This is a genomic window from Pseudomonas sp. NPDC087804 (assembly GCF_044742965.1).
GTDB classification, from domain to species: Bacteria; Pseudomonadota; Gammaproteobacteria; order Pseudomonadales; family Pseudomonadaceae; genus Aquipseudomonas; species Aquipseudomonas rustica.
Window position 1 is genome coordinate 1 of sequence record NZ_JBIUVN010000030.1, and the last position, 54,970, is coordinate 54,970.

At 59.0% G+C, this 54,970-nt stretch carries 58 protein-coding genes (1 of these 58 cut by a window edge); 25 read left to right on the forward strand and 33 right to left on the reverse strand.

The window, feature by feature from the left end; translation table 11 throughout:
* Positions 1–148: 148 nt before the first annotated feature.
* Positions 149–793: a ribosome biogenesis GTP-binding protein YihA/YsxC gene (gene yihA, locus ACIOMO_RS24030; RefSeq protein WP_401243982.1), complete on the forward strand. Its 645-nt coding sequence runs from the start codon at positions 149–151 to the stop codon at positions 791–793.
* A gap of 280 nt (positions 794–1,073) precedes the next feature.
* Here yihA and polA read toward each other — a convergent pair whose 3' ends face one another.
* Positions 1,074–3,878, reverse strand: a complete 2,805-nt coding sequence (polA, locus tag ACIOMO_RS24035) for a DNA polymerase I (RefSeq protein ID WP_401243984.1) — start codon at positions 3,876–3,878, stop codon at positions 1,074–1,076.
* A 74-nt stretch (positions 3,879–3,952) separates the two neighbouring features.
* On the opposite strand from polA, the gene ACIOMO_RS24040 reads away from it, so the two are divergent.
* Entirely contained in the window at positions 3,953–4,243 is a 291-nt protein-coding gene (locus ACIOMO_RS24040; protein WP_053125408.1) for a DUF2782 domain-containing protein, read from the forward strand.
* 54 nt (positions 4,244–4,297) lie between these two features.
* A complete protein-coding gene (locus ACIOMO_RS24045; protein ID WP_401243986.1) occupies positions 4,298–5,251 on the forward strand; it encodes a homoserine kinase in 954 nt (317 codons plus the stop codon).
* 83 nt (positions 5,252–5,334) lie between these two features.
* On the opposite strand, the gene ACIOMO_RS24050 is transcribed toward ACIOMO_RS24045, so the two are convergent.
* Positions 5,335–6,255, reverse strand: a complete 921-nt coding sequence (locus ACIOMO_RS24050; protein ID WP_103302959.1) for a zinc ABC transporter substrate-binding protein ZnuA — start codon at positions 6,253–6,255, stop codon at positions 5,335–5,337.
* 66 nt (positions 6,256–6,321) lie between these two features.
* Here ACIOMO_RS24050 and ACIOMO_RS24055 point away from each other — a divergent pair, with 66 nt between their 5' ends.
* From ACIOMO_RS24055 to ACIOMO_RS24070, 4 genes are read left to right on the forward strand one after another with little or no spacing between them, the layout of a single operon-like run.
* Positions 6,322–6,804 (forward strand): Fur family transcriptional regulator, encoded by a 483-nt coding sequence (locus tag ACIOMO_RS24055; protein ID WP_053125415.1) that lies wholly within the window; start codon positions 6,322–6,324, stop codon positions 6,802–6,804.
* Complete coding sequence (gene znuC, locus ACIOMO_RS24060; RefSeq protein WP_401243989.1) at positions 6,804–7,589, forward strand: zinc ABC transporter ATP-binding protein ZnuC; 786 nt, start codon at positions 6,804–6,806, stop codon at positions 7,587–7,589. The genes ACIOMO_RS24055 and znuC overlap by 1 nt, the downstream gene beginning before the upstream one ends.
* A complete protein-coding gene (znuB, locus tag ACIOMO_RS24065; protein WP_159813375.1) occupies positions 7,582–8,370 on the forward strand; it encodes a zinc ABC transporter permease subunit ZnuB in 789 nt (262 codons plus the stop codon). Before znuC ends, znuB begins: the two co-directional genes overlap by 8 nt.
* A gap of 37 nt (positions 8,371–8,407) precedes the next feature.
* Positions 8,408–9,121 (forward strand): PA5502 family lipoprotein, encoded by a 714-nt coding sequence (locus ACIOMO_RS24070; RefSeq protein WP_401243991.1) that lies wholly within the window; start codon positions 8,408–8,410, stop codon positions 9,119–9,121.
* Positions 9,122–9,203: 82 nt separating this feature from the next.
* On the opposite strand, the gene katE is transcribed toward ACIOMO_RS24070, so the two are convergent.
* Positions 9,204–11,345 carry a catalase HPII gene (katE, locus tag ACIOMO_RS24075; protein WP_159813445.1) on the reverse strand — a complete coding sequence of 714 codons (2,142 nt, stop codon included), beginning with the start codon at positions 11,343–11,345 and terminating at the stop codon, positions 9,204–9,206.
* A 259-nt stretch (positions 11,346–11,604) separates the two neighbouring features.
* On the opposite strand from katE, the gene ACIOMO_RS24080 reads away from it, so the two are divergent.
* From ACIOMO_RS24080 to ACIOMO_RS24090, 3 genes are all read left to right on the forward strand, one after another.
* Entirely contained in the window at positions 11,605–12,612 is a 1,008-nt protein-coding gene (locus ACIOMO_RS24080; protein WP_007911748.1) for a methionine ABC transporter ATP-binding protein, read from the forward strand.
* Positions 12,613–12,617: 5 nt separating this feature from the next.
* The gene (locus ACIOMO_RS24085) at positions 12,618–13,328 is read left to right on the forward strand and encodes a methionine ABC transporter permease (protein ID WP_172680176.1); all 711 of its coding nucleotides are present in this window, start codon (positions 12,618–12,620) and stop codon (positions 13,326–13,328) included.
* Between the two features lie 87 nt (positions 13,329–13,415).
* The gene (locus ACIOMO_RS24090; protein WP_159813371.1) at positions 13,416–14,186 is read left to right on the forward strand and encodes a MetQ/NlpA family ABC transporter substrate-binding protein; all 771 of its coding nucleotides are present in this window, start codon (positions 13,416–13,418) and stop codon (positions 14,184–14,186) included.
* 174 nt (positions 14,187–14,360) lie between these two features.
* Here ACIOMO_RS24090 and ACIOMO_RS24095 read toward each other — a convergent pair whose 3' ends face one another.
* From ACIOMO_RS24095 to ACIOMO_RS24115, 5 genes are read right to left on the reverse strand one after another with little or no spacing between them, the layout of a single operon-like run.
* Positions 14,361–14,996, reverse strand: coding sequence for an SCO family protein (locus tag ACIOMO_RS24095; protein ID WP_007911741.1), 636 nt, complete (start codon positions 14,994–14,996; stop codon positions 14,361–14,363).
* Positions 14,993–15,892 (reverse strand): heme o synthase, encoded by a 900-nt coding sequence (cyoE, locus tag ACIOMO_RS24100; protein ID WP_401243994.1) that lies wholly within the window; start codon positions 15,890–15,892, stop codon positions 14,993–14,995. The genes ACIOMO_RS24095 and cyoE overlap by 4 nt, the downstream gene beginning before the upstream one ends.
* Positions 15,880–16,959 (reverse strand): heme A synthase, encoded by a 1,080-nt coding sequence (locus tag ACIOMO_RS24105; protein WP_400651848.1) that lies wholly within the window; start codon positions 16,957–16,959, stop codon positions 15,880–15,882. The genes cyoE and ACIOMO_RS24105 overlap by 13 nt, the downstream gene beginning before the upstream one ends.
* 10 nt (positions 16,960–16,969) lie before the next feature.
* A complete protein-coding gene (locus tag ACIOMO_RS24110; RefSeq protein ID WP_159813363.1) occupies positions 16,970–17,563 on the reverse strand; it encodes a hypothetical protein in 594 nt (197 codons plus the stop codon).
* Entirely contained in the window at positions 17,529–18,269 is a 741-nt protein-coding gene (locus ACIOMO_RS24115) for an SURF1 family protein (RefSeq protein WP_401243996.1), read from the reverse strand. Before ACIOMO_RS24115 ends, ACIOMO_RS24110 begins: the two co-directional genes overlap by 35 nt.
* A gap of 71 nt (positions 18,270–18,340) precedes the next feature.
* Here ACIOMO_RS24115 and ACIOMO_RS24120 point away from each other — a divergent pair, with 71 nt between their 5' ends.
* Positions 18,341–18,544 carry a twin transmembrane helix small protein gene (locus ACIOMO_RS24120; protein ID WP_007911731.1) on the forward strand — a complete coding sequence of 68 codons (204 nt, stop codon included), beginning with the start codon at positions 18,341–18,343 and terminating at the stop codon, positions 18,542–18,544.
* Positions 18,545–18,653: 109 nt separating this feature from the next.
* On the opposite strand, the gene ACIOMO_RS24125 is transcribed toward ACIOMO_RS24120, so the two are convergent.
* From ACIOMO_RS24125 to coxB, 4 genes are all read right to left on the reverse strand, one after another.
* Entirely contained in the window at positions 18,654–19,541 is an 888-nt protein-coding gene (locus ACIOMO_RS24125) for a cytochrome c oxidase subunit 3 (RefSeq protein WP_053125435.1), read from the reverse strand.
* 25 nt (positions 19,542–19,566) lie between these two features.
* Entirely contained in the window at positions 19,567–20,118 is a 552-nt protein-coding gene (locus tag ACIOMO_RS24130; protein ID WP_053125438.1) for a cytochrome c oxidase assembly protein, read from the reverse strand.
* 303 nt (positions 20,119–20,421) lie between these two features.
* On the reverse strand, positions 20,422–22,008 hold the full coding sequence (gene ctaD, locus ACIOMO_RS24135; protein WP_016986466.1) for a cytochrome c oxidase subunit I: 1,587 nt from the start codon (positions 22,006–22,008) through the stop codon (positions 20,422–20,424).
* Positions 22,009–22,090: 82 nt separating this feature from the next.
* Positions 22,091–23,218 (reverse strand): cytochrome c oxidase subunit II, encoded by a 1,128-nt coding sequence (gene coxB, locus ACIOMO_RS24140; RefSeq protein WP_053125439.1) that lies wholly within the window; start codon positions 23,216–23,218, stop codon positions 22,091–22,093.
* Between the two features lie 369 nt (positions 23,219–23,587).
* Here coxB and ACIOMO_RS24145 point away from each other — a divergent pair, with 369 nt between their 5' ends.
* On the forward strand, positions 23,588–24,238 hold the full coding sequence (locus ACIOMO_RS24145) for a hypothetical protein (RefSeq protein WP_053125446.1): 651 nt from the start codon (positions 23,588–23,590) through the stop codon (positions 24,236–24,238).
* A 123-nt stretch (positions 24,239–24,361) separates the two neighbouring features.
* Here ACIOMO_RS24145 and ACIOMO_RS24150 read toward each other — a convergent pair whose 3' ends face one another.
* Together ACIOMO_RS24150 and ACIOMO_RS24155 are read right to left on the reverse strand one after the other, a co-directional pair.
* Entirely contained in the window at positions 24,362–25,888 is a 1,527-nt protein-coding gene (locus tag ACIOMO_RS24150; RefSeq protein ID WP_053116386.1) for a SulP family inorganic anion transporter, read from the reverse strand.
* Between the two features lie 90 nt (positions 25,889–25,978).
* Positions 25,979–26,707: a carbonic anhydrase gene (locus tag ACIOMO_RS24155; protein WP_053116387.1), complete on the reverse strand. Its 729-nt coding sequence runs from the start codon at positions 26,705–26,707 to the stop codon at positions 25,979–25,981.
* A 499-nt stretch (positions 26,708–27,206) separates the two neighbouring features.
* Between ACIOMO_RS24155 and ACIOMO_RS24160 the strand changes: the two genes are divergently transcribed.
* Positions 27,207–27,785 (forward strand): hypothetical protein, encoded by a 579-nt coding sequence (locus ACIOMO_RS24160; protein ID WP_156316116.1) that lies wholly within the window; start codon positions 27,207–27,209, stop codon positions 27,783–27,785.
* An 86-nt stretch (positions 27,786–27,871) separates the two neighbouring features.
* On the opposite strand, the gene ACIOMO_RS24165 is transcribed toward ACIOMO_RS24160, so the two are convergent.
* Positions 27,872–28,930 (reverse strand): PA0069 family radical SAM protein, encoded by a 1,059-nt coding sequence (locus tag ACIOMO_RS24165; protein WP_401244001.1) that lies wholly within the window; start codon positions 28,928–28,930, stop codon positions 27,872–27,874.
* A gap of 222 nt (positions 28,931–29,152) precedes the next feature.
* Here ACIOMO_RS24165 and ACIOMO_RS24170 point away from each other — a divergent pair, with 222 nt between their 5' ends.
* Entirely contained in the window at positions 29,153–29,455 is a 303-nt protein-coding gene (locus ACIOMO_RS24170) for a hypothetical protein (RefSeq protein WP_282358352.1), read from the forward strand.
* 72 nt (positions 29,456–29,527) lie between these two features.
* Here ACIOMO_RS24170 and ACIOMO_RS24175 read toward each other — a convergent pair whose 3' ends face one another.
* The 3 genes from ACIOMO_RS24175 to ACIOMO_RS24185 are packed head-to-tail and all read right to left on the reverse strand — an operon-like array spanning position 29,528 to position 33,354.
* Positions 29,528–30,808, reverse strand: coding sequence for a c-type cytochrome (locus ACIOMO_RS24175; protein ID WP_401244003.1), 1,281 nt, complete (start codon positions 30,806–30,808; stop codon positions 29,528–29,530).
* A 12-nt stretch (positions 30,809–30,820) separates the two neighbouring features.
* A complete protein-coding gene (locus ACIOMO_RS24180; protein WP_401244005.1) occupies positions 30,821–32,605 on the reverse strand; it encodes a GMC family oxidoreductase in 1,785 nt (594 codons plus the stop codon).
* Between the two features lie 2 nt (positions 32,606–32,607).
* The gene (locus tag ACIOMO_RS24185; RefSeq protein ID WP_053116393.1) at positions 32,608–33,354 is read right to left on the reverse strand and encodes a gluconate 2-dehydrogenase subunit 3 family protein; all 747 of its coding nucleotides are present in this window, start codon (positions 33,352–33,354) and stop codon (positions 32,608–32,610) included.
* A 309-nt stretch (positions 33,355–33,663) separates the two neighbouring features.
* Here ACIOMO_RS24185 and ACIOMO_RS24190 point away from each other — a divergent pair, with 309 nt between their 5' ends.
* Complete coding sequence (locus ACIOMO_RS24190) at positions 33,664–34,308, forward strand: dual specificity protein phosphatase family protein (RefSeq protein ID WP_159813343.1); 645 nt, start codon at positions 33,664–33,666, stop codon at positions 34,306–34,308.
* Here the strand turns inward: ACIOMO_RS24190 and ACIOMO_RS24195 are convergent.
* The 3 genes from ACIOMO_RS24195 to prlC form a co-directional block, all read right to left on the reverse strand.
* Entirely contained in the window at positions 34,295–36,343 is a 2,049-nt protein-coding gene (locus ACIOMO_RS24195; RefSeq protein WP_401244008.1) for a M3 family metallopeptidase, read from the reverse strand. The two genes, ACIOMO_RS24190 and ACIOMO_RS24195, sit on opposite strands and share 14 nt — an antisense overlap.
* Positions 36,344–36,456: 113 nt before the next feature.
* Positions 36,457–36,750, reverse strand: a complete 294-nt coding sequence (locus ACIOMO_RS24200; protein WP_401244010.1) for a YheV family putative zinc ribbon protein — start codon at positions 36,748–36,750, stop codon at positions 36,457–36,459.
* Positions 36,747–38,798 (reverse strand): oligopeptidase A, encoded by a 2,052-nt coding sequence (prlC, locus tag ACIOMO_RS24205; RefSeq protein ID WP_401244012.1) that lies wholly within the window; start codon positions 38,796–38,798, stop codon positions 36,747–36,749. The genes ACIOMO_RS24200 and prlC overlap by 4 nt, the downstream gene beginning before the upstream one ends.
* An 88-nt stretch (positions 38,799–38,886) precedes the next feature.
* Here prlC and ACIOMO_RS24210 point away from each other — a divergent pair, with 88 nt between their 5' ends.
* The 3 genes from ACIOMO_RS24210 (at position 38,887) to ACIOMO_RS24220 (ending at position 40,741) form a co-directional block, all read left to right on the forward strand.
* Positions 38,887–39,432, forward strand: coding sequence for a gamma carbonic anhydrase family protein (locus ACIOMO_RS24210; protein ID WP_401244014.1), 546 nt, complete (start codon positions 38,887–38,889; stop codon positions 39,430–39,432).
* Between the two features lie 29 nt (positions 39,433–39,461).
* On the forward strand, positions 39,462–40,112 hold the full coding sequence (locus ACIOMO_RS24215) for an HAD family hydrolase (RefSeq protein WP_053116399.1): 651 nt from the start codon (positions 39,462–39,464) through the stop codon (positions 40,110–40,112).
* A 170-nt stretch (positions 40,113–40,282) separates the two neighbouring features.
* A complete protein-coding gene (locus tag ACIOMO_RS24220) occupies positions 40,283–40,741 on the forward strand; it encodes an REP-associated tyrosine transposase (protein WP_401244016.1) in 459 nt (152 codons plus the stop codon).
* A gap of 111 nt (positions 40,742–40,852) precedes the next feature.
* On the opposite strand, the gene ACIOMO_RS24225 is transcribed toward ACIOMO_RS24220, so the two are convergent.
* The gene (locus ACIOMO_RS24225; protein ID WP_401244018.1) at positions 40,853–41,929 is read right to left on the reverse strand and encodes an aminopeptidase; all 1,077 of its coding nucleotides are present in this window, start codon (positions 41,927–41,929) and stop codon (positions 40,853–40,855) included.
* Between the two features lie 60 nt (positions 41,930–41,989).
* On the opposite strand from ACIOMO_RS24225, the gene ACIOMO_RS24230 reads away from it, so the two are divergent.
* Both ACIOMO_RS24230 and ACIOMO_RS24235 read left to right on the forward strand, forming a co-directional pair.
* Positions 41,990–42,412, forward strand: a complete 423-nt coding sequence (locus tag ACIOMO_RS24230; RefSeq protein ID WP_053116402.1) for a hypothetical protein — start codon at positions 41,990–41,992, stop codon at positions 42,410–42,412.
* Positions 42,413–42,452: 40 nt separating this feature from the next.
* A complete protein-coding gene (locus tag ACIOMO_RS24235; RefSeq protein WP_008081161.1) occupies positions 42,453–42,872 on the forward strand; it encodes a hypothetical protein in 420 nt (139 codons plus the stop codon).
* Between the two features lie 6 nt (positions 42,873–42,878).
* Here ACIOMO_RS24235 and ACIOMO_RS24240 read toward each other — a convergent pair whose 3' ends face one another.
* Both ACIOMO_RS24240 and ACIOMO_RS24245 read right to left on the reverse strand, forming a co-directional pair.
* A complete protein-coding gene (locus ACIOMO_RS24240; RefSeq protein WP_008081158.1) occupies positions 42,879–43,118 on the reverse strand; it encodes a DUF1161 domain-containing protein in 240 nt (79 codons plus the stop codon).
* 259 nt (positions 43,119–43,377) lie between these two features.
* Entirely contained in the window at positions 43,378–43,809 is a 432-nt protein-coding gene (locus ACIOMO_RS24245) for an OsmC family protein (RefSeq protein WP_053116403.1), read from the reverse strand.
* Between the two features lie 242 nt (positions 43,810–44,051).
* On the opposite strand from ACIOMO_RS24245, the gene ACIOMO_RS24250 reads away from it, so the two are divergent.
* Positions 44,052–45,053: an LLM class flavin-dependent oxidoreductase gene (locus ACIOMO_RS24250; RefSeq protein WP_282357942.1), complete on the forward strand. Its 1,002-nt coding sequence runs from the start codon at positions 44,052–44,054 to the stop codon at positions 45,051–45,053.
* Between the two features lie 157 nt (positions 45,054–45,210).
* Here ACIOMO_RS24250 and ACIOMO_RS24255 read toward each other — a convergent pair whose 3' ends face one another.
* Positions 45,211–45,435, reverse strand: coding sequence for a DUF1161 domain-containing protein (locus ACIOMO_RS24255; RefSeq protein ID WP_053116405.1), 225 nt, complete (start codon positions 45,433–45,435; stop codon positions 45,211–45,213).
* Between the two features lie 128 nt (positions 45,436–45,563).
* Complete coding sequence (locus ACIOMO_RS24260; RefSeq protein ID WP_159813329.1) at positions 45,564–45,779, reverse strand: dodecin; 216 nt, start codon at positions 45,777–45,779, stop codon at positions 45,564–45,566.
* 157 nt (positions 45,780–45,936) lie between these two features.
* On the opposite strand from ACIOMO_RS24260, the gene ACIOMO_RS24265 reads away from it, so the two are divergent.
* Entirely contained in the window at positions 45,937–46,263 is a 327-nt protein-coding gene (locus ACIOMO_RS24265) for a YqjD family protein (RefSeq protein ID WP_007911686.1), read from the forward strand.
* Here ACIOMO_RS24265 and ACIOMO_RS24270 read toward each other — a convergent pair.
* Positions 46,236–47,153: a LysR family transcriptional regulator gene (locus ACIOMO_RS24270; protein ID WP_401244022.1), complete on the reverse strand. Its 918-nt coding sequence runs from the start codon at positions 47,151–47,153 to the stop codon at positions 46,236–46,238. The genes ACIOMO_RS24265 and ACIOMO_RS24270 overlap by 28 nt on opposite strands.
* A 114-nt stretch (positions 47,154–47,267) precedes the next feature.
* Between ACIOMO_RS24270 and trpB the strand changes: the two genes are divergently transcribed.
* The 3 genes from trpB (at position 47,268) to ACIOMO_RS24285 (ending at position 49,905) form a co-directional block, all read left to right on the forward strand.
* On the forward strand, positions 47,268–48,515 hold the full coding sequence (gene trpB, locus ACIOMO_RS24275; RefSeq protein WP_400754208.1) for a tryptophan synthase subunit beta: 1,248 nt from the start codon (positions 47,268–47,270) through the stop codon (positions 48,513–48,515).
* Positions 48,515–49,327, forward strand: coding sequence for a tryptophan synthase subunit alpha (gene trpA / locus ACIOMO_RS24280; RefSeq protein WP_401244024.1), 813 nt, complete (start codon positions 48,515–48,517; stop codon positions 49,325–49,327). The genes trpB and trpA overlap by 1 nt, the downstream gene beginning before the upstream one ends.
* Before the next feature lie 122 nt (positions 49,328–49,449).
* Entirely contained in the window at positions 49,450–49,905 is a 456-nt protein-coding gene (locus ACIOMO_RS24285) for an anti-virulence regulator CigR family protein (protein WP_282357945.1), read from the forward strand.
* A 170-nt stretch (positions 49,906–50,075) separates the two neighbouring features.
* On the opposite strand, the gene ACIOMO_RS24290 is transcribed toward ACIOMO_RS24285, so the two are convergent.
* The 6 genes from ACIOMO_RS24290 to ACIOMO_RS24315 form a co-directional block, all read right to left on the reverse strand.
* The gene (locus ACIOMO_RS24290) at positions 50,076–52,037 is read right to left on the reverse strand and encodes a DUF4105 domain-containing protein (protein WP_401244026.1); all 1,962 of its coding nucleotides are present in this window, start codon (positions 52,035–52,037) and stop codon (positions 50,076–50,078) included.
* Positions 52,034–52,354: a DUF2388 domain-containing protein gene (locus tag ACIOMO_RS24295; RefSeq protein ID WP_007911662.1), complete on the reverse strand. Its 321-nt coding sequence runs from the start codon at positions 52,352–52,354 to the stop codon at positions 52,034–52,036. Before ACIOMO_RS24295 ends, ACIOMO_RS24290 begins: the two co-directional genes overlap by 4 nt.
* 42 nt (positions 52,355–52,396) lie before the next feature.
* Positions 52,397–52,714: a DUF2388 domain-containing protein gene (locus tag ACIOMO_RS24300; protein ID WP_053116412.1), complete on the reverse strand. Its 318-nt coding sequence runs from the start codon at positions 52,712–52,714 to the stop codon at positions 52,397–52,399.
* A 107-nt stretch (positions 52,715–52,821) separates the two neighbouring features.
* Positions 52,822–53,139, reverse strand: a complete 318-nt coding sequence (locus tag ACIOMO_RS24305; RefSeq protein ID WP_008081137.1) for a DUF2388 domain-containing protein — start codon at positions 53,137–53,139, stop codon at positions 52,822–52,824.
* A 376-nt stretch (positions 53,140–53,515) separates the two neighbouring features.
* Positions 53,516–53,731: a DUF1127 domain-containing protein gene (locus ACIOMO_RS24310; RefSeq protein ID WP_053116413.1), complete on the reverse strand. Its 216-nt coding sequence runs from the start codon at positions 53,729–53,731 to the stop codon at positions 53,516–53,518.
* 321 nt (positions 53,732–54,052) lie between these two features.
* Positions 54,053–54,970, reverse strand: partial view of an acetyl-CoA hydrolase/transferase family protein gene (locus tag ACIOMO_RS24315; RefSeq protein ID WP_008081132.1) — the 3' portion only. It continues 576 nt past the right edge of the window; the window shows 918 of its 1,494 coding nt (coding positions 577–1,494); its start codon lies beyond the right edge, outside the window; it ends in the stop codon at positions 54,053–54,055.

A 54,970-nucleotide genomic window follows, 5' to 3' on the forward strand; every position in this document is an offset into this window, starting at 1 on the left:
GCAATCAAAGTCTGTCGCTCTCGTGAATTTCATCCTTCGCTGGGACAAAGCACACACAAAATCTGCGGCATTATATACTGGCGTCACTGAAACGGAAGCGACACCGCGTTCCGCGCCCAATCCCGGCGCCGCCCACATCGGAAATCCCATGCAACTCAAGAATCCCATCCTCGGCCTGTGCCAACAGTCCACGTTCATGCTCAGTGCCGCCAAAGTCGATCAATGCCCTGACGACGAAGGCTTCGAAGTCGCGTTTGCCGGCCGTTCCAACGCCGGTAAATCCAGCGCGCTGAACACATTGACTCACGCCAGCCTGGCGCGCACCTCGAAAACTCCGGGTCGCACACAGCTGTTGAACTTCTTCAAGCTAGACGAAGATCGCCGTCTGGTCGACCTGCCGGGCTACGGTTATGCAAAAGTACCGATCCCGCTGAAGATGCACTGGCAGCGTCACCTTGAGGCTTACCTCGGTGGCCGCGAGAGTTTGAAGGGTTTGATTTTGATGATGGACATCCGTCATCCAATGACCGACTTCGACTTGCTGATGCTCGACTGGGCCGTTGCGGCCGGCATGCCGATGCACATCCTGCTGACCAAGGCCGACAAACTGACCTACGGCGCAGCCAAAAACACCCTGCTCAAAGTGCAGTCGGAAATTCGCAAAGGCTGGGGCGATCAAGTCACCATCCAACTGTTCTCCGCACCAAAACGCATGGGCCTGGAAGACGCCTACACTGTACTTGCAGGCTGGATGGAACTGGCTGATAAGGGCTCTGAATTGCCTGCTGAGTAAATCGCAGGCAAAAAAAGCCCCGGATTTCATTGGGGAGGGAGAAATTCCGGGGTTTAAGTTCCGAACCGCTAGGGCGGGGTTCAGATATCTGCCAACACTTAACACAACATAGGAGCATTGAAGGGCTTCACCAGCCATTCAGTAACTCTGAGTAGTGACCTTCCAGATTAGTTCAGATTATTTTCAAAAAGCTTTGGAATAACCCCAAGCGCTTTTCGAAATAAGCAGGATTTATCAGGTCTGCCGCGACGCTATGTCGCGGCGACCGACATCAAATGGCTCAGTGAGCCTCATCCCAATTGTTGCCCACACCCACTTCGACCAGCAGCGGTACATCCAGTTTCGCCGCTTCGCTCATGTGCACGCGGATTTCGGCGCTGACGTGTTCGACCAGATCCTCGCGAACCTCCAGCACCAATTCATCGTGTACCTGCAGGATGACGCGAGCGTCCAGCCCGGACGTCGCCAGCCATTCATCCACCGCCACCATGGCTTTCTTGATGATGTCGGCAGCGGTGCCCTGCATCGGCGCGTTGATCGCCGTGCGTTCGGCGGCAGCGCGTTCCTGCGGCTTGTTCGAGTTGATCTCCGGCAAATAAAGACGACGGCCAAAGAACGTCTCGACATAACCCTGATCCGCCGCCTGCGCGCGGGTGCGATCCATGTACTCGCGAACCCCCGGATAGCGGGCGAAGTAGGTGTCGATGTAAGCCTTGGCAGTCTTGGTGTCGACGCCGATGTCCTTGCCGAGCTTCTGCGCGCCCATGCCGTAGATCAGGCCGAAGTTGATCGCCTTGGCGCCACGGCGCTGATCGGAGCTGACTTCGTGCAGTTCGACCTTGAACACTTCGGCAGCGGTCGCGGTGTGCACGTCGAGATTGTTGCGGAAGGCGTTCATCAAGCCTTCGTCCTTGGACAGGTGCGCCATGATCCGCAGTTCGATCTGCGAATAGTCCGCCGCCAGCAGTTTGTAGCCTTTCGGCGCGACGAACGCCTGACGAATGCGTCGACCTTCAGCGGTGCGCACCGGAATGTTCTGCAGGTTAGGATCGCTGGAGGACAAGCGACCGGTCGACGCCACCGCCTGATGATACGAGGTGTGGATGCGCCCGGTGCGCGGGTTGATCTGCTCCGGCAGGCGATCGGTGTAAGTGCTTTTCAGCTTGCTCATCGAGCGGTGCTCCATCAGCACCTTCGGCAAGCGGTGATCGTCTTCAGCGAGTTTCGCCAACACTTCTTCAGCAGTGGACGGCTGGCCTTTGGCAGTCTTCTTCAGCACCGGCAAACCAAGCTTCTCGTAGAGAATCACGCCCAGTTGCTTCGGCGAGCCGAGGTTGAATTCTTCCCCGGCGATCTCGAACGCTTCGCGCTCCAGCGCGACCATTTTGTTGCCCAACTCGATGCTCTGGATGCCGAGCAGCTCCGCGTCAACGAACGCGCCCTGGCGTTCGATGCGCGCCAGCACCGGCACCAGCGGAATCTCGATGTCGGTCAGTACGCTGGCCAGGCTCGGGATCGCGCTGAGTTTTTCGAACAGAGTCTGGTGCAGACGCAGGGTGATGTCGGCGTCTTCGGCGGCGTACGGGCCGGCCTGTTCCAGCGCGATCTGGTCGAAAGTCAGCTGCTTGGCGCCTTTGCCGGCGATGTCCTGGAAGCTCACGGTGGTGTGATCCAGATACTTCTGCGCGAGGCTGTCCATGTCGTGGCGCGTCGCGGTGGAGTTGAGCACGTAGGACTCAAGCATCGTGTCGAAGGCGATGCCGCGCACGGTGATGCCTTGGCTCTGATCACCACCGATGGCGCAGTTGGCCAGGATGTTCATGTCGAACTTGGCGTGCTGGCCGACCTTGAGCTTGCTCGGGTCTTCCAGAATTGGTTTGAGGGCGCGCAATACGGTGTCGCGATCCAGCTGTTCCGGCACGCCGATGTAGGAGTGGGTCAGCGGAATGTACGCGGCCTCGTTGGCCTGCACGGCGAACGACAGACCGACCAGTTGCGCCTGCTGCGCGTCGATGCCGGTGGTTTCGGTGTCGAAGGCGAACAGCTTGGCGTTGTTGAGTTTTTCCAGCCAGGCATCAAAACGTGCCTGATCGAGGATGGTTTCGTACGCCGCTTCGGTCGGAGCAGCAGGAGTTTCGATATCTGGCGCGCTGAACAGATCCCCAGCCGGTGCAGGCTCGCTGGCCGCGCTCAATTCCAGACGTTTGGCGTCGCGATCCAGATCATTGATCCAGCTTTTGAATTCCAGCAGCGAGTACAGCTCGTAGAGCTTGGCCGGGTCTTCCGCGCCCATCTGCAAATCGTCGAGTTCGACGTCCAGCGGCACATCGATCTTGATCGTCGCCAGTTGATAGGAGAGGAATGCCATCTCCTTGTGCTCTTCGAGCTTGGCCGGCAAGGTTTTCGCGCCGCGAATCGGCAGGGTCGGGACGATGTCGAGATTGGCGTACAACTCGGTGAGGCCACCGTTGACGCCGACCAGCAAGCCGGAAGCGGTCTTCGGGCCGATGCCCGGAACGCCTGGAATGTTGTCGGACGAATCGCCCATCAGCGCCAGATAATCGATGATCTGCTCCGGTGCGACGCCGAATTTCTCTTTCACGCCTTCTACGTCCATCGAGCTACCGGACATGGTGTTGACCAAGGTAATGTGGCCATCGACCAGTTGCGCCATGTCCTTGTCGCCAGTGGAGATGATCACCGGACGATCCGCCGCCGCGCTGCTGCGGGCGAGGGTGCCGATCACGTCATCAGCCTCGACGCCTTCCACGCATAGCAGCGGGAAACCGAGGGCGATCACGCTCTGGTGCAACGGCTCGATCTGCACGCGCATGTCGTCGGGCATGCTTGGGCGGTTGGCTTTGTATTCGGCGTACATCTCATCGCGAAATGTCCCACCCTTGGCGTCGAACACCACGGCGAACGGGCTGTCCGGGTACTGCTTGCGCAGACTCTTGAGCATGTTCAGCACGCCTTTGACCGCACCGGTCGGCAGGCCTTTGGAAGTGGTCAGTGGTGGCAGCGCGTGAAAGGCGCGGTACAGGTAAGACGAACCGTCCACCAGGACGAGGGGGGCTTGGCTCATGAGCAGGATCAACCTTTTCGGCGGGTCCGGCGCTAGAATAGCGGGACCGTTGACGACAAAGGGACAAGGTTATCATGCGTACGTTAAATCGCTTGCTGCTGGTCGGTCTGATTGCTGCCTCACCGTTGGCCGCGATAGCGGCGGATGATGCACCGACAGGGGAGCCGGAAGTTACCATCCGCACGGAAGGCGACAAGACCATTCAGGAGTACCGCCAGAACGGTTTCCTCTATGCGATCAAAGTGACCCAGAAAGGCTTTCCGCCGTACTTTCTGGTGCGTGCCGACGGGACGGATGCCAACTTCATCCGCTCGGATCAGCCGGATATGCTGATTCCGTCATGGAAGATTTTCGAATGGAAGTAAGTTTTTAATTCACCCGGCGCCGCAATTGGCGGCGCCCGTACTGGCAGTTAAAACATGTCTGTGTTCACGCCCCTGGCTCGGCCCGAGCTGGAAACCTTTCTCGCCCCTTACGGGCTAGGCCGTCTGCTTGATTTCCAGGGGATCGCCGCCGGCAGCGAAAACACCAATTTCTTTATCAGCCTGGAGCAGGGCGAATTTGTCCTGACCCTGGTCGAGCGCGGCCCGGTGCAGGAGATGCCGTTCTTCATCGACCTGCTCGACGTGCTCCACGAAGCCGATCTGCCGGTGCCGTACGCACTGCGCACCACAGACGGCGTGGCGTTGCGTGAGCTGAAAGGCAAGCCGGCGCTGTTGCAACCTCGCCTGTCCGGCAAACACATCAAAATCGCCAATGCCCAGCATTGCGCGCAGGTCGGCGAGTTGCAGGCGCACTTGCACCTGGCGACGCAGGGCGAGCGCATGATCAAGCGCAAGACCGATCGTGGCCTGGACTGGATGCTGGAAGAGGGCAGCGAATTTCTCTCGCACCTGAGCGATGAGCCGCGTGCCTTGCTGCAAAAGGCGCTGGATGAAATCAGCGAGCGTAAAGAGAAGATTCTCGCGCTGCCTCGGGCGAACATTCATGCGGATTTGTTTCGCGATAACGCGATGTTCGAAGGCACGCACCTGACCGGGCTGATCGACTTCTACAACGCCTGCTCGGGGCCGATGCTGTACGACGTGGCGATTGCCTTGAACGACTGGTGTTCGGACGAAGAAGGTTTGATCGATGGCCCGCGTGCCCGCGCATTCCTTGGCGCTTATGCGGCGCTACGGCCGTTCACGGCGGCGGAGGCTGAGTTGTGGCCAACGATGCTGCGGGTGGCGTGTGTGCGGTTCTGGCTGTCGCGGTTGATCGCGGCGGAGCAGTTTGCCGGGCAGGACGTGTTGATTCACGATCCGCGGGAATTTCAGCAGAAATTGGCGCAGCGGCAGCAGGTGCACACACCGTTGCCTTTCGCGCTTTAAGATCAAAAGATCGCAGCCTTCGGCAGCTCCTACATGGAATCACCTGTAGGAGCTGCCGAAGGCTGCGATCTTTTTCTATGGGTTTACAGAGATTCCAGGCACCCGGCCAGATCATTACCCAACTTTTCCAACACCTGCTCATACCCCTGAGCCGTCGCCGGGGTGTACCCGCCCAACGCATCCAGCTCAGCCAGTTTCACTGGCAGGCCAGCGACCAATGTCTCCGCCAGACGCGGACGCAACGGCGGCTCGCTGAACACACAGGTTTTGCCGACTTCCTGCAAACGCTTGCGCATCGCCGCGACATGCTGCGCGCCCGGTTGCACTTCGGCGGCCACGCTGAACACCCCGGTGTGCTTCAGGCCGTAAGCCTCTTCAAAGTAATCAAACGCTTCGTGAAAGACGAAGTACGGCTTGCCTTCAACGCTGGCCAGACGCTGCTTCAAGCGCTGATCCAATGCATCCAGACGCTCATCAAACGCCTTGGCGTTACTCTGATAACGCTCGGCATTCGCGGGGTCGGCGGCGCTCAAGTCTGCGGCCATCTTGTCGGCGATCACCCGCGCATTCACCGGCGACAGCCACAAATGCGCATCCAGTGTGCCCGGGCGATGATCGTGATCATGCTCGTCGGCCTCTTCGGCGTGGGAGTGGCTGTCTTCAGCAAAACGCCGCAGCTTCATCCCCGGCAGATCCTGCACCGCCACGCTCGGCAGCGTACGACCGTTCAGCACGCGCGGCAGGAATCCTTCCATGTCCGGGCCGATCCAGTAGAGCAGATCGACCGATTGCACCTTCCGTACGTCGGATGGCCGCAGCGCGTAATTGTGCGGCGAGGCACCCGGCGGCAGCAGCACTTCGGGAATCGCCACACCGTCCTGCACGGCCGCTGCAATCAGCTGCAACGGCTTGATGCTGGTGAGGACTTTGACCTCGGCCTGAGCCGAACCGATCAGCAGAAAACTGGCGACAAAAGCCACAAAAACAGAAAAAAGTCGGGACACGATGACCACTCAAGGAGGCGAGAACGGGTAACATAATAACGTCTCTATCAAAACTCGTCGCCGCCCATGCCTATTACACCGATTGCCAGCCGTCCCCACGACCACTCACATTGCGTGCACAGCGCTTTGTCCGAGGCCGATACCTTGTGCGCCCAGAAAGGCTTGCGCCTGACCGCGTTGCGCCGCCGGGTGCTGGAATTGGTGTGGCAAAGCCACAAACCGCTGGGCGCCTACGACATTCTTGCGGTGCTGAGCGAGCAGGATGGCCGCCGCGCCGCGCCGCCAACCGTGTACCGTGCGCTGGACTTCCTCCTGGAAAACGGCCTGGTGCACCGCATCTCTTCGCTGAACGCCTTCGTAGGCTGCGTCCATCCGGAGCACGCGCATCAGGGCCAGTTCTTGATTTGCCGCGAATGCCACGCCGCCATCGAACTTGAGCAAAAAGTGATCAGCGACGCGATTATCAACAGCGCCAAAGACGTTGGTTTCATCGTCGAAGCGCAGACCGTCGAAGTCGTCGGTCTGTGCTCCGGTTGCCAGGGGGCTTGATGAGCAATGCGCTGATCCGTCTGGAGCAGGTCGCCGTCACATTTGCCGGGCAGGCTGTGCTGGACAATATCGAGCTGAGCGTCGAGCCGGGGCAGATCGTCACCCTGATCGGCCCTAACGGCGCCGGCAAGACCACACTGGTGCGCGCCGTGCTCGGGCTGTTGAAGCCGAACAGCGGCAGCGTCTGGCGCAAGCCGAAGCTGCGCGTCGGCTATATGCCGCAAAAACTCCACGTCGATCCGACCTTGCCGCTGTCGGTGCTGCGCTTTCTGCGTCTGGTGCCAGGCGTTGACCGTCCGCGTGCGCTGGCCGCGTTGAAAGAAGTCGGCGCCGAGCACGTCATCGACAGCCCGGTGCAAAGCGTTTCCGGCGGTGAAATGCAGCGCGTATTGCTGGCGCGGGCATTGCTGCGCGAGCCGGAATTGCTGGTGCTCGATGAGCCGGTGCAAGGCGTCGACGTCGCTGGGCAAGCCGAGTTGTACAGCCTGATCACCCGTCTGCGCGATCGCCATGGCTGCGGCGTGCTGATGGTGTCCCACGATTTGCATCTGGTGATGAGCACCACCGACCAGGTGGTCTGCCTCAACCGTCACGTCTGCTGCTCCGGGCATCCCGAGCAGGTCAGCGGCGATCCGGCGTTTGTCGAGCTGTTCGGCAAGAACGCGCAGAGCCTGGCGGTCTATCACCACCATCACGATCACGCTCACGACCTGCACGGTTCGGTGGTCAAAGGGCCGGTGATTGGCCAACCTCACGTTCACGGAGACAACTGCAAGCATGGCTGATTTTCTGTTGTATGCCCTGCTTGCAGGTCTGGCGCTGGCGATCGTTGCAGGTCCGCTGGGTTCGTTCGTGGTCTGGCGGCGCATGGCCTATTTCGGCGACACCTTGTCCCACGCTGCGCTGCTCGGTGTGGCGCTGGGCTTTTTGCTGGATGTCAGCCCGACGGTCGCGGTCACCGTAGGCTGTCTGCTGCTGGCGGTGCTTTTGGTGACTTTGCAACAGCGCCAACCGCTGGCGTCTGACACGCTTTTGGGAATTCTCGCACCGAGCACGCTCTCTCTCGGCCTGGTGGTACTAAGCTTCATGCATGAAGTGCGGATCGACCTGATGGCCTATCTGTTCGGCGACCTGCTGGCGATCAGCCCGACTGATCTGGCGTGGATCCTCGGCGGCAGCGCGGCGGTGCTGGTGTTGCTGGTGACATTGTGGCGGCCATTGCTGGCGATCACCGTGCATGAAGAGCTGGCCAAGGTCGAAGGCCTACCGGTTGCAGGTCTGCGCATGGCGCTGATGTTGTTGATTGCGGTGGTGATCGCGGTGGCGATGAAAATCGTCGGTGTGTTGCTGATTACTTCACTGCTGATCATTCCGGCGGCTGCGGCACAGCGTCACGCCCGATCGCCGGAGCAGATGGCGGTCGGCGCGAGCCTGCTGGGTATGGTCGCGGTGTGTGGCGGCCTTGCTTTGTCATGGTTCAAGGACACCCCGGCAGGCCCGTCAATCGTTGTGACGGCGGCCGCACTGTTTCTGCTGAGTTTTGTTCTGCCCCGTCGTGGGGTGTAGACTTGGCCGCTTTTTGCGCAAATAGAGAGTCGCAGGAATGAAGCCGTTCGCCTCCCGTTATCTGCTCCTTGTCGCATTTTCAGTGCTGCTGGGCGCCTGCCAAAGTACCCCACCGGTGGTTGAAACCCCCGATGCGCGAGCTACGGCCATCGCACAGCTGGAGCAAAGCCTGGCCAGCAGCGAACTGGCCACCGCTGAAGACCAATTGGCTGCTTTGCAGAAAGAAACTCCCAATGATCAATCCCTTGAGCAATACCAGCGGCAATTGGCCGAAGCGTATCTGCGTCGCAGCCAGATTGTGTTGCAGAAGGGTGATGTGAATGCCGCCGCTACGGCATTGAGCCGTGCTCGCGTGCTGATGCCGAAAGCGCCGGCGCTGACCGGTGGCGTCAACGGCGCGATTACTGAAGCGCGCAAGGCTGAGCTGGAGAAGGCTGAAGCAGCGCTGCTGGCCGCTGAGGCCAAGCCGAAAGCCAAGGTGATCGATCCGACCGCCGAGAGCACCACGGTTGCGCTGAATATCACCGATAGCCACAAACTTCGCCGCCAACTGGATGCGATCGCCGCCGATGTGGTGAATTATGAGTGTGGGGTGACGATTCAGGCACCACGGACGAATGACTATCCTTGGTTGTCGACGTTGCTGACCAAGCGGGTGAAGAAATTGAACCCGGATTTTGATCTGAAGATTGAGAATCAGATCGTGCGCACGGTGCCGGCGCAGATGGTTTTGAGTCCGCGTAAACCGTAAAAAGATCGCAGCCTGCGGCAGCTCCTACATGGGATTGAGGTACACCCTGTAGGAGCTGCCGAAGGCTGCGATCTTTTGCTTTTTAAGCTGGAATCGCTTTAGCCTTAGGCTCACGAGCCCAAACCCGATGCTGCCCAATCGCAGCAAAGAACGGCTTGGTCAGCGCCGGTACATCCTTGCCTTGCAACAACCCGGCATCCGCTTCCAGTTTCAGCAGATCCTGCAGCTGCTTGGCATCACCCTGCAACGCAATCGCCTTCAAATGCTTGTAAGCCTCCAGCACGTAGTGCAACGCCACGCCGTCACCGCTCAAGGCCTTGACCGACGCCGCGCCGCCCGGCACAAACACCGCATCGAAAATCACCGACGGCATGCCTTCCATTGAAGCATCCACAGGCAACATTTTGCCGTCCGCAGTTTTCACCGGCGCCGAAGTCGGGCCGAGCAATTTCGCGTGCGCACCTTCCGCCGCCAATGCCTTCTTCATCGCATCAATCGCCGCACCATCGACGCCGTTAGCAGCAAGAATCGCCACTTTGCGGGTTTTGATATTCTCTGGCAGCAGATTCGCCTGGCTCAACGCTGGCGAGTGATCGAACGACACCTTGCGCGCATCCACCGTGCCTTTGGTAGGCGCAGGCAGACCCAGGTTGGCCGCTACACGCTTGGCCAGTTCCAGATCAATGTTGGCCAGAATCTCGTTCACCTCGCGCGCGCGGATGAACTCGCGTTCAACCTTGCCCAGTTCGAAGCTGTAGGCCGCGATGATGTGCTCTTTCTCGTGGTCGCTCATGCTGTTGAAGAACAACGTCGCTTGGGAAAAGTGATCGCTGAACGACTCGCTGCGCTGACGGATCTTGTTCGCGTCGATGCGCTCTGGATAACTTTCAAAACCACCGTCCTGCGCGGCAGGCGGGGTTTCTTTCGGCCAGCCGCCATCAATCGAGTTCGGCTCGTAGGAAGCACGGCCCTTGTCGATCACCGTACGGTGCTGCGCATCGCGCTGGCCGTTGTGGAATGGCGCGACCGGGCGGTTGATCGGCAGCTCGTGAAAGTTCGGCCCACCGAGTCGGCTGATTTGCGTATCGGTGTAGGAAAACAGCCGACCTTGCAGCAGCGGGTCATTGGAGAAGTCGATGCCCGGCACGATGTGACCAGGGCAGAACGCAACCTGCTCGGTCTCGGCGAAGAAGTTGTCCGGGTTGCGGTTCAAGGTCATTTTGCCCAGCGGCGTGATCGGCACGATTTCTTCGGGGATCAGCTTGGTCGGGTCGAGGATGTCGAAATCGAAGTCGTGCTCGTTTTCCTCCTCGATGATCTGCACGCCGAGTTCCCATTCCGGGTAGTCGCCCATCTCGATCGCTTCCCAGAGGTCGCGGCGATGGTAGTCGGTGTCTTTACCGGCGAGCTTCTGCGCCTCGTCCCACACCAGCGAGCAAGTGCCGGCAGTAGGGCGCCAGTGGAATTTGACGAAGCGCGATTTGCCTTCGGCGTTGATCAGCCGGAAGGTGTGCACGCCGAAGCCTTGCATGCTGCGCAGGCTTTTCGGGATCGCCCGGTCAGACATCGCCCAGATGACCATGTGCGCTGATTCCGGCACCAGCGAGACGAAATCCCAGAAGGTGTCGTGGGCAGAGCCACCGGTAGGGATTTCATTGTGCGGCTCGGGTTTCACTGCGTGGACGAAGTCGGGAAACTTGATCGCGTCTTGAATGAAGAAGACCGGCATGTTGTTGCCGACCAGGTCGAAGTTGCCTTCATCGGTGAAGAACTTCACCGCGAAACCGCGCACGTCGCGTACTGTATCGCCGGAACCACGCGGGCCCTGCACCGTGGAAAAGCGCACAAACACCGGCGTCTTTTTCCCCGGATCCTGTAGGAAACCGGCCTTGGTCAGCGTCGAATGGTTCTCGTAAGCCTGAAAGAAACCATGGGCGCCAGTGCCGCGCGCGTGGACGATGCGCTCCGGGATGCGTTCATGGTCAAAGTGCGTGATTTTTTCACGCATGATGAAGTCTTCAAGCAGCGATGGCCCGCGCGGGCCGGCCTTCAGGGTGTTCTGGTTGTCAGCAATCTTGACGCCCTGATTGGTGCGCAGGGCTTGGCCAGTGGCGTCGGAGCGGAATTTCTCCAGGCTGTCGAGTTTGGCGTTGGTGTTGGCTCGATCCGGGGCATCGGTTCCGGCCATCTGGCTTTTGTCGGACGTAGGCTTCTTGCTCATCAGTCGTAAACTCCTCGGTTGACCCCGTGTTTGCCGGGGACTCTTGAGTGGTTCCCGGGCACGGCACCCAGGGTTTTCAAGTCGCTTACTTAGTGACTGATGAGGCGCTCGGAGCGTTCCTTTTTTATGACCTTTGATCTTGTTATTGCCAAATCGAAGGTTAATTGCGAAATAAATGCTAAGAACCTCTATACGGACAGGCTAAAATGCGCGCCCGGCTAACCGCTGATCCTTTTCTAACGCGCCCCACAAGGTTCGCTACGTGATCGAGTTTCAAAACGTCCACAAGACTTACCGCGTCGCCGGTAAGGATATTCCCGCGCTGCACCCGACCAGTCTCTCGATTGAGAACGGTCAGGTCTACGGCCTGATCGGCCATTCCGGTGCGGGAAAAAGTACCCTGCTGCGTCTGATCAATCGCCTGGAAGATTCCAGCGGCGGCAAGATCTTCGTCGACGGTGAAGAAGTCACCGCGCTCGACGCCAAAGGCCTGCGCCGTTTCCGTCAGCAAGTCGGGATGATCTTCCAGCACTTCAACCTGTTGGCCTCGAAGACCGTCGCCGACAACGTTGCGTTGCCGCTGACCCTGGCCGGTGAATTATCGACCAGCGAGATCAATCAGCGTGTGGCTGAACTGCTGGCGCGCGTCGGTTTGTCCGACCACGCCAAAAAGTACCCGGCGCAATTGTCCGGCGGCCAGAAGCAGCGCGTCGGCATCGCCCGCGCTCTGGCGACCAAGCCGAAGATTCTGCTGTGCGACGAGGCCACGAGTGCCCTCGACCCACAGACCACGGCCTCGGTGCTGCAACTGCTGGCCGAGATCAACCGCGAGCTGAAACTGACCATCGTCCTGATCACCCACGAGATGGACGTGATCCGTCGTGTTTGCGATCAAGTGGCGGTGATGGACGCTGGCGTGATCGTCGAGCAAGGTTCGGTGGCCGATGTGTTCCTGCATCCGCAGCACCCGACCACCAAGCGTTTTGTTCAGGAAGACGAGCAGGTCGATGAAGGCGAGCAGCGTGATGATTTCGCGCACGTGCCGGGCCGTATCGTCCGTCTGACCTTCCAGGGCGAAGCGACCTACGCGCCTTTGCTCGGTACTGTCGCCCGGGAAACCGGGGTCGACTACAGCATCCTCGCCGGTCGTATCGACCGCATCAAAGACATCCCCTACGGGCAATTGACCCTGGCCGTCACCGGTGGCGACATGGAAGCGGCATTCGCCCGCTTCACCGCCGCTGATGTCCACATGGAGGTGCTGCGTTAATGGAAATGTTCGACGCTGCAATCAAGAACTACGACGCCGCGATAGAAGCCATCAAGCTGTTCTTCCAGAACATCGACTGGCTGGAAATCGGCCTGGCCACCAACGACACCATGATGATGCTCGGCGGCTCGCTGCTGTTCACCGTGTTGCTCGGCCTGCCGCTGGGCGTGCTGCTGTTTCTCTGCAGCCCGCGCCAGTTGCTGGAAAACCGCGTTCTCTACGCGATCATGTCGTTGGCGGTGAACATCCTGCGTTCGCTGCCGTTCATTATTCTGTTGATCGTGATGATCCCGCTCACCGTGCTGATCACGGGTACGTCGCTGGGCGTGGCCGGTGCGATTCCGCCGCTGGTGGTGGGTGCCACGCCGTTCTTCGCGCGTCTGGTGGAAACCGCGCTGCGTGAAGTCGATCGCGGCATCATCGAAGCGACCCAGGCCATGGGCGCGACCACGCGGCAGATCATTCTCAACGCATTGCTGCCAGAAGCCCGTCCGGGCATCTATGCAGCGATTACGGTGACGGCGATTACACTGGTTTCCTACACGGCAATGGCCGGTGTGGTCGGCGCCGGTGGTCTGGGTGACCTGGCGATCCGTTTCGGCTACCAGCGTTTCCAGACTGACGTGATGATCGTCACCGTGGTGTTGCTGCTGATTCTGGTGCAAGTGCTGCAGATGGTGGGCGACCGTTTGGTCGTGCATTTCTCGCGCAAATAAGCGGTTTTGTATTGAACAGATGAGCCGGCCATTCGCTGGCAGGCGCCAGACGGGCGCCAGACGGGCGCCTCATAAGGAGTTAGCTGAATGAAAAAACTGATCGCTGCTTTCGCTGCCGTTGCAGCATTCTCGGCCCACGCCGAAACCCTGACCGTTGCCGCCACCCCGGTGCCGCACGCAGAAATCCTCGAGTTCGTGAAGCCAGCCCTGGCCAAAGAAGGCGTGGATCTGAAGGTCAAGGTCTTCACCGACTACATTCAGCCGAACGTACAGGTCGCTGAAAAGCGTCTGGACGCCAACTTCTTCCAGCACCAGCCGTACCTCGATGAGTTCAACAAGGCCAAAGGCACCAACCTGGTCGCCGTGACCGGTGTGCACCTGGAGCCACTGGGCGCTTACTCGAGCAAGATCAAAGACCTGAAAGACCTGCCAAGCGGCGCCAACGTGGTGATCCCGAACGACGCCACCAACGGCGGCCGTGCGCTGTTGCTGCTGGCCAAGGCTGGCGTGATCACGTTGAAGGATCCGACCAACATCCTGTCGACCGTCAAAGACATCGCGACCAACCCGAAAGACCTGAAAATCCGTGAACTGGAAGCCGCGACCATCCCGCGCGTGCTGACTCAGGTTGACTTGGCGCTGATCAACACCAACTACGCGCTGGAAGCCAAGCTCGATCCGTCCAAGGATGCGCTGGTGATTGAAGGTAATGATTCGCCGTACGTGAACATCCTCGTGTCCCGCCCGGACAACAAGGACAGCGACGCGATGCAGAAACTGGCTGCTGCGCTGCACAGTCCGGAAGTGAAGAAATTCATTACCGAGAAGTACAAAGGCGCGGTATTGCCGGCGTTCTGATTTAGATTGCTGCAACGAAAAAAGGGGACGCCATGAGCGTCCCCTTTTTTTGTTTGAAATACCGACCCTGTAGGAGTGAGCCTGCTCGCGATTGCGGTATAGCTGTCACATCAATATTGGATGTGCCGACGTCATCGCGAGCAGGCTCACTCCTACAAGGGATCGGCGGTGTTCTTATTTGCGGTTTAGCATGACCGGGAGTTGCGCAACCAGTTTGGCATTATTCAACGGCGCCCGAATAAAGCCGCGCTGGGTGCCATCCGGGCCAATCACCGCGAGGTTGCCGCTATGGTCGACGGTGTAATTCGGCTTACTCGTATCCGCTGGAATAAACGGAATACTCACCGCATTCGCGACCTTCTGCAGCTCTTCAATCGAGGTCGGCGTCAGACCAACAAACTGCGGATCAAAGTAGCCCAGATACTGCTTCAACTGCTTGGGGTTATCGCGGTTCGGGTCAACGCTGACCAGCACGATCTGCAATTTATCCACAGCGTCTTTCGGCAGTTCACTCTTGATCTGGCGCAGTTGGGCGAGGGTAGTCGGGCAGATGTCCGGGCAGAAGGTGTAGCCAAAGAACAGCAAACTCCACTTACCTTTCAGCTCATTGATCGCCACCGGTTTGCCGTCCTGATCGGTCATCGTCACGTCCGGCAAATTGCGGCTCTGCGGCAGCAGGATGATGCCGGCGTCGATCAGCGCCGTCGGGTCGCCCTGGCCCTTGCCGCTCAGCACTTTGTTGACGGTCAGGCCGAGGATCAGCGCGATCACGGCGACGAGGATGAAGACGGTTTTCTGGGTTCGAGTCATAGGTTCAACAGTAAGTAGTGGTCTACGAGCAGGGCGATGAACAGCAGAAACAAGTACCAAATAGAGTACTTGAAGGTGTTGATCGCCGCGTGCGGCCGAGTGCCACGGTACAGCACCACGGCCCATTGCAGAAACCTTGCGCCCAGAGCGAGCGCGCAAATCAGGTAGAGCACGCCGCTCATGTGGATCACGTAAGGCAGCAGACTCACCGCCAGCAGCGCGAAGGTGTACAGCAGAATGTGCACTTTGGTGTAGTGCTCGCCGTGGGTGACCGGCAGCATCGGGATGTCGGCTTTGGCGTATTCCTCTTTGCGATGGATCGCCAGCGCCCAGAAGTGCGGCGGCGTCCAGGCGAAGATGATCAGCACCAGCAACAACGGTTCGGCGCTGACGTGGCCGGTGGCAGCCGTCCAGCCGAGCAGTGGCGGGGCGGCGCCGGCGAGGCCACCGATGACGATGTTCTGTGGCGTCGCACGTTTGAGGAAACCGGTGTAGATCACCGCGTAACCGAGCAGCGAGGCCAAGGTCAGCCAAGCGGTCAGCGGATTGGTGAAGGTCAGCAACAAGGCCTGACCGAGCAGCGCCAGAACCAACGCAAAGGTCAGCGCCGCTGCGGGCGAAACCCGGCCCTCGGCCAACGGCCGTTTATGCGTACGCGCCATCACCGCATCAATGCGCCGATCAACCACATGATTGACCGCCGCCGCGCCACCGGCACATAGCGCAATCCCCAGATTGCCGAACACCAGCACCGTCCATGGCACCCCGGCGCGGGTCGCGAGGAACATGCCGACCAGCGAAGTGATCAGCATCAGCACCACGACTTTCGGTTTGGTCAGTTCCAGATAATCTCGCCACAGCGCTTGGGCGGAACGTTCGCCAATCAGAATCGCCACGGCGTTTCTCCTTTAATAGTGATGGGCGCGGCCGCGTGTTTGCGCGGGCTCAGGCGCCAGCGCGCGAGCACCGGTTGTTTGACTCGAACCAGACTGGTGCGCGCGTGGTAATTGACCAGCACCATGGTCAGCAACAACGCGGCCCCGCCGGCGTTATGCGCGACCGCCACTGGCAGCGGCAGATGGAACAACACGTTGCTGATGCCGAGGGTGATCTGCGCCGCGAGGGCAATCAGCACCAGACCGGCCAACCGCGTCATGCCAACCACTTTTAGTTGCCAGGCGAGACCGAGCAGCACCAACGTCACCAGCAACGCGCCGATCCGGTGAGTCAGGTGAATCGCCGTGCGCGCATCGCTGTCGAGTTGCCCGCCGAGATAATTCGGGCCGATGTGTTGAGTCAGATGAAACCCATTGGCGAAATCCGCTGGCGGCAACCACTGCCCGTGGCAGGTCGGGAAGTCGATACACGCCACCGCCGCGTAGTTGGAACTGACCCAGCCACCCAGCGCGATCTGACCAATCACCAACAGTAATCCCGCCGTCGCCCAATACTGCAAACGCTTGGGCACGGTCAGCGCCGGCAGCACGCCGGACAATCTAAGCGTCAGCAAAAACAGCAGACTCAAGGTCGCAAACCCGCCGAGCAGATGCCCGGTGACCACCTGCGGCCAGAGCTTGAGCGTCACCGTCCACATGCCGAACGCCGCTTGTGCGAACACCACCGCGAGCAGAAACAACGGCAGTTTCAACGGCTGCCCCGGATGACGTCGATTGACCCACGCCCGCCCGGCCAGAATCGAAATCAGCATGCCGAGAGTGCCGGCGAAGTAGCGGTGGATCATCTCGTTCCAGCCCTTGTGCGCCTCCACCGGCGAGTCGGGGTAATGCAGTTCGGCATGGGCCAGTTGCGCTTCGCTTTTCGGCACGCTGATAAACCCGTAGCAGCCCGGCCAGTCCGGACAGCCGAGGCCGGCGTGGGTCAGGCGCGTATAGGCGCCGAGCAGCACCACAATCAGCGCCAGCAGGGTGGCAAACAGCGCGAGGCGAAATCCAGGTTTGGCCATGACGATGCCCTTATCCGATGTTCGACAGTTTCAGCAGATGACGCAGGTCGTTGAGCAGATCCTTGCCCTTCACATTCGGCTCATAACGCAGCACGAGATTGCCGTGGGGGTCGATGATCCACAGTTGCGGCGTGGCTTTGTCGCCCGTGGTTTTACTGAACACAGCGGCGTCCAGCGGGTAGCGTTGCAGCTGTGGATATTCGCGGTTGAGCTTGGCGTCGTAATCAGCGCTGACCGGTTGTGCAGCGGCGAGGGCATGGCTGGCGCGGCCGGCATCGCGACCGAGGCCGATCTGGATCTGCCGCGCCAGATACACCAGTTGCTGGCAATCCACCGCGCAATCCTTCGGCGCGGTGACCAGGATCTGCCAACGATCCTCGTCGGCCTGCACGCCAAGGTCAGCGCGGGTCTGGCCGTTGCCGATCAGTTCGCCGTGATAGCTGCGACCCTCCGGCACCCAGAACTGCAATTTGTACATGCCGGTGGCGAGCACCATTGGGCCAATCACGCCGAGCAAAATCAGCAGCAACTGAATGCGCCCGCGACGGCGGCTGGCGGCAGGTTTCGCCTCAGACATGCTGGGTGGATTCATGGCCGTTCCCATGGTGTTTCTCCTTTGCGTTGTGCAAGCCCAAATAGACGTAGAGGCCGAGCAGGGCGGTGGCCATGGCGAACCACTGCACGGCGTAACCGAGGTGTTTTTCCGGGCCCATCGCAACCACCGGCCAATCGGCCTCGTAGCTGGCCGGGCCGGGTTCGGCGCGTAATTCGTAGGCGAAGCCGTCGCGGTCGAGGCTTTGCCACAGCTTGGCGGGTTCGACGGCGGTGATGGTTTGTGGCCAGGTGCTGCTGACTGGATCAGCGTGCAACTGGAAAGTGGCGCCGGGGGCGACGTAGACCCAAGCATCGATATTCAACGCCTCAGTGGGCGTAGTGAATTGCGGCGGTACACGGCGATCCGGCCACGGCAACCAGCCGCGATTGACCAGCAGCCACAGACCGCTGCGTTGATCCTGAAACGGTTGCAGCAACTCGACGCCGACCTTGCCGTTACGCTGGCGGTTATCCAGCAACAGACTGTGCGCGGCATCGAACTGGCCGTGCAGGTGCACGCGGCGATAGGCCGGATCGGATGTGTGTGGCAACTCGGTGCTGGCCATCGGCTCGGCCGCGCGACGTTCGGCGTAACTGGCGAGCAGGGCGGTTTTCTCCGCGCCTCGGCTCAGTTGCCAAAAGCCCAAAGACACCAATAGCGGCAACAACAACGCCACCACCACGGTCGGAATCACGCCCGGACGAAAGCGCTTCATGGCCGCGCCACAAAGTCAGTCGTTGCGCTCGCTATACTCAATGGCATCGCCTGTCCCCCGGAGTTCTTCCCATGCTCAAAACAGCGATCGTCCTGATGCTGATTGCCACGGTGATCAGCCTGTTCAGCGGCCTGTTTTTCCTGGTCAAGGACGACAGCAGTTCCAATCGCCTGGTCATCGCCTTGAGTGTTCGGGTGGCATTGGCCGCTGCCACCGTCGGCTTGATCGCCTGGGGCTTTTACAGCGGCCAATTGGTGTCGCATGCACCGTGGTAGACACTAGTTGCAAGTGGCAAGCGGCAAGCTACAAGTTAAAAGCCTTACCGCTTTGCCTTGAAGCTCGAAGCTTGCAGCTTGCAGCTTTTGTTGTGGCTTGCAGCTGTTGTTAAAGTACGTAAACGAAGATAAACAGGCCGATCCACACCACGTCGACGAAGTGCCAATACCAGCTCGCCGCTTCGAAGCCGAACTGGTGTTCGTTGTCGAAGTGGCCCTTCATGATCCGCATCAGCATCACAAACAGAATGATCGTGCCGATGGTCACGTGGGCGCCGTGGAACCCGGTGAGCATGAAGAACGTCGCGCCATAAATGCCTGAACCGAGGGTCAGGCCCAGTTCGTGGTAGGCGTGAATGTATTCCTCAGCCTGGAAGCCGAGAAACGCGCAACCGAGCAGCACGGTGATCGCCAGCCAGATTTTCAGCGCGCCGCGATGGCCCTTCTTCAAGGCATGGTGGGCGATGGTGATGGTCACGCTGGAGCTGACCAGCAGGATCGTGTTGATCAGCGGCAGGCCCCACGGGCTGATGACGTCCTTGGGCGGCGGGAACAGTTTCGGATCCGGCGTGTGCAGCAGCGGCCAGGTGAACTGGAAGTTCGGCCACAGCATGTGCGCGATGCCTTTGGTGCCTTCCCCGCCGAGCGCCGGGCCGGAGACGTGGCGCACGTAAAACAGCGCGCCGAAGAAGGCGACGAAGAACATCACCTCGGAAAAGATGAACCAACTCATGCCCCAGCGAAACGAGCGATCCAACTGCGCGCTGTAGAGTCCCGCGCGGCTTTCCTTGATCACCGCGCCGAACCAGCCGAACAGCATGTACGCCAGCAACAGGCCACCGACGAAAAAGATGTACGGGCCGTGGGATTCCGGGCGCGCCGCCTTTAGATCGTTGAACCAGACGGCCAAGCCGTACACGGTGATGGCCATGCCGAAGGTCGCAATGATCGGCCATTTGCTTTGCGGCGGAACGTAATAATGCTCATGAGTTGCCATTTATTGTTCTCCTTATCGGGCACGCTCAACCGCCAGTGTTTACAGCCACTGGCGGATGTCGGGCGGTGATATCGAACAGCGTGTAGGACAGCGTCAGGTGCTTCACATCCTTGGGCATGTCGCGGTCAACAATGAAGCGCACCGGCATCTCGATCTGCTGACCGGGCTGCAGCACTTGCTGGGTAAAGCAAAAGCATTCGGTCTTGTGGAAATACGCCGCCGCGTTGCTCGGCGCGATGCTCGGCACGGCTTGCGCACTCATCGGTTTGTCGGTGGGGTTGCGCGCGATGAAGATCATCTCGTTGACTGCGCCGGGATTGGCGGTGAGTTCGTCATGCTTGGGGTAAAAGTCCCACGGCATGTCGACGTTGTTGGTCGACAGAAACTGCACGCGCACCTGGCGCGAAGTGTCGACCACCTGCTCACCCTCGTACTGCCCACCGGTCTTGCCGTTGATGCCGAAGGCTTTGCACATCACGTCGTAGATCGGCACCAAAGCGAAACCGAACACGAACATCGCCACCACCACGCCGAGGAGGCGGGTGACGAGCTTCTTCATCGAGATCGAGTCAGCCATTGTTCAACCCTCCCCGGTGATCACCTTTGCCTGGTAATACCTTTGTGGTGAGGGGATTTATCCCCGACCGGCTGCGCAGCAGTCGTAAAGCCGGCGCATGGGGTGTGCCTGATACACCTCGGTTGCAGATTTTGGGGCTGCTTCGCAACCCAGCGGGGATAAATCCCCTCGCCACAGGGGCTCTATGTGCATCCAGAGAATATCTGTGAACATCAACAGGGGCTCTATGTGCATCCAGAGAATATCTGTGAGCATCCACAGGGGATCTGTGCCTCTGCACCAATTTCACAAAAGGCTGGATATTCATTTCACTTCCGGCGGTGTGGTGAAGGTGTGGTACGGCGCCGGTGACGGCACGCTCCACTCCAGACCTTCCGCGCCATCCCAAGGTTTGGCCGGTGCTGGCGGGCCGCCGCGAATGGTTTTGATCACGATGAACAGGAAGAAAATCTGCGTCGCGCCGAACATGAACGCGCCAATCGACGAGACCATGTTGAAGTCGGCGAACTGCAGGTTGTAGTCCGGAATCCGTCGTGGCATCCCCGCCAATCCGACAAAGTGCATCGGGAAGAAGGTCAGGTTCATGCCGACAAACGACAGCCAGAAATGCAGCTTGCCGAGGGTTTCGTCGTACATGTGGCCGGTCCATTTCGGCAGCCAGTAATAGGTCGACGCGAAGATCCCGAAGATCGCCCCCGGCACCAGCACGTAGTGGAAGTGCGCGACGACGAAGTAGGTGTCCTGATACTGGAAGTCCGCCGGGGCGATGGCCAGCATCAGCCCGGAGAAACCGCCGATGGAGAACAGGATCACGAACGCCACGGCAAACAGCATCGGCGTCTCGAAGGTCAGCGAGCCTTGCCACATGGTGCTGGCCCAGTTGAACACTTTCACCCCGGTCGGCACCGCGATCAGCAGCGTCGCGTACATGAAGAACAACTCGCCCACCAACGGAATGCCGACCACGAACATGTGGTGCGCCCAGACGATGAACGACAGGAACGCAATGCTCGCCGTCGCATAAACCATCGAGGTGTAGCCAAACAGCGGCTTGCGCGAAAAGGTCGGGATGATCGAGCTGACCGCGCCGAAGGCCGGCAGAATCATGATGTACACCTCGGGATGCCCGAAGAACCAGAACACATGCTGGAACAACACCGGGTCACCGCCACCGGCAGCACTGAAGAAACTGGTGCCGAAGTGAATGTCCATCAGCATCATCGTCACGCACCCGGCCAGTACCGGCATCACCGCGATCAGCAGGAACGCGGTGATCAGCCAGGTCCAGACGAACAGCGGCATTTTCATCAGCGTCATGCCGGGGGCGCGCAGGTTGAGAATGGTCGCGATCACGTTGATCGCGCCCATGATCGAGCTGATGCCCATCAAGTGGATGGCGAAGATGAAGAAGGTCACGCTTTCCGGTGCGTAAGTGGTCGACAGCGGCGCGTAGAACGTCCAGCCGAAGTTCGGCCCGCCACCGGGAGTGAACAGGGTCGACACGAGGATCAGGAACGCCGCCGGCAACAGCCAGAAGCTGAAGTTGTTCATCCGGGGCAGGGCCATGTCCGGCGCGCCGATCATCAACGGGATCATCCAGTTGGCGAGGCCGACGAAGGCCGGCATCACCGCACCGAAGACCATCACCAGACCGTGCATGGTGGTCATCTGGTTGAAGAACGCCGGCTCGACGATTTGCAGCCCCGGCTGGAACAGTTCGGCGCGAATCACCATCGCGAACGTACCGCCGAGGAGGAACATGCAGAACGCAAACCACAGATACAGCGTGCCGATGTCCTTGTGGTTGGTGGTCAGCACCCAGCGCATCAGGCCTTTGGCAGGGCCGTGGGCGTGGTCGGCATGACCATGGTCATCGATTACAGCGCTCATGGCCGGTCTCCTTTACGTGAGTGGGCGAGGCAGGCCGGGGCGCGCTGCCCCGGCCGGTTCACGAAGTACGCGATAGACCGGCTCATTTGCTTTCCGCCTGTTTCAGCTCCAGCACTTCTTTTGGCGTGACCATGTCGCCCTTGTTGTTGCCCCAGGCGTTACGTTCGTAGGTCACGACCGCTGCGATATCGACTTCCGACAGCTGCTTGCCGAACGCCGCCATGGCGGTGCCGGGCTTGCCGTGGAAGACGATGCTCAAGTGGCCTTCTTTCGGTCCGGTGGCGATTTTCGAGCCCTTGAGCGCCGGGAACATTGGCGGCAGGCCCTGACCTTCGGCCTGGTGACAGGCGACGCAGGTGGTGTGATAAATCTTGTCGCCGCGCTCTTTGAGTTCGTCGAGCGTCCACTCCTTGCTGGTCAGCTCTTTAAGCTGCGCGGCTTCGGCTTTGCGCTCAGCGAGCCATTTGTCGTAGTCGGCCTTCTCCTTGACCTCGACCACGATCGGCATGAAGCCGTGATCCTTGCCACACAGTTCGGCGCACTGGCCACGGTAGATGCCGGGCTTGTCGATGCGCGTCCACGCTTCGTTGACGAACCCCGGGATCGCATCGCGTTTGACCGCGAAGGCCGGCACCCACCACGAGTGGATAACGTCGGCGGAGGTCACGAGGAAGCGCACCTTGGCCCCGGTCGGCAGCACCAACGGCTTATCGACCTCGAGCAAGTAGTGCTCGCCCTTGGCTTCCTTGTTGTGGATCTGCTCGGCGGGGGTGGCCAGGTTGCTGAAGAACTCGACGTCCTGGCCCAGGTATTTGTAGTGCCACTTCCACTGATAACCGGTGATCTGGATATCGATATCCGGCTCACTGGTGTCGTACATCTTGATCAGGGTGGCGGTCGCCGGCACGGCCATCGCTACCAGAATCAGGAACGGTACGACGGTCCAGAGAATCTCGACGGTGGTGCTTTCGTGGAATTTTGCGGCGACCTGCCCGGTAGAACGGCGGTGCACCATCATCGACCAGAACATGGCGCCGAAGACGATGATCCCGATCACCACACAGATCCAGAAAATGGTCATGTGCAGGTCGAATACTGCGTGACTGATTTCAGTCGCTCCAGGCGCCATATTCACAGTCCATGCGGCGTGTGCCGGACTGAAAATCGACCACAACAGGAGGCCCATCCAGACGTGTGGATGTCGCATCATTGCGGGTTCCCCTTATCGTTCTTGTTATCCCGCCGGCTTTCGCCTGCGGCAAGGGAGCGGCTGCATCAGACTACGAACTTGAATCGCCGGGCCTTGCTGCGGGTGCAGTCGGGCGTCATCAGCTAACTCCATTCACTGGCGAGTATAGTCAGCGGCTGAGAATTGCAACGTGGCGAGGTAAATGATCTGAAACAGCTGGAACTTGCGTTCAAGGGCACGAATGGAGAAGGATGCAGACGAGTGGTGGCAAATCGATATAACGCAGCTGCATCAAGGATGAAATAATTATGACAAATGCGTCTTAGCAATTTTCGTAAGCCAGCTAACTTATGTCTTCCCTAATTCATTGCCTTGTTCCCTGGAGTTTTCATGAACACCGCCGCATTGCGCGAGCAGATCCAAACAGCCCAACAGCACGAGAAAGACACCGGCCTGCTGACCCGTCAGCTGGAAAGCAAGCTGCCTCATTTACACCCGGCCATTCAACTGCCGGAAGCCGACGCCCAGGGTGTGCTGACGCGTTTTGTCGCCGCCTACATCGATGAAGTGCCAGACCTGCTGGATGCAGCCAATGAAGTCGCCAGGGAAGCGGGAATCGAATCGCAGATCAAACCGGTGCTGAAAATCGCCGAGCAGTATTTCCTCCAGCCACCCGCCATCATGGCCGGGCATGTTGGCCTGGATAGCCTGCTGGATGAAGCCTATCTGGCGCACCGTTTTGTCGAAGAGGTCAACGACCTGTACATCAAGCATTTCGGCCAGCCACTGATCCCCCTGGACATGACGGTCGCCAACTTGATTGCTCACCAATTGATCGGTGAGGAATTTGCCAACCAACTGGACGAAGCGGTGCATCACGCGATCGACGAGATGCTCAACGACGAAAGTTTTGCGCTGGAATCGGTAGAAGCCTACCGCGAAAAACTCAGCAGCCCGGACACCGGCGCCGCGTGGAAACGCTGGCCGTGCATGAGCCGCCGATTGGGCGTAGGCCTGGAACTCGACCAGCCCGCCGCCTGATTTCACACGATCCAATGTAGGAGCTGCCGCAGGCTGCGATCTTTTGATCTTGATTGTAAAAAACAAGATCAAAAGATCGCAGCCTGCGGCAGCTCCTACAGGGGTTGAGTTCGACCGGGAGGTTTAGCCGGCTGCACCGATGCCGGTGGTGGTGCGAATCCGCCCTTCAAGCCTGCGCTTCAACCCGCGCGACTCAATCAACAGCTTTGACCCCTTCGCCGCATTCGCCCGGCCCCATTCCTCCAGCAACTCCAGACACGAATGGTCGATGTAGCTCAGATTATTGAGCGGCACATGCACCGTCACGCCTGCCGGAATACTGTTGAGCACCTGGGTCAGCGCCGGCACTTTGAGGAAGGTCGCCGCACCGATCAAACGCAATTCCATCTCGCCGTCCTGCGGCAGATCGATCAGGCTGATCTTCAACCGCGACGCCTTGAATGCCAGCTTCAATAGCGTCAGACCGAAACCCAACAACACACCGGTCAGCAGGTCAGTGAAGATGATCGCCAGGGCCGTCGCGGCATAGGTGAACATCGGCATCCGCCCATAACGACTCAGACCGCGAAAGGCTTTCAGGTCGACCAGTTTGAAACCGGTATACACCAGCACACCGGCCAGACTCGCCACCGGAATGCTTTGCAGCACGCTCGACAACAACAGCACGAACGCCAGCAGCCACAAGCCATGGAAAATCGTCGAGTACCGCGTGGTCGCACCGGCCTGGACGTTGGCCGAACTGCGCACGATCACCCCGGTCATCGGTAGTGCGCCAACCAGACCGCAGAGCATATTGCCGACCCCTTGCGCCGACAGTTCACGGTCGAAATCAGATCGCACGCCACTGTGCATGCGATCCACGGCGGCGGCGGACAACAGCGTTTCGGCACTGGCGATAAATGCTACGGCGAACGCCGCGATCAGCAATGTCGGATCGGCCAGACTGAGCAGATCTGTCGGCTTCAACCAGTCGATGGCTTCCGCGAGATTCGCCGGCACCTCAACGCGTTTCACCTGCAAGGCCAGCATCAGGCTGGCACCCGTCGCCAGCCCCACGCCAAGCAGCGCCCCGGGAATAAACCGTAGCGAATGCGGACGGAATTTTTCCCACAACCACATCACTGCAATCGTCGACAGCCCGAGCAACCCGGCCTGCCAACCGAACGACGGCACGGCCTGAGCCACCGCCGCCGGGAATGCGGCGAGGTTATCCAGCCCGGAAGGTTTCGGTGACGCATCGAGCATCACATGCACCTGCGACAGCACGATCAACACGCCAATCCCCGCCAGCATCCCGTAGACCACCGCTGGCGCCGTCACCCGGAACCAGCAACCGAGCTTCAAGCGCCCGGCCACCAGTTGCAGAAAACCGGCGAGCAACAGAATCGGCCCGAGCATCTCGATGCCGTGCTGGCGCACCAGCTCGAACACCAACACCGCCAGACCCGCCGCCGGCCCACTGACCTGCAACGGCGACCCCGCCAGCCAACCGACCACCAAACCACCGATGATCCCGGTGATCAAACCCTTTGCCGGCGGCAACCCTGACGCAATCGCAATGCCCATGCACAGCGGCAGAGCGACCAGAAACACAACCACGGAAGCGAGCAACTCCCGTGGCAACACCGCTTTCAATTGAGCCGCACGCATGGCGATTCTCCCGACGTTTTCTTCAGGCATGGCAAGGCCGGGCCGCTGAATCAGCGACCGGCGTCAAACCACACAGATGTTTAGGAAGATTTAGAAGCGCGCTTTGGGCGTCGCCACCGGAATCGGATGGCTGCCGTCGAGCGGCAGGAAGCGTCCCTGATCCGCGTCGTAAGCTTTGATTTCGCTGGTTTCGATGTCGTAAACCCAGCCATGGATGAACAGATGACCGTTCGCCATGCGCGAGGCTACCGAAGGATGGGTACGCAAGTGCTGCAGTTGGGCGATGACGTTTTCCTCGGTGAGGATCGGCATGCTTTCTTTTTCGTCGGCGCAGTTACAGTTTTCATGCACCATGGTTTTCGCGACTTCAGCGTGGCGCAGCCAGGCTTTGACCGTCGGCATTTTTTCCAGGCTGTCCGGGTTGAGCACCGCACGCATGGCGCCGCAATCGGAGTGGCCGCAGATGATGATGTGCTGCACGCCGAGTGCCAGTACCGCGTATTCGATCGCGGTGGAAACGCCGCCGTTCATCTGGCCGTAAGGCGGAACCACGTTGCCGACGTTACGGGTCACGAACAGATCGCCGGGCGAACTGTGCGTAATCAGCTCGGGGACGATGCGCGAGTCGGCGCAGGTGATGAACATCGCTTTCGGCGCCTGGGCCGTGGCGAGTTTCTTGAAGAGTTCTTCCTGCTGCGGAAAAATCTCATGATGAAAATGCAAAAAGCCATCTACGATCTGGCGCAGCGCTGCATCGGCGGATTCCGCTTCTGGGGACGGCGCCGACGCAGCCAGCGGCTGTTTATCCTTATCACTCATGATTCATCCTCTTTGACGGATTCAGGGAATCTTCCCCGGTATTCCGGTATGAAGCCAGTGGCTGTTTAAAACTATCGCGGTCATCCAGACCGGTCAGTCACTCGATGAACAAGGTAGCCGCCGAAACTTAACTGAAACTGAATCAACCGCTCTAGAACGTGTGTTCCAGGTCACAAAAAACGTGACTGGCAGTTTTCGACGGGGGGATACCAGCCCCTCAAACCTGTGCTAATTGTCGCTAAATCAATGACGTCTGGCGAGGTAGCAGACAGAAGGTTTGGTGATGCCGCTCTCAGTCTGCCTTTTAGCGATCGGGCTACATTGATCCAAGGGCTGTAGCGATGTAATGAGTTAGTTGTTAATAACGAAGTTTCGTTGTTGTTGATAATGGTGTTTATTTTTTGAAATAACTAACTAGTTGCGGTCTGATAGTTTAATTTTTATAGTTTTTCGGTGGGCGCAACTTTCGCGCTCTTATTAAAACTTTCAAGGATTGAAAATGACTACTTCGACTATTTTTGCAACTACCATGAATGCGCTGCGCGAATATCATAAGGCGCACTGTGACCATACGCCTGGGGCACGTCGTCAGGCGCTGGTTAAACCGGTTTATTCGACTTTGTCGACACTGACTGCCCTGAACCCTGAAGAGCAGGCTGCAATTGATGATCTGAAAAACGACTCTCAGCGAAGCGGTACAGTTAGCACTACCGTGATCCAGACCCAGATCACTGCGGATACCGAGGACTTCAAGAAAACCAACGGCGGTGATGACGCCGCTGCCGAATTCCGCAAACGCATGGAGGAGAAACGGGCAAGCCAAAAAGAAGCATCGAATAAACAGATCGACCAAATGTACGATAAGGCCATCGGTATTGGCGAGAAGTATCCTGCTACCCAAGGCGCTATTCTTTCCGTTGCTGACAAGATCATGGCGTTCTTCAGTAATCTGTACAACGAGATTTATTTCTGGATCAGCAATATCGTTGAGAAGTTCGTCGTGTGGGTAAAAAACGCTTGGGAAAACATCAAAAATACTTTCAATACCATCGTCGACTGGATTAAGGGTTGGTTCTAATCAGCTTCTTGCTTAATTAATCAAGTTGTAATTAATCGCCTGGTCGAGCGTAGGCTCGATCAGGCGTTTTTTTTTGCGACGCCCATCTACAACAGCGACATTTGTGCGCCCGGCGGGCAAAAAGCTGTGCAATCGAGGTTGTAGCCTTCGCGATGATTGAGGCCAAGCCGTTTGATGGCTTTGGCAAAGCGTTGTGCGAGCAGGTCGGCAAACGGCCCTTCGCCACGCATGCGGGCGCCGAAACGGCTGTCGTAAAGCTCGCCGCCACGGCTCTGGCGGATCAGGCTCAGCACATGTGCAGCGCGTTGCGGGTAGTGCGCGGCCAACCATTCCTCGAACAGCGGCGCCACTTCCAGTGGCAGGCGCAACATCATATAAGCAGCACTTTGTGCACCGGCAGCGTGCGCCTCGTTGAGCAGGTTTTCGATTTCGCTGTCGTTGACCATCGGAATCATCGGCGAACACAGCACGCCGACCGGAATCCCCGCTTCGCGCATCACCCGAATTGCGCGCAAGCGTGCTTTCGGCGCAGCGGCACGCGGTTCGAGAATGCGTTTGAGTTCATCGTCCAGCGTGGTCAGGCTGATCATCACCGCCACCAGCCGCTGCTGCGCCAATTCAGTCAGCAGATCGAGATCGCGAAGAATCAGCGAGCCCTTGGTGACGATGGTCACCGGATGCCGGTAGCGCAGCAGCACTTCGAGGATCTGCCGGGTGATTTTGTGTTCGCGTTCGATCGGCTGATACGGATCGGTGTTGGAGCCCAGATTGATCGGCGCACATTGATAACCGCGCTTGCTCAGCTGTTCTTCCAGCACTTGCGCGGCGTTGGTCTTGGCGATCAGCCGAGTTTCGAAATCCAGTCCCGGCGACATATCCCAATAGGCGTGACTGGGTCGCGCGTAGCAATAAATGCAGCCGTGTTCGCAGCCTCGGTAGGGATTGATCGAGCGATCGAAGGGCAGGTCGGGCGATGTGTTACGGGTGATGATGGTTTTCGCGGTCTCGATCATCACCTCGGTGTTCTGTGTTTCGGGCACTTCCTGATACCAGCCGTCGTCCTCAGCTACCGAACGGCTCGGCGCGAAGCGGTTGTGCGGGTTGGTCGCGGTGCCGCGGCCGCGTGGGGGCAGGGCGATGGACATCAGTCGGATCCTTTGTTCTGTATATCCATACAGTAATCGCATTTGCCGGTTTTTGGCCACTACCGTTTGGCTGGCCGGCAAGAAATGCTGCGCTTCAGCTATTGCCGACAATAAGTAAGTTGTTATGTGCAAACTAGCGAAACAACTATCGACTGGTTATTCGAGTCTTGAATTTGTAGTCTTTCGTCGTGTTCGAAACTTATTAAATAAAAGGATTTAGTTATGTCGTTTTTCAACGCTCGTGGCGTTTTTCTACAACTGATGCAACCCGGCCCGTCGGAGCCTAATACATTGGTTTCCATGCAACTGGCACGCAAGGAATTGGCGTGGGACGCGCAAACTTCGACCGAAAGCGAATTGCTGGTTGATTCGATCATGGTCACCGCAACCTCTAAAGACGGCGGCAAGACCTTTACCATTGACCGTCTCAATCAAGATGTGGATCGCGACGGTGTGATTGGCGATGCAGACAAAGCCAAACTGGCGGCGCTCGCCAAAGCTTATGCAAGTATCATCAATCCGTAACTAAGATAGTTTTCATATTTATAAAAAACCCCTGCTTGATTGCTCAAGCAGGGGCTTTTTAGTGTCGGCTCATCAACGAGTGTCGATAGTTGCCTGGCTCAAATCGCCTTTGCGCAACTTGGCGACTTCATCGGCATTAACGGCCGAGCCTTTATTACCCCAACTGCCACGAATAAAACTCACCACATCCGCCACTTCCTGATCCGACAAACGCCAGGCGAAACCCGGCATGGTGAAGGTGGAAGGCGCAGTGTGCGTCGCAGGCAGGGTGCCGCCCTTGAGCACGATGTGAATCAGCGAGGTCGGGTCTTCCGATTGCAGCACCGGATTGCCCGCCAGTGCCGGGAACACACGCGTGTAACCGTGGCCGTCAGTGCGGTGGCAGGCCGCGCAGTTGTCGATGTACACCGAGGCACCGCGTTGGCTGTCGTCGCCGTTCCACAGGGCTTTGGCGGCTTTCTCGTCGTACTGATGCGGTTGATCGTTTGGGTCATTGGCCGGCAGCGACTTGAGATAGCGGGCGATGGCGGTCAGGTCGGCGTCGGTCATGTATTGCATGCTGTGGGTGACCACGTCGCTCATGCCGCCGAACACCGCGCTGCGATCACTGCGACCGGTTTTGAGGAATTGCACCAGTTGCTCTTCGCTCCAGCCGCCGAGGCCATCCTTGTGATCGCCGCGCAGGCTCTTGGCGATCCAGCCTTCCAGCGGCGCACTGCCGGCGAGGAAATTACTGCCATCGGCTGCGCTCAAGGATTTTTCCTGCATGGTCAGCGCCCGTGGCGTGTGACAGGCACCGCAATGGCCGAGGCCTTCAACCAGATACGCGCCACGGTCGATCACCGGGTCGGTACTCGTTGCTTTGTAGTCCTCGACCTTCGGCGCAAACATCCAGCGCCAGCCCATCAGCGGCCAACGCATGCTCAATGGCCACGGAATGTCGCTGGCCTTGTTCTCCTGCGCGACCGGTTCGACGCCGTGCATAAAGTACGCGTACAGCGCCTGCATGTCGGTTTCGCTGACACGCGCGTAGGACGGATACGGCATCGCCGGGTACAAGGTACTGCCGTTTTTGGCGACGCCATGGCGCACGGCCTGATCGAAGTCCTCGAAGCTGTATTCACCGACGCCGGTTTTGTCCGGGGTGATGTTGGTCGAGTAAATCGTGCCGATCGGCGTTTCCATCGGCAGACCACCGGCGAACGGCTTGCCGCCCTTGGCCGTGTGGCAAGCCACGCAGTCACCGGCGCGGGCGAGGTATTCGCCTTGTTTGATCAAGGCTTGATCAACCTCAGTCGCATGGATCGAGGCGCTGCCGAGCAGGGCCAGGGTCGCGATAACGAAATTCTTCATGGTCATCGCTCCTTAAGCCTGAACCAGCGGGCCGGGGTTTTTCAGGTACTGCTCGCGGATCGCTTTTGCCGACCAGTAGGTCAGTGCAGCCACCAGTCCGGTCGGGTTGTAGCCCAGGCCTTGCGGGAACGCCGAGGCGCCCGGAACGAAGACGTTATGTACGTCCCAACTCTGCAAGTAGCGGTTCAGCGCGCTCTTCTTCGGATCGGTGCCCATGATCGCGCCACCGTTGAGGTGGGTGGTCTGGTACGCGGCGGTGTTGAAGTGGTCGCCGACTTTCTTGCCGATCACCGCAATGGCTTTCGGGCCCATGGCTTCGGCGACCTTGCCCATTTTCTCGACCATGAAGCGGTTCATCTTGATGTCGTTTTCCTGCCAGTCGAAGGTCATGCGCAGCAGCGGTAAACCGTAGGCATCGCGGTACACCGGGTCGAGATCGAGGTAGTTGCCACGGTAGGACTGATGCGCGCCGTGGGCGTCCATCGACACCTGGTGGGTGTAGTAATCGGCGGTCGCGCGTTTCCACGCACTGCCCCAGGCCGGCGTGCCGGGCGGGTTCGAGGTGCCGGCGATCGGTCGGCTGCCCGCCTGGTTGACCCACATCGGCGAGCCGCCGACGAAGCCGTGCGGGCCGTGGTCGAAGTTGTCGGCGTTGAAGTCGTCCAGCGCCACGCCGTTACCGCCGGCGCCGATGAAGTTGTTGGTGTGGGTGTCCTTGTCAAAGAACGCCTTGATGGTCGCCATGTTCTGGTAGGCGAAGTTACGCCCGACCACGCCTTCGCCGGTCTTCGGGTCGTACGGTTTGCCGATGCCGGAGAGCAGCAGCAAACGTACGTTGTGCAACTGGAACGCGCCGAGGATCACCAAATCCGCCGGTTGCTCCATTTCGCGACCCTGTGCATCGATGTAGGTGACGCCGGTGGCTTTGCTCTTGGTGCTGTCGAGGTTGATCCGCAGCACGTGGGCGTTGGCGCGCAACTCGAAATTCGGCAGCGGCTTCAGCGCCGGCAAAATGTTCACGTTCGGCGACGCCTTGGAATACATGTAGCAAACATAACCGCTGCAAAAACCGCAGAAGTTGCACGGGCCCATTTGTGCGCCGTAAGGGTTGGTGTACGGCCCCGACGTATTCGCGGACGGCAGGTTGTAGGGTTTGTAACCGACTTCTGTAGCCGCTTTGCCGAACAGCTGTGCGGAAACCGTATTCTTCTGTGCTTCCAACGGGAACGGGTTGGAGCGATCCGGCGCGTACGGGTTGCCGCCCTTGCCCTGACCGACCAGTTGGCCTTTCACCGTCCACGCTTGACCCGAGGTGCCAAAGACTTTTTCGGCGTAATCGAAGAACGGCTCCAGCTCTTCGTAGCTGACGCCGAAGTCCTGGATAGTCATGTCCTTGGGGATAAAGCTTTTGCCGTAGCGCTCTTCGTAATGGCTGCGCATGCGCAACTCGATCGGATCGACGCGGAAGTGCACGCCCGACCAGTGCAGACCGGCGCCGCCAACACCGTTGCCCGGCAGGAACGCGCCCAACTGGCGGTTCGGCAGCGCGATGTCGTTGACACTGTGGCGAATGGTGACGGTCTCTTTGGAGATGTCCTGAAAGAGTTTTTTCCGCACGCTGTAGGTGAGTTCGTCGATCACCTGTGGATAGTTGCCGTCGGGGTAGGTGTCCTGCATCGGCCCGCGCTCCAGCGCCAGCACATTGAGACCCGCTTCGGTCAGCTCCTTGGCCATGATCGCGCCAGTCCAGCCGAAACCGATGATGACTGCGTCCACTTTCTTCAATACCGTTGCCATGCTTACGCCCTCTCGCCGCGAATCGACACTGCCGGGAAGGGGTATTGCTCGTTGCGTTCCACCCAATCCATGAAATCGGCGCGGGCGCCGGGGAAACCGATCATCGTCCAGCCAACCATGCCTTTATTGCCACCGTGGATCGGGTCGCAGAAGAAGCCTTCCTTGGTGTTTTGCAGCAGCAGATTGAAGAAAATCTTTGCCGGAACCGCATCGAACTGCGGCTTGCCGGCTTCGAGTTGCTTGAGCAAATCTTCTCGGGTAGCGCTGTCTTGCTCAGCAAATACTTTACCGTTGAGGGATTTTGCCCACTGATCCGTGGCGGCGATGCCGAGGCGATAGATTTCTTTCGGCACCAGTTTGCTCTGCCAGCCCATTTCCGGCGCAGCGTCGGCGTTGAACGGGCCTTGCATGTACCAAAGGGCACCGGCGGCGTACGGCGTGTTCATTTGACGGTCGATGTATTCCGGCACACCGGCTTCGAGCGCGCCCGGGCCTTGGGCATCGTTGGGGATCAACTGCGCGACGGCGGCATTGATGAATGCCCATTCTTCGGCGGTGAAATAGCTTGGTTGATACACCTCGGCATCAGCGCGAGCGGCTGGCGCGGCCGGTGCAGCGGGCGCCGCTTCAGGCGCGGCTTGCAAGACGCTGCTGCCCAGGCTGGTGCCAGCGAGGGTCACGACCGGAATCAGGGTCAGGGATTTGCGCAAAAACTCACGCCGCGGGTTGTCTCGATCTTGATCAGACATGGGAGGTGTACCTCATCAGGCATCAATGGTGGTCAACCGTTTCTGCGAACGGCTTGAGGATTTTTCGTCGCGACGTGGCCGGTGGAAGACCCGGAGGAGGGAAAGCGTCTGCAACATCATGTGACAAATGGTAGCAGGCTAAGCATCGGGATGAACCGATTCAGTGAAAAAAAGCCCGGATTTCTTGGATGAAATCGATGAAACAACGCGGATTCACGTTTCTTTGACAAACGTCTCACGGGGCTTTGACCGCCCAACGACGAAGCTACGGCTCCTATTCCTGAAGAATTCCGACACGGTCACCTCAGCATGTCCCCAGTGCGTTTGTTTCCTGTTTTGTGTTTATCGCTTGTAGCGCTGTTGCAGTGGATGCCGACTCCGGCTGACGCCGCCACCCCGGTTCGCCCGACTGAATGGGCGCAACCGGTTGAAGTGCAATACAACCTGTTTCAGATGTCACCGACGCTCTACCGCAGCGCCTTGCCCGATAGTGGCGCGGTGCCGTTGCTGAAAAATCTCAAAGTCGCCACGGTGATTACCTTTTTGCCGGAATCCGACCAGAACTGGCTGTCGGACTCCGACATCAATCAGGTGCAACTGCCTTACCGCACCAACCACGTCGACGATGCTGATGTGCTGAAAACCCTGCGCGCCATTCAAGCTGCCGAAGCCAACGGCCCAGTGTTGCTGCACTGCAAACACGGCTCCGACCGCACCGGATTGATGGCGGCGATGTACCGTGTGGTTGTGCAAGGCTGGAGCAAAGAAGACGCGCTGAGCGAAATGACCCAAGGCGGATTCGGCGAGAGTGGGCATTTCCGCGACAGCGTGCGCTATGTGATGCAGGCCGATGCTGACAAGCTGCGCACCGCGCTGGCCAATGGTGATTGCAGCACCAGCGCGTTCGCCACGTGCTCGATGAAGAGCTGGTTTCAGTCGGTCAATTTGAAGTGACAGTGGTTGGATCGGGCGCGGTTTCAAACAACTCCGCGCTGACGGGGCGCCCGAGAAATTTTTCCAGAGCACTCAGCAACGTCGGCGAGTCGCCGGAAAAAAATGCCTCGCGAAACGCCCGACCGGTTTGCGGATTGAACACGCCGTCGTGCTCGAAGCGTTTGAACGCCTCGGTCGCCAGCACGCCTGACCATTTATAGGCGTACACCGAAGCTTCATAACCGGTGACCAAATAGTCGAAGCTGTTGGCAAACCGGCAGTAGTCCGGCATTTGCAGTTCGGCAAACTGGCGCTGCACCCCATCGAACACCTGCGCAATGCTGCGGCCGTCGCCGTGGCGGTGGTGCAACTCGAAATCGAACAAAGCGCCCATCAGCAACATCCCGGTTGCTCGACTGGATTGCGCGCTCAAAGCCGTGAGCGCGGTGTTCACGCGCGCTTCAGACAGGCGCTCTGCGGTTTGATGATGCGCCGCCAGCCATAAGATAAATTCTCGCGACAAACACCATTGCTCAAACAACTGCCCGGCGAATTCGGCGGTGTCGCGTGGGAACTGGGAAATGCCCGACAGGTTGTGATGCGGCGAGCGCGTCAGCACGTGTTGCAGGCAATGCCCGAATTCATGGAACAGCACCCGCAAATCGTGATGCGACAGCAGGCACGGGTGTTCGGGCGTGGGGGCGGTGAAGTTACTGGACAGCACGGCGATCGGCGTCGACGCCCGACCTTCGGCATCGATTCGTCGATTGCGCACCGTGCCCGTCCAGGCATAGTCCGCAGCGTGTTTGCCCGCGTAAGGGTCGAGGTAGATATGCCCGATGACTTGGCCATGTTCGCTGACTTCATACAAGCGGACATGCTCATGCCAGCGATCAAACGTGCGCTGCTCGTGAATCGTGATGCCGAACAAATGTTCGCTGAACCGGCATAACCGCTGCACGGTTGCGTCCAGCGGGAAATACTGCCGCAAGCCTTGCAGCGCGCCGTCCAGTTGCTGCACGCGTAACCGTTCGGCGAGGAATTCCTGATCCCAGGCCTGAATGGTTCCAAAGCCCTGCTGATCGGCGAACGCCTGCAGCGTTTTCGACTCTTGCTCCATCAGCGGTTTGGCTTGCGCGACTTGTCGCTGCAGGAAGGCGCTGACTTGCGCGGTGGAGGTGACCATCCGATCGTTGAGGCGCAGTTGCGCGTAGTTATCGAAGCCGAGAATTTCGGCTTTTTCGTGACGCAAGGTCAGCAGCAAACTCAATACCGGCTCGTTATCGAACTGATCCGCCTGCGGGCCTTGATCCGATGCGCGGGTCGTCCAGGCAATGAAATATTCCTCGCGCAAAGTGCGGTCGCGCGCATACGTCATGATTTGGTGGCAGGTGTTTTGATCCAGCGTGAGTAGCCAGCCGTCGAGCCCGGCCTGTCTGGCCTTGAGTGCCAGTTGCGCCTGGCTGTGCGGGCTCAGACCGTCGAGCCGCGCGGCGTCGGTGATGTGTTTTGTCCATGCAGCGTTGGCGAGATCGATCTGGCTGGCGAACAGCTGTTCGAGCAGGCCGATGACACGATTCAAACGGACGAGTTTCTCCTGTTGCACCGCCGGTAACTCAACTCCGGACAAGCGCAACCTGCCCAGGATTTTGGCCAGTGACGCTTTGCGTGAAGCATCGAAATGGACGGCGACCGCACTGTCTTCCAAGCGTTGAAACGTACGGAACAACGGCACGCTCGCCAACGTGTCAGTCCGGTATTGCCCGGCGATCTGGTTGCACTGCGCGCTGGCTTTTTCCCACGCGCTGTCGGCGGATTTGCCCATCGACAGGTATTCGATCACCGCCATGGCTTCAGCCAATGTGGCATCAGCTTCATCGACGGCGAGGATCAGATCGTCCCAGTTCGGATGCTCGGTCTGGGTGGCGATTACTTGTTCAGTGATCAGTTGGTTGTTGGCCACAATCGTTGTGATCGCAGGCACCAAATGTTCAGCGCGCACGGTCGACCACGGCGGCAGCGTCCAGCGTTGTAATAGCGGATTGGAGTCAGGCATGGCGTCTTCCTTGAGGGATGGCTGAAAGAGCCAGCCTAATCAGGAAGCGCGGGGGAAGGGCGGTACATAGTTACCACCTTTCACCGCCAAAACGGTGAAAGGTGGGTGACACGTCAGTGTTGCTCGTCAGGCTTTTTCTTCAGCTTCGGGTTGGGGAAAAACTGTACGGCTTGCACGGTTTTGTCCGGCGCAGGTTTGCTGATAGCGCTGGTGTTGACCCGCGTGCCCAGTTCTTTCGGCACCGACAGCCCTTGCTCGTTGAGCGTGTCGGAGTAACCGCAAGCCACACATTCGCGGTGCGGCACGCTGTCTTCGTTCCACATCATCAACTTGTCCGGCTCGCTGCACGCCGGGCAGACCGCCCCGGCGATAAAGCGTTTTTTGGTAATCACATGCCCCTCACTCATGCTGCCGCGTCCTCACTCAGGCCGCTGTGGCGCAACAGTGCGTCAATCGACGGCTCACGGCCACGGAAGTCGACGAACAGCACCATCGGTGCCTGCGAACCGCCGCGCGCCAGAATCGCTTCGCGAAAGGCGCGACCGGTTTCTGCGTTGAGCACGCCGTCTTCTTCGAATTTCGAGAAGGCATCGGCCGACAACACTTCCGCCCACTTGTAGCTGTAGTAACCCGCCGCGTAACCGCCGGCGAAGATGTGCGCGAAGCTGTTCGGGAAGCGGTTGTAGGCTGGCGGACGCATCACCGACACCTCGTCGCGGATACCTTCGAGTACCTGGGCAACGCTGCGGCCGTCACCGTGGGTGGCGTGCAGTTCAAAGTCGAACAGCGAGAATTCCAGCTGACGCACCATCATCAGGCCGGACTGGAAGTTCTTCGCCGCGAGCATTTTTTCCAGCAGATCCTGCGGCAGCGGCTCACCGCTTTCGTAGTGACCGGAAATCAGCGCGAGGCCTTCCGGCTCCCAGCACCAGTTTTCCATGAACTGACTTGGCAGCTCGACCGCGTCCCACGCCACACCGTTGATCCCGGAAACACCGGCGTGATCAACGCGGGTCAGCAGGTGATGCAGGCCATGGCCGAATTCGTGGAACAGCGTAGTCACTTCATCGTGGGTCAGCAGCGCAGGCTTGCCGCTGTCAGCCGGGGTGAAGTTGCACACCAGATTGGCCACCGGGCTTTGCAGCACGCCGTCGATGGTGCGGCGACGGTCGCGGGCGCCGTCCATCCATGCACCGCCACGCTTGTTGGCGCGGGCGTAGAGGTCGAAGAAGAAGCGGCCGACGTGCTGGCCGTTTTCCTTGATTTCGAACAGGCGCACGTCCGGGTGCCAGGTGTCGAAGCCTTTCTGTTCGGCGATTTCGATGCCGTACAGGCGCTGAACAATGGCGAACAGACCGCCCAGGACTTTATCGATCGGGAAGTAGGCGCGCAGGGTTTCCTGAGCAACGCTGTAGCGTTGTTCACGAAGTTTTTCGCCGTAGAAACCGCTGTCCCAGCTTTGCAGATCGGCGCAGCCCTGTTCGGCGGCGTAAGCGCGCAGCTGTTGCAGATCTTGTGCGGCGAACGGTTTGCTGCGCTTGGCCAGATCGCGCAGGAAGCTCAGTACCTGATCGCTGGATTCAGCCATTTTCGTCGCCAGGCTCAGTTCGGAGAAGCTGGCGAAACCCAGCAGCCTGGCCAGTTCCTGACGCAGGTCGAGGATCTCTTCCATCACCGGGCCATTATCGTTCTGGCCGGCGTTCGGGCCTTGATCCGAGGCGCGGGTGCAGTAGGCGGCGTAGACTTCTTCACGCAGCGCACGGTCTTGCGCGTAGGTCATCACCGCGTAGTAGCTCGGGAATTCCAGGGTGATCAGCCAGCCGTCGAGGCCTTTGGCCTGAGCGGCGGCGGCCATTTGCGCCTTGGCCGAATCGGTCAGGCCGGCAAGGGCGGCTTCGTCGCTGACGTGCTTGGTCCACGCCTGAGTAGCGTCGAGCAGTTGATTGGAGAAGCGGCTGCCGAGCTCGGACAGTTTGCTCTGCACTTCGGCGTAGCGTTTCTGTTCGGCTTCCGGCAGGTCGATACCCGACAGACGGAAGTCACGCAGAGCGTGTTCCAGAATAGTCTTCTGCGCCACGTCGAAACCGGCGGCTTCCGGGCTGTTGGCCAGCGCTTCAAACGCCTGGAACAGTTCGCGGTTCTGGCCCATCTCGGTGGAGTAGGCGCTCAAGGCTGGCAGGCACGACTCGTAGGCTTCACGCAATTCGGCGCTGTTGCACACGGCGTTGAGGTGGCTGACCGGGCTCCATGCGGCGCCGAGGCGATCATTGAGTTCGTCCATCGCCAACACCAGCCCGGCCCAGGTAGGGTTCTGGACTTGGGTCTTGAGGATTTCGGCGATGGCGGCGCGGTTGTCGGCCAGGATAGTTTCAATGGCTGGCAGGACGTGTTCGGCACGGATCGTGGAGAACGGTGGCAGGTCGTAGGACTGCAGCAGAGGGTTGTTCACGCTCACGGTTGGCACCTTGGCTGGGGAAACATTGCCCCATCTTAATTACAATCGGCATTCACCGCAGCTATCGGCGACAGAGAGAGAAATTATCGTGTCCGTTCGCAAGTACCAGAATCACACCCCCAGCCTGAGCAAAGGCGCGTTTGTCGACCGCTCGGCGGTGGTGATCGGCGATGTGGAAATTGGCGAAGACAGCTCGGTCTGGCCGCTGACCGTGATCCGTGGCGACATGCACCGCATCCGCATCGGTGCGCGCACCAGCGTGCAGGACGGCTGCGTGTTGCACATCACCCACGCCGGCCCGTTCAACCCCGACGGCTTTCCGCTGCTGATCGGCGACGACGTGACCATCGCCCACAAAGTCATGCTGCACGGCTGCAGCGTCGGCTGCCGCGTGCTGATCGGCATGGGCAGCATCGTCATGGACGGCGCGGTGGTTGAAGACGACGTGATCATCGGCGCCGGCAGCCTGGTGCCGCCGGGCAAACGTCTGGAAAGCGGCTTCCTTTATGTCGGTAGCCCGGTAAAACAGGTTCGCCCGCTGAGCGACAAGGAACGCGCCTTCTTCACTTACAGCGCGGCCAATTACGTGAAACTCAAGGATCTGCATCTGGCCGAAGGCTACGACACACTCTGAATCGAATTGGCGACTGCCCAGGAACTCCCATGCATTACCAAACCGTACTGTTCGACCTCGATGGCACCCTCACCGACCCGCGTGAAGGCATCACCCGCTCCATTCAGTTTGCCTTGGCCAAACTTGGCATCGATGAGCCGGACCTGACCAAGCTCGAACACTTCATCGGCCCGCCGCTGTTGCAGGCGTTCATGCAGTTCTACGATTTTGATGAAGCCAAAGCGTGGGAGGCGGTGAATTTCTATCGCGAGCGCTTCAAGGTCACCGGTCTGTATGAAAACCGCGTGTTTGATGGCGTTACGCCGTTGCTGGAAACCCTCGGTGGCCAAGGTCGGCAGCTGTATATCGCGACGTCGAAGCCGTGGATATTCGCCCGCGAGATCGCCCGGCACTTTGATTTCGCCCGGCACTTCAAAGTGATTTACGGCAGCGAACTGGACGGCACCCGCACCAATAAGGTTGAGTTGATTGCGCATCTGGTGAAGGAAGAAGGGCTGGATCCGGCGAATACGCTGATGATCGGCGACCGTAAGCACGACCTGATTGGCGCACGCAGCAATGGGCTGGACGCGGCGGCGGTCGGTTATGGATTTGGCAGTTTTGAAGAGCTGAATGCTGAAGCGCCGGCTTATCACTTTGAAACGCTGGATGAGTTACATCAGGCGTTTTTGCGGCGCTGATCAGATTGCTATCGCGAGCAAGCTTTGCTCCTACAGAGGAAACATGGTCTGTAGGAGCAAGGCTTGCCCGCGAAGAGGCCCTCAGTAACATCCCGATTAATTGTTCTTCATCGAGTCCTCCTCCAACGATCTACTGTGAATGCAGAGTTCACGATCAAGGAGGATCGCTTATGAAAAGCCCATGCCACGCCCACCGCCTGCGCCTCGGCCGCTATTCCGGTGAAGGACAGATTTACCTGCTGACTGCAGTAGTCCGAAACCGACGCCCGGTTTTTTCTACGTTTGCGGCCGGCCGACTGGCCGTCAATGCTTTCCAGAAAGCAGAGCAAGAGCAACTGGCGAAATCATTGGCCTGGGTGGTCATGCCTGACCATATTCATTGGCTGATTGAGCTGCAAAACTCGACGCTACCGTCGTTGATGGGGCGAACAAAATCTCGCACCACGGTTGGCTTGAATCGGTTGCTTAAAATGGAGGGAACCCTGTGGCAGTCAGGCTTTCATGACAGGGCAATCAGGCGAGAGGAGGATCTTCAAGCGGTTGCCCGATACATCGTTGCTAACCCGCTGCGTGCTGGACTGGTCAAGAAGATTGGCGACTATCCGCTTTGGGATGCCATTTGGGTGTGAGCATTCAGAGGCCCTTTCGCGGGCAAGCCTTGCTCCTACAAAAAGCGCACCCGCGATTCATCTGTAGGAGCAAGGCTTGCCCGCGAAGACGCCAGCCCAGCCAACACGAAATTAGTATCCCGCCAATGCCTTGAGCGCCGCCTTACGCTCCGCCACCGGCAACCTACCCAACCGCTCAACCTCGGCATAAAACCTCAGCCAATCTCCCCCGACCTGTTTGAACAACGCCGAAAACGCCGGCACCCACTGGTCATACAGCCCAAACGGCAACAACCGCGCATTGTTCAGCGGCGCATTCACCCAAGCGTCATAGCGCTTATCCCCGGCCCACTGGCTGTCGCGCATCACCCGATAATCCCGGCGAAACTGCTCGAACTCCGCCGCTTTACGTTCGCGCATTTGCTCAGCCGGCAATGGCTGTGCGTACAGCTTCTCCAGCCGTGATCGCACATCCAGCACCAGCTCAATGAATTGATCCCGCTGCTGCAACCGCGAGGCGGTATCCGCCGGCAACCCGCGAAACGCGCGCCATTGCCGCGTGCCTTCCTGTTCGACGAACGTGGCGAAAGACTCGTTGAACTCGGTGTCGTCCTTCACATAAAAGCGCTGATGTGCCAGTTCATGAAAGATCAGCGTGGCCAGGCGTTCGTCGCCCCAGCCCATCATCGTGTTGATGATCGGGTCGTTGAACCAGCCCAGCGTCGAATAGGCCTCGACGCCGCCAATCGATACGTCCATGCCCTGCAAGCGCTGGATCGCCGCCTCGCCTCGCGCCGCGCCTTGGCTGTAATAGCCGCGATAAGCCACACACCCGGCAATCGGGAAGCAATGGTTCTGCGGCGTCAGGGAAAACTCCTGAGTGGCGAACACATTCCACACCACGAACGGCCGGCCAATGTCGGCGTACAGGCGATAGCTTTGGTTGTCGGGCAAGTGCAGATGCTCGCTGGCGAAAGCACGAGCCTTTTGCGATTGGCTCAGGTGTGCGCGCAACTTCGCATCGCGGCCCGGGTCGGCAATCACCTCGGCTACGGGTTCGCGCGCCCGCAGCAGTTGCAGCTGCCCGCTGGCCAACTGGCTGTAATAGCTGACGCTGGCACAACCGTTGAGCAACAAAAACAACACACCCGGAAACAAAATCCGAAAAACGCGATCAAGTAACCCATGGCTTGCAAACGGCCTGATCACAATAAGAAATCCCCCCGGAAAGTCTGCTCGCAAGACTATCCCGCCTTAAGGAGCACCGCTATGCGCATGTTGATGCTGACGGGAGGCCTGCTGACGCTGGCCGGTTGTGCCAATTTCGGAATGCCCGACCCCGACCCTTCACAAGCCTGGATCGATCTCGATGCCCGGCAACAGGACACGACCCTGCAAGCGCTGAAGGTCGACAGCCAGGCCGCGATTGATAAACGCTATTTTGAAGTCGAGCCCGGCAGCCATGAATTGAAGGTGCGCTATCAGTTCCCGGTAGACGCCAGCAACATCGGCCCCGACGCCGAACCGCTGTGGCGCGATTGCCAGTTGAATGTGAAATTCAAGGATTTCAACGCCGGCCAACGCTATCAGTTGCAGGCGGGCAGTATTGGTTTCCGGCCATGGGCCAAACTTTATGATGAGCAGCGCAAAGTCGTCGGGCAGGGCACACCGGCGGGCTGCCAGAAGACTTGATCGGCGGTATGCTGGCTGTCCACATCAAAGGACATTGATCATGCGCAGGTTGACGTTGTTGCTGGTAGGAAGTGTGCTTGCCGGCTGTCAGAGCCCGCTGCCAGCGGTCGATCCGCAAATGGCCTGGGTCGACTTTTCGATGCCGACACCCGGCGGCAAAGTGTTGATGGCTGAACGCCTGGATAATCAGCGTCTACGCGATGGGCGTTTTTTCCAGGTCACGCCGGGCAGCCATGAATTGACGGTGCGCTTCGATTTCGAGATTTTCGGCGGCGGTCAGGGCATGGATACCGATCCGCAGGAACGCCTGTGTTACATGACCGTACCCTATGACCACTTCGAAGCCGGGCAACGCTACCGGCTCGAAGCACGGTCGCTGGCCTTCACGCCAAGCGCCCGGTTGATCAATCGTCAGGGGCAGATCGTTGCCGAAGAACGGCAGATCAACTGCGTGCCGTAAGCGTTATCAGGAGTCGTTCTTCTGATAGATGATCGCTTTGGTGCCGTTCTCACACGAACCCACCACCATGGCGATATCGTGCTTGGCCGCCTCTTCCTTGCTGACAATTTCCAGCGTGTACGAAGGCACGGCTTTGGCCTGGATCTTGATCTCGATTTCTTTTCTCAGTTCTTCGCAGTCTTTCGGTGCCGCAACAACCGAAGTGGCCAATGCACTGCAGAGGATGGCCAAGCCAATACGTTTCATGAGTGAAGCTCCCTGAGGCAGCGCGCACGGGCGTGCGCTGAAGCTGCTGTCACGTATTCGACCATATTTTCGTGAAGCGAGTTCTGACTTTGCGCACAAGATGTACGCACGGTTTCTGATTCGCGGTGATGTTGAGATCGCTATCGCGAGCAGGCTCACTCCTACATTTGATCACCGGCGGACACAATTTCTGTGATCGACCGAAATCCCCTGTAGGAGTGAGCCTGCTCGCGAAAGCGTCAGACCTGCTAACTCCGAATTAACTGACCAGCGTTGCTTCCAGGCTGATCTGCGCATTCAGCACTTTCGACACCGGGCACCCTTCCTTGGCCTTTTTGCTCAGCTCATCAAACTGCGCTTGGGTCGCCCCCGGGATTTTCGCCTTGAGAATCAGCTTCACCGCAGTGATCGCAAACCCGCCGTCCACCTGATCAAGGGTCACTTCAGCCTGAGTATCGATGCTGTCAGCCGTCAGGCCCGCATCGCCGAGAATCATCGAGAATGCCATGGAGAAACAGCCGGCATGCGCAGCGCCGATCAGTTCTTCCGGGTTGGTGCCCTTGCCGCCCTCGAAGCGGGCCTTGAAGCCGTAAGGTGCTTCTCTGAGGACACCGGTTTCGGTGGAGATCGAGCCGATGCCGGTTTTCAGATCGCCTGCCCAATGTGCGGATGCTTTCTTCACGATAGCCATGTCTGCCTCCTCAAGATCTGACGCGGAAACCCCGCGTCGTCGTGGTTTTTGCTTGCAAGGCTTCTGAGGATAGACGTCGGAACAAAGTTCAGCCCATCTGAATCGTTGACTTTTTTAGTAGGAAATTTCGGTTCAGCTATTGAAACTCGGGTATATGCCCTTATTGCTTAAACACGCTTTTGGATTCGGCAGGTTTTCGTTCGCATAGAAAAACCTGCCTCCTCACTCGGAGACGCAGGTTTATGAAGCAACTGTCCGACGTAAAATTTTCCACCCTCGATCTGGTGCCGGTACGCGAAAACGGCAGCCCGGCGCAAGCACTGCGCAATTCGCTGGATCTGGCGCAGCACGTCGAGAAATTCGGCTACACGCGGTTCTGGGTGGCGGAACACCACAACATGGACGGCATCGCCAGCTCGGCGACGTCGGTATTGCTCGGCTATCTGGCCGGCGGTACGTCGACCATTCGCGTCGGCTCCGGCGGCGTAATGCTGCCCAACCATGCGCCGCTGGTGATCGCCGAACAGTTCGGCACGCTGGAAAGCCTGTATCCGGGACGGATCGATCTGGGCTTGGGCCGTGCGCCTGGTTCCGATCAAATGACCGCGCGTGCGCTGCGCCGTGAACGCTCCGGCAGCGCTGATGATTTCCCCGAGGACGTCGCCGAACTGGTGCGCTTCCTCGGCCCGCGCACCCCGGATCAACGGGTGATCGCGATGCCGGGCACGGGCACCAATGTGCCGATCTGGTTGCTCGGTTCCAGTCTGTTCAGTGCACAACTGGCCGGTGAACGCGGTTTGCCATACGCCTTCGCCTCGCACTTCGCCCCGCGCTTCATGCATGAGGCGATCCGCGTTTATCGCAATCACTTCAAACCGTCGGCAGTGCTCGACAAGCCCTACGTGATGCTCGGTGTGCCATTGGTGGCCGCAGATACCGATGAGCAGGCGGATTATCTGGCGACGTCGGTGTACCAGCGCATTCTGGCGCTGATGCGCGGGCAGAGCCTGGTGCAGCGTCCGCCGGTGAAAACCATGGACGGCTTGTGGCTGCCGCATGAGCGTGAGGCGGTAGGTGATTTCCTTGGGCTGGCGATGGTGGGTGGCCCGCAGAAAATTCGCGCGAAGCTGGAAGTGCTGATTGAGCAGACGCAGGCGGATGAGCTGATTTTTACCAGCGATTTGTATGAGCATGCTGATCGGGTGCATTCGTACGAACTGCTGGCGCAAGTCATGAAAGGATAACGCGCGGCCCCCTGTAGGAGCTGTCGAGTGAAACGAGGCTGCGATCTTTTGATCTAGGTTTTTAGAGCAAGATCAAAAGATCGCAGCGTGCCGCAGCTCCTACATGGGACACAAAAAAGCCGACGCATTCACGTCGGCTTTTGTATTTCACACGCAATCAACCGCGCTTGTAGACGATTTCCTTGGTACCGCCTTCGCAGGTGCCAACAACTTTAGCGCCAGCATCTGCGCCCTTGTCGACAATCTCCAACGAATACCCGGAAGCACCTTTGGCATCAATCTTCGCCGCGATCTCGCTTTTCAGCTCTTCACATGGCTTACCGGCAGCAAACGCACCACCCGCAAGGCTCAACAAACCTACTGCCAACATAAACTTCTTCATCGGTCGCACTCCCTGGTCGGATTGAAAGAGGCGGGCATCGGATCATCCACCCGATGCGCTCACCCTATAGCGCTTTGCCATTCCTATGGCACTCGGCCAGCGCGCAAGTTCAGAAGACTAGACCAAACTCAGCTGCTGGCAATCTTGAAGCCGACTTTCAGCGTCACCTGAAAGTGCGCAGCCTTACCGTTTTCGATATGACCACGGGTTTCGGTGACTTCAAACCATTCCAGGTTGCGAATGGTCTTGTTGGCTTCGGCAATTGCGTTGTTGATAGCGTCTTCGATGCTAGTGGTCGACGAACCGACCAGCTCGACTTTCTTGTACGTGTGATGGTCACTCATAACGAACTCCTTGGCGTGTGGGATTGAGACTAGCAGTGAATCTGCACTGTTGATTTCGGCGGCGCTGAGCAGGCGAAGTTCAGATTTTCTGCACTTTCTCGAACCACCGAAGTCCCAACCAACACACGCCACTCATCACCAATGCAGGAGAGCCACCATGGCCAACACCTCTTTACGTAAAGCCTCGTTGCAAAGCATGGAAGCCGAGATCGAGAGTCTGCTCAAGTCGTTGGAAAGCCTGAAGGACGACGCTTCGGACGAGTCGCGCAAGACCCTCAAGGCGCTGAAAAGCAATGCCGAAAGCGCGCTGAAACACTCGCGTCACCTGCTCAGCGATGCCTATGAAGAAGTCAAAGTGAAAACCCGCGAAACCGGGATCGCCACCCGCGATTACGCGCAGGAACATCCGTGGACGACTGCCGGTGTCGCAGTCGGTGCAATCGGTCTGCTGGCCGCTTACTTGCTGTTCAAGCGCGGCGAGTGATCGCTCTGGCGCAGCTCGTTCTTGAGCCATTGCGCCAGTTGCCGAGCGCGTCCGTCTGCGGCGCGCTTGGGTAGCCACAACGCCAGTTGCGCCTGGGTTTCACTGAAGCCCCACGGCGCAACCAGGCGACCGGCCTTCAAATCTTCCGTCACCAGCGGCTCCGGCGCGATGGCCACGCCGAGACCAGCGACGGCTGCCTCCAGCAAATAATACAAATGCTCAAAACCTTGCCCGAGCTTCAGCGCTTTTGCGTCGAGGTCGCTTTGCTGTGCCCAGCTTGGCCACGCTTGCGGGCGCGAGGTGGTGTGCAGCAGCGGTTCATTGAGCAGTGCCGAGGCTGGCGCGGCTTGCAGGCGCTGATAGCCGCTGAACAGGGGGCTCATCACCGGGCCGATGCGTTCTGCGGCCAATTCGTAAACCTGCATATCTGCTGGCCACGGCGGCTCGGCGAACAGCAGCAAAGCATCCAGCCCCGGACGTCGTGGATCGAGATCGCCTTCACCCGCCGACAGATGCAGGCGCAAATCCGGCAGATCAGCATTCAATCGCCCCAAGCGCGGAATAAACCATCGCGCCAGCAAGCTTCCAGAACAGCCGAGTACAAACGGCGCATCGGCGGTGCTCTGGGTTAACTCGGCGCAAACACTGCGCAGCCGATCAAAAGCTTCGCCACTGGCATCACGCAAACGCATGCCGGCATCTGTGAGTTTCAAGCCGCGACCATCCTTGACGAAAAGGCTGACGCCGAGGTGCTCCTCCAGCACTTTGAGCTGCCGACTGACCGCGCCATGGGTGACGTGCAATTGCTCGGCAGCCTGACTGACGCTGTTCAGACGGGCGGTCGCTTCGAACGCGCGCAGGGCGTTCAGCGGGGGAAGGGCGTGGCTCATGGTATCTGTGAGTTTTCCTGACAGGTTGTGGCGATCTTATCGGTTTTCAGTGTAGTAGGTCAGGGGTAGAGTGGTCGTCATTGTCTTATCACCCGAATTCACCTGGAGCGACTCATGACCCAGACTTCGAACACCTCTGATCTGCGTAATGGCCCGGACGATAACGGCCTGTTCGGCGCGTTCGGTGGCCGCTACGTGGCGGAAACCCTGATGCCGTTGATCCTCGATCTGGCCCGCGAATACGAAGCGGCCAAGGAAGATCCGGCATTCAAAGAAGAATTGGCCTACTTCCAGCGTGACTACGTCGGACGTCCGAGCCCCCTGTATTTCGCTGAGCGCCTGACCGAGTTCTGCGGTGGCGCGAAGATTTATCTCAAGCGCGAAGAGCTGAACCACACCGGCGCGCACAAGATCAACAACTGCATCGGCCAGATTCTGCTGGCGCGGCGCATGGGCAAGAAACGCATCATCGCTGAGACCGGCGCTGGCATGCACGGCGTGGCCACTGCCACCGTCGCCGCACGTTTCGGTCTGGATTGCGTGATCTACATGGGCACCACTGACATCGAACGTCAGCAGGCCAACGTCTTCCGCATGAAATTGCTGGGCGCTGAAGTGATTCCGGTTGTTGCCGGCACTGGCACCCTGAAAGACGCGATGAACGAAGCCTTGCGTGACTGGGTGACCAACGTCGACAACACCTTCTACCTGATCGGCACCGTGGCCGGCCCGCACCCTTATCCAGCAATGGTTCGCGACTTCCAGGCCGTGATCGGCAAGGAAACCCGCGATCAGTTGCAAGCGCAGGAAGGTCGTCTGCCGGACAGCCTGGTGGCGTGCATCGGTGGCGGTTCCAACGCGATGGGCTTGTTCCACCCGTTCCTCGACGACAAGAGCGTTGAGATCATCGGTGTTGAAGCCGCCGGTTACGGCATCGAAACCGGCAAGCACGCAGCGAGCCTTAATGGCGGCGTTCCGGGTGTGTTGCACGGCAACCGTACTTTCCTGCTGCAGGACGACGATGGCCAAATCATCGACGCCCACTCGATTTCCGCCGGTCTCGACTACCCGGGTATCGGCCCGGAACACGCGTGGTTGCATGACATCGGTCGCGTTCAGTACACCTCGGTGACCGACGACGAAGCGCTGGATGCGTTCCACAAATGCTGCCGCCTGGAAGGGATTATTCCTGCACTGGAAAGCGCCCACGCCTTGGCTGAAGTGTTCAAACGCGCACCGAAGCTGCCGAAGGATCACCTGATGGTGGTCAACCTGTCGGGCCGTGGCGACAAAGACATGCAGACCGTCATGCATCACATGGAACACTCTCAGCAAGAGCAGTCAAAGCAGGAGAAACACTGATGAGCCGCCTGCAAACCCGTTTTGCCGACCTCAAAGAACAGAACCGCGCCGCGCTGGTGACCTTCGTCACCGCCGGTGATCCGGACTACGACACTTCGCTGGCGATCCTCAAAGGTTTGCCGGGTGCCGGCGCCGACGTGATCGAGCTGGGCATGCCGTTCACCGATCCGATGGCCGATGGTCCGGCGATCCAGTTGGCGAACATCCGTGCCTTGGGCGCCAAGCAGAACCTGGTGAAAACCCTGCAAATGGTTCGCGAATTCCGCGAAGGCAACAGCGAAACGCCGCTGGTGCTGATGGGTTACTTCAACCCGATCCACATGTATGGCGTTGAGCGCTTCATCGCTGACGCGAAAGAGGCCGGCGTCGATGGCCTGATCGTGGTCGACATGCCGCCTGAGCACAATGCAGAACTCTGCGACCCGGCGCAGGCTGCCGGTCTGGACTTTATCCGTCTGACCACGCCGACCACCGACGATGCGCGTCTGCCGCGAGTGCTCAATGGCAGTTCCGGTTTCGTTTACTACGTGTCGGTCGCCGGTGTGACCGGTGCTGGCGCTGCAACGCTGGAACACGTCGAAGAGGCGGTAACCCGTCTGCGTCGTCACACCGATCTGCCAATCAGCATCGGTTTCGGCATCCGCACGCCGGAGCAAGCGGCTGCCATCGCGCGTCTGGCTGACGGTGTGGTGGTGGGTTCGGCATTGATTGATCACATCGCCAACGCGACCACTCCTGCACAAGCCATCGACGGTGTGTTAGGCCTGTGCTCGGCGCTGTCCGAAGGCGTGCGTAAGGCTCGCGTCAGCTGAAGGTAAAGTTCCTGATACAGAGGAATTAGCACCTCAAAGCGCAGACTAATCCAGCAAGACCGAGGGCTTCAGAACATCGTTCTGCAGCCCTTTTTGCTGTATGTGCCGTGAGGAAAGACCCGATGAAAATGCCGAAACGTCTGATAGCCGGACTGGGCGTACTGATGATCAGCGCAACGCCGCTGCTGGCCAGCGCCGATCAGCGCGACGATCACGACCACGGCGGCCCGTCGCAGGGCCATTACGACAACCATGGTGATGATCATCGCGACGATCACCGTGGCCCGCAGAACGATCACCGTGGCGGCCCGCCACCGCACGACTTTGGCCCGGTGCGCCAGACCATTCGTGACAATCATGGCTACTTTGTACGCGGTGCACCGCCGCCTCCGGGGATTCATCTGGAGCGTGGCCGGCCGCTGCCGCACGGCTATTACGGCGAGCGTCTGGACAGTCGCGCGTTGGGTCGCTTGCCGGTGTATCCGGGCTACGAATGGCGCCGGACTGGCGGCGATATCGTGCTGATCGCGGTGGGCACCGGGATCGTTTACGAAATCCTTGATGGTGTCCTCAATTGATCTGACACACATCACCTGTGGCGAGGGGATTTATCCCCGTTCGGCTGCGCAGCAGTCGCAATTCAGCGGACGCGGTTTATCTGATTGACCGGGTTCGCTGATTTTGGGGCCGCTTCGCGACCCAACGGGGATAAATCCCCTCGCCACAAGGTATGCACTCAGCATCAGGTTCAGGGCAGCTCCAGTCCACCCGATGCCTTGTGCAATTTGCGCAGATGCGCGCCAATCTGCTTCACATTCTCCTCACTCGCGGCAATCTCGGCAGCGCGCTTCGGCTCCAGCAACTTGCGCACTTCCGCGTCCAGATCTCCCGACAACACCAACAACTTCTTCTGCCGCTGGCTGCTTTCATCTTCCAGTCGCTTGAACTCGCTCGGCTGTGGCAACCCATAACCACGACTATCAAGAAGCTCCGCCGGACGACTGAGAAAACCACTGTTGGCGAGGATTTCCTGCAGCGTCGCGTTGGCCTTGTCCATGCCGCCGTTCTCCAGCTCGCGCGCGCCGAGGTAGCGCTGCTTGACCTCATCCTGAGCCAACAACAACTGACGTCGATAACTCGCCTGTTCCAGCAACAACAACGCGGCGCTGGTGCGCAGATCCGCACGCTCGAACCACTCGCGGCGTTCTTCGGTGGTGAGCGACAGCCATTCTTCAACGGTGGTCTGTTTGATCGGCAACTGTTTCTTCAACACATCAAACATCGCCTGATAGCGATCGCGGAACGAGTCGAAACGATAACCCAGACGCAGCGCTTCTTTCGGATCATCGAGGACGCTGGTATCCGCCAGACCACGGCCCTTCATCACTTCCAGCAAGCCGTTGGGCATGATGCTGTCCAGACCGACGAACCGGCTGTTATCGCTGCCGCTGCGCAACAGTTTCAAACCTTCCACCGCGCAGTTGTTGGAGAGGAAGAAGTAGTTGCCGTCGTAGCTCCAATGCATCTCGGCAGCATGTTCGACCACGCCTTCGATCTCTTCCCGTGACAGGTTGATCGGCACGGAGGCGAGGCTGCGCAATTCGGTCTTGGTGTATTCGTCGATCACCTGTGCGAGCGGCAGCACAAACAGCCGCGAAGGGTATTTACCGACCAATCCGTCCCAGCTCGACAACTGCACATCGCCAACAAACGCGCGGTATGACAGCACCAGATGCTGATCGAGATCGAGCCGGCAATCCGGCCCGCGCGGACGGCCCGGCGCGCAGATCACCAGCCGCAACATGCTGTGGCCCCAGCGGCTGACCCAGTTCTGATTGGCTTCGGCCAGCAAGTAATCAACCGCGTAAACACGCTCCGGATCCACTTGCCCCAAGGGTTGCTTGGCGAAGTCGTTACCAGCGTTCAAAAAGGCGAAGGTTTTGCTGCAGGTGTCTTTGGCCGGTGGCGCCCAGCCGAAGTGTTGCTGGTAATAGCGGTACAGCGCCGGGCGACGGCAGGCATAGCTCGGGTCGAGGAGGAAGTACTCCATGTTGACCGCGACGAACTCTTTCGGGCTGGAAATCTCGTATAGATCGGGGCTGCGGGCGATCTGCCGATTGTGCTGCTCACGCTCACCGCGACGGCCGACGTATTGCTGCCAACCGGCGAGGTCGAGCAGGCGTGGATCATCACTGAGAGTGAAACGACGGCCGTTCTGGCCACGGCATTCATCTGGGATGCCTATCAGCCCGGCGCTGTTGAAGCGGCGGGTGCAGCGCTGGATCAGCGTGCGCTCGGCGTCCGGCCACAAGCGGGCGCGGTCATAAATGTGGGTGATTTCGTGCAGCACCGTGGCGAGCAATTCCTGGCGCACAGTGCCGTGGGGGCGATTGGTTTTTTCTTTCGCGGCGCTGCCATCGGTGAGGCCGGCGAGCAGTTTGCGGTTCAGGTCAAGTTCGGCAACAAGCGTCGCCTGGCCGTAGGCGTTGGCGGGCATGTCGTCAGTCCAGCCGACATCGATGCGCCGATCCAGCCGCTCGATAAAGCTCGGCGGCAGTTTTTGCATCGCCTCATCGATCAGCGCCTGGCTGGCCTGTTGTTGGGCGGGGCTCAGACCGTCGGTCTTGAGCCGCAATTGCAGGCCGGCGTGGGCGCTGTTGCCAAGTAGCAACAACGCGCCGGCCAGCAGCCAGGCGCCGAGTGACTTCACAGTGCGAGGATGGCTTCGGCGAGTACCTGATCACTGGCGTCGCGGGCTTCCGGGACGCGCGTGCGCAAAGTGTTGAGGGCGGCTTCAAGGTGCGCGCCACGGATATCACCGTTGGTGGCGACGAAACTGGCGGCGTCATCGTGCGCTTCGCGGATGATTTTCGAGTCGCGGATCGAGGTGGTGGTGTCGGAGGTGAAATCGATGGTGCGCTGGGAGGCACGAACGATGATGTTACTGGTGGCTACCAGGGTGTGCGCCTGGGCCACGTCGGCCAACAAAAACAGGCCAAGGGCGGCAGCAATCAGCGGGCTACGCATGGAACGACTCCGGAGGGACAGGTTAACTAAGGGCTGGGTTAACTATTGGACGAGAATTGCTTCTGCCAGTTCAAGGTCAGAGACATGAAGTTTCGGCCGTTTTTTACGCAGGTAATTCAGCGCGGATTCCAGCTGCGCCCCGCGCAATTGGCCGTCACTGGCCACGAACGCTGCCGCGTCATCGTGAGCGGCGAACAGCAGTTTACGGTCGAAAGGCGCGGAAGACACCATGCTGGTGGCGTAACCACTGACGACAATGCCTTGCGTCGACGCATTGAAAGCATCATAGGCATCGACCGACGTCGCCCAACAGGCGCTCAGCAATACGGAAGGGATCAGCAGATTTGGAAGAAAACGCATCGGACTCGGTAACTGTTAGCGAGCCGCAAGGCTAGCGCAATGCCCGGGCCAGAGCCAGTCTCGAAACATCGGGACACGGCTGGCGTGTCCCGCAATGCTCGAATCGCTTAGATCGTCAGGATGGCCTGAGCCAGCTCTGCGTCGGTCGCGTTCAGTTGTGGAGCCTGGTGGCGGATGTGATCCAGCGCGCTTTCCAGTTTCACGCCACGGATATCGCCTTGGGTAGCGACGAAGCTGGCCGCGTCATCACGGGCAGCGAGGACGATTTTGTCGTCACGGAACGACGAGGTCACATCGGAAGTGGCGTCGGACGAAGATTTCAGCGCACCGACGACGGCGTCAGTGGTAACGATGAAACTGGTGGCGCTGGCGTTGGCAGCAACGGCCAGAAGGGCAGCAGCGCTGAGCAGGCGAAGACGGGACATGATGTAACTCCTGTGAATAAACCGTATTGAGAGGTGGCTCGGTATCTGAGGAGTCAGACGCCTGTTGCGCATCATTCGCCACGTTCTGTGTGGATATTAGGCGCAGATGCGTTCGCCAAACCAGCATCCAGACGAAAAACCTGTAGGAGCTGCCGAAGGCTGCGATCTTTTGCTTTGGATTTTCAAGATCAAAAAGATCGCAGCCTTCGGCAGCTCCTACAATTGTACTGGTTGGAATTCAACGTATCTGAACTGTACTGGTTGGGTTTTTCAGGGGCTGAAACGACAAAACCCGTCGTGGTTTCCCACGACGGGTTTTGCTTGTGCAATTCGGGTTGCTGGCGGTGGGTCTAACGACCAGAGCCAGCGACGCTGTTTAGCGCCAGAACGGCTTGCTCAGCTCTTCGTAGCGTTGAGCTTCGCTGATACCGGCGTCTGCCAGCAAACGCGAATCCAGACGGGCCAATTGGTGGCGGCTGGAGATGCGGCGCTGCCACAACATCAGGTTGGCGAGAACGCGCAGAGGCATGGAAGCCTGGTTTTTTGCAGCTTTGTCTTCGAAGAACAGTTCGGAACTGAGTGTACGTTCCATGGTTGACATCCTTCCGCTTGTGGCGGGATCAGGTAGTGGTTTGACTGGTGCCCATGATCCTCTCGTTTGCCTAGTCTCTCTAGATACAGTTCAACTGTATTGTGAGTGACCAGTTAACTGTTTATAGGCGGTGTACGGGTCGAAATAGAGCAAACTGTACCTGTCCGCACTTAAGTAGTGCGTTTTTGCTCAATTCGTCAGGAAAGGTAGGCAATTGCTGTAGGAAATGACCAGTACAGCAGTACAGTTTTTGTCAGGCGGGAGGCTTGCGAGAGTCCGCTGACACAAACTGTGTTTGCATCAGCGGTTTATCTGTGTGAATTACACAGCGAGCATGCGTCCGGTTTCTTCCAGATTCATATGCCAGCTCAACGCTTCACGCAGGATGTGCGGGGTGTGGCCACCGATTGCACAAGCCGCCGTGAAGTAATCGTTGAGCGCCTGGCGGAAGTCCGGGTGCACACAGTTGTCGATGATCACCCGCGCACGCTCCCGTGGCGCCAGGCCGCGCAGGTCGGCCAGGCCGACTTCGGTCACCAGAATGTCGACGTCATGCTCGGTGTGGTCAACGTGGCTGACCATCGGCACCACGCTGGAAATTGCGCCGCCCTTGGCGATCGACTTGGTCACGAACACCGCCAGATGCGCATTACGCGCGAAGTCGCCCGAACCGCCAATGCCGTTCATCATCCGCGTGCCGCAGACGTGGGTGGAGTTGACGTTGCCGTAGATGTCGAACTCCAGCGCCGTATTGATCCCGATAATGCCCAGACGACGAACCACTTCCGGGTGGTTGGAGATCTCCTGTGGACGCAGTACCAGTTTGTCCTTGTACTTCTCGAGATTGCCGAACACGTCGCTGTTGCGGCGCTCCGACAAGGTGATCGAGCTGCCCGAAGCAAAGCTCAGCTTGCCGGCGTCGATCAGGTCGAAGGTCGAATCCTGCAACACTTCGGAGTACATGGTCAGGTCTTCGAACGGCGAGTCAATCAGGCCGCACATCACTGCGTTGGCAATGTTGCCGATCCCCGCCTGCAACGGGCCGAGCTTGTTGGTCATGCGCCCGGCGTCGACTTCCTGCTTGAAGAAGGTGATCAGGTGCTCGGCGATGGCGTTGGTATCGACGTCCGGCGTCGACACGGTGGACGGCGAATCCGACTGCTGGGTAATAACGATGGCGACAATCTTCTCCGGCGGAATTGGAATCGCCGTGCTGCCAATACGGTCGTCGACTTTCAC

Bases quoted from the DNA above. Each gene is read 5' to 3' on its own strand.
- yihA (WP_401243982.1), top strand. From the start codon at position 149: ATGCAACTCAAGAATCCCATCCTCGGCCTGTGCCAACAGTCCACGTTC.
- polA (WP_401243984.1), bottom strand. From the start codon at position 3,878: ATGAGCCAAGCCCCCCTCGTCCTGGTGGACGGTTCGTCTTACCTGTAC.
- ACIOMO_RS24040 (WP_053125408.1), top strand. From the start codon at position 3,953: ATGCGTACGTTAAATCGCTTGCTGCTGGTCGGTCTGATTGCTGCCTCA.
- ACIOMO_RS24045 (WP_401243986.1), top strand. From the start codon at position 4,298: ATGTCTGTGTTCACGCCCCTGGCTCGGCCCGAGCTGGAAACCTTTCTC.
- ACIOMO_RS24055 (WP_053125415.1), top strand. From the start codon at position 6,322: ATGCCTATTACACCGATTGCCAGCCGTCCCCACGACCACTCACATTGC.
- znuC (WP_401243989.1), top strand. From the start codon at position 6,804: ATGAGCAATGCGCTGATCCGTCTGGAGCAGGTCGCCGTCACATTTGCC.
- znuB (WP_159813375.1), top strand. From the start codon at position 7,582: ATGGCTGATTTTCTGTTGTATGCCCTGCTTGCAGGTCTGGCGCTGGCG.
- ACIOMO_RS24070 (WP_401243991.1), top strand. From the start codon at position 8,408: ATGAAGCCGTTCGCCTCCCGTTATCTGCTCCTTGTCGCATTTTCAGTG.
- ACIOMO_RS24085 (WP_172680176.1), top strand. From the start codon at position 12,618: ATGTTCGACGCTGCAATCAAGAACTACGACGCCGCGATAGAAGCCATC.
- ACIOMO_RS24090 (WP_159813371.1), top strand. From the start codon at position 13,416: ATGAAAAAACTGATCGCTGCTTTCGCTGCCGTTGCAGCATTCTCGGCC.
- ACIOMO_RS24095 (WP_007911741.1), bottom strand. From the start codon at position 14,996: ATGACTCGAACCCAGAAAACCGTCTTCATCCTCGTCGCCGTGATCGCG.
- ACIOMO_RS24105 (WP_400651848.1), bottom strand. From the start codon at position 16,959: ATGGCCAAACCTGGATTTCGCCTCGCGCTGTTTGCCACCCTGCTGGCG.
- ACIOMO_RS24110 (WP_159813363.1), bottom strand. From the start codon at position 17,563: ATGGGAACGGCCATGAATCCACCCAGCATGTCTGAGGCGAAACCTGCC.
- ACIOMO_RS24115 (WP_401243996.1), bottom strand. From the start codon at position 18,269: ATGAAGCGCTTTCGTCCGGGCGTGATTCCGACCGTGGTGGTGGCGTTG.
- ACIOMO_RS24120 (WP_007911731.1), top strand. From the start codon at position 18,341: ATGCTCAAAACAGCGATCGTCCTGATGCTGATTGCCACGGTGATCAGC.
- ACIOMO_RS24125 (WP_053125435.1), bottom strand. From the start codon at position 19,541: ATGGCAACTCATGAGCATTATTACGTTCCGCCGCAAAGCAAATGGCCG.
- ACIOMO_RS24130 (WP_053125438.1), bottom strand. From the start codon at position 20,118: ATGGCTGACTCGATCTCGATGAAGAAGCTCGTCACCCGCCTCCTCGGC.
- ctaD (WP_016986466.1), bottom strand. From the start codon at position 22,008: ATGAGCGCTGTAATCGATGACCATGGTCATGCCGACCACGCCCACGGC.
- coxB (WP_053125439.1), bottom strand. From the start codon at position 23,218: ATGATGCGACATCCACACGTCTGGATGGGCCTCCTGTTGTGGTCGATT.
- ACIOMO_RS24145 (WP_053125446.1), top strand. From the start codon at position 23,588: ATGAACACCGCCGCATTGCGCGAGCAGATCCAAACAGCCCAACAGCAC.
- ACIOMO_RS24150 (WP_053116386.1), bottom strand. From the start codon at position 25,888: ATGCGTGCGGCTCAATTGAAAGCGGTGTTGCCACGGGAGTTGCTCGCT.
- ACIOMO_RS24155 (WP_053116387.1), bottom strand. From the start codon at position 26,707: ATGAGTGATAAGGATAAACAGCCGCTGGCTGCGTCGGCGCCGTCCCCA.
- ACIOMO_RS24160 (WP_156316116.1), top strand. From the start codon at position 27,207: ATGACTACTTCGACTATTTTTGCAACTACCATGAATGCGCTGCGCGAA.
- ACIOMO_RS24165 (WP_401244001.1), bottom strand. From the start codon at position 28,930: ATGTCCATCGCCCTGCCCCCACGCGGCCGCGGCACCGCGACCAACCCG.
- ACIOMO_RS24170 (WP_282358352.1), top strand. From the start codon at position 29,153: ATGTCGTTTTTCAACGCTCGTGGCGTTTTTCTACAACTGATGCAACCC.
- ACIOMO_RS24175 (WP_401244003.1), bottom strand. From the start codon at position 30,808: ATGAAGAATTTCGTTATCGCGACCCTGGCCCTGCTCGGCAGCGCCTCG.
- ACIOMO_RS24180 (WP_401244005.1), bottom strand. From the start codon at position 32,605: ATGGCAACGGTATTGAAGAAAGTGGACGCAGTCATCATCGGTTTCGGC.
- ACIOMO_RS24185 (WP_053116393.1), bottom strand. From the start codon at position 33,354: ATGTCTGATCAAGATCGAGACAACCCGCGGCGTGAGTTTTTGCGCAAA.
- ACIOMO_RS24190 (WP_159813343.1), top strand. From the start codon at position 33,664: ATGTCCCCAGTGCGTTTGTTTCCTGTTTTGTGTTTATCGCTTGTAGCG.
- ACIOMO_RS24195 (WP_401244008.1), bottom strand. From the start codon at position 36,343: ATGCCTGACTCCAATCCGCTATTACAACGCTGGACGCTGCCGCCGTGG.
- ACIOMO_RS24200 (WP_401244010.1), bottom strand. From the start codon at position 36,750: ATGAGTGAGGGGCATGTGATTACCAAAAAACGCTTTATCGCCGGGGCG.
- ACIOMO_RS24215 (WP_053116399.1), top strand. From the start codon at position 39,462: ATGCATTACCAAACCGTACTGTTCGACCTCGATGGCACCCTCACCGAC.
- ACIOMO_RS24220 (WP_401244016.1), top strand. From the start codon at position 40,283: ATGAAAAGCCCATGCCACGCCCACCGCCTGCGCCTCGGCCGCTATTCC.
- ACIOMO_RS24230 (WP_053116402.1), top strand. From the start codon at position 41,990: ATGCGCATGTTGATGCTGACGGGAGGCCTGCTGACGCTGGCCGGTTGT.
- ACIOMO_RS24235 (WP_008081161.1), top strand. From the start codon at position 42,453: ATGCGCAGGTTGACGTTGTTGCTGGTAGGAAGTGTGCTTGCCGGCTGT.
- ACIOMO_RS24240 (WP_008081158.1), bottom strand. From the start codon at position 43,118: ATGAAACGTATTGGCTTGGCCATCCTCTGCAGTGCATTGGCCACTTCG.
- ACIOMO_RS24245 (WP_053116403.1), bottom strand. From the start codon at position 43,809: ATGGCTATCGTGAAGAAAGCATCCGCACATTGGGCAGGCGATCTGAAA.
- ACIOMO_RS24250 (WP_282357942.1), top strand. From the start codon at position 44,052: ATGAAGCAACTGTCCGACGTAAAATTTTCCACCCTCGATCTGGTGCCG.
- ACIOMO_RS24255 (WP_053116405.1), bottom strand. From the start codon at position 45,435: ATGAAGAAGTTTATGTTGGCAGTAGGTTTGTTGAGCCTTGCGGGTGGT.
- ACIOMO_RS24260 (WP_159813329.1), bottom strand. From the start codon at position 45,779: ATGAGTGACCATCACACGTACAAGAAAGTCGAGCTGGTCGGTTCGTCG.
- ACIOMO_RS24265 (WP_007911686.1), top strand. From the start codon at position 45,937: ATGGCCAACACCTCTTTACGTAAAGCCTCGTTGCAAAGCATGGAAGCC.
- ACIOMO_RS24270 (WP_401244022.1), bottom strand. From the start codon at position 47,153: ATGAGCCACGCCCTTCCCCCGCTGAACGCCCTGCGCGCGTTCGAAGCG.
- trpB (WP_400754208.1), top strand. From the start codon at position 47,268: ATGACCCAGACTTCGAACACCTCTGATCTGCGTAATGGCCCGGACGAT.
- trpA (WP_401244024.1), top strand. From the start codon at position 48,515: ATGAGCCGCCTGCAAACCCGTTTTGCCGACCTCAAAGAACAGAACCGC.
- ACIOMO_RS24285 (WP_282357945.1), top strand. From the start codon at position 49,450: ATGAAAATGCCGAAACGTCTGATAGCCGGACTGGGCGTACTGATGATC.
- ACIOMO_RS24295 (WP_007911662.1), bottom strand. From the start codon at position 52,354: ATGCGTAGCCCGCTGATTGCTGCCGCCCTTGGCCTGTTTTTGTTGGCC.
- ACIOMO_RS24300 (WP_053116412.1), bottom strand. From the start codon at position 52,714: ATGCGTTTTCTTCCAAATCTGCTGATCCCTTCCGTATTGCTGAGCGCC.
- ACIOMO_RS24305 (WP_008081137.1), bottom strand. From the start codon at position 53,139: ATGTCCCGTCTTCGCCTGCTCAGCGCTGCTGCCCTTCTGGCCGTTGCT.
- ACIOMO_RS24310 (WP_053116413.1), bottom strand. From the start codon at position 53,731: ATGGAACGTACACTCAGTTCCGAACTGTTCTTCGAAGACAAAGCTGCA.